This is a genomic window from Enterobacter sp. BNK-22 (assembly GCF_048684805.1).
Lineage (GTDB): Bacteria > Pseudomonadota > Gammaproteobacteria > Enterobacterales > Enterobacteriaceae > Enterobacter > Enterobacter quasiroggenkampii.
The window spans coordinates 172619-230289 of record NZ_JBLQTT010000001.1 but is presented as its reverse complement, the minus strand read 5'-3'; the positions used below and the strand labels follow the sequence as shown (position 1 = coordinate 230289).

Genomic DNA, 57671 nt, shown 5'->3' with positions numbered 1-57671 from the left:
GGATATTTCATGTTCAGCTGGAAGGTGTGCCCGGCGGATTTTTACTGGAGAACCTCGGCTATACCTTCGGCTTTGTGATTGTCATCATGGCCCGCCAGCAGTTGTTTACCGAGAACACGGTGACCGCCGTTCTGCCGGTAATGCAAAACCCTACTCTCGGCAACTTCGGTTTATTGATGCGTCTGTGGAGCGTCGTCCTGCTGGGTAATATCATCGGCACAGGCATCGCGGCCTGGGCGTTTGAATACATGCCGATCTTTGATGAACCCACCCGGGACGCGTTTGTAAAAATCGGCATGGATGTGATGAAAAACACGCCGGTGGAGATGTTCTCGAATGCCATCATCTCCGGCTGGATCATCGCCACAATGGTCTGGATGTTTCCTTCAGCAGGGAGCGCCAAAATTGTGGTGATTATATTGATGACCTGGCTGATTGCGCTGGCTGATACCACGCATATCGTGGTCGGTACCGTTGAAATACTGTATCTGGTCTTTAACGGTACGCTTCACTGGAGCGATTTTTTCTGGCCGTTCGCCCTACCGACGCTGGCGGGTAACATCTGCGGCGGAACGTTTATCTTCGCGCTGTTAAGCCATGCCCAAATCCGTAACGACATGTCGAACAAACGCAAAGCTGAGCTTAAGGCACGGGAAAATGATGATAAATCGACAAAAAAATCGTCCTGAATGGTGACTCTTTGAGCAGTCAGGCGGCGATGCGCTTAACGCATAGTGTAAATAAGGCTATACTCGTGCCGCCTCGTCCCCTTAGTTAAATGGATATAACGAGCCCCTCCTAAGGGCTAGTTGCAGGTTCGATTCCTGCAGGGGACACTTTGACCTCCACGCGTTGTTGAACACATTCGCCTGTCCACCGCAGAATTCACTGCGAAGAAGAATCCCGTTTTATTTGAGCGTAACGCGTTGCCAGCTGTTTAAGACGCAACTCCAGCTGGGTCTTTTCGGCTTCAGGAAGCACACCTCCTGCTGGATGCTGTGACAGGCGTCGGAGTTGTTCTTCAGCCGGTATTGTTTGGTTAAATGACTGTATAGTCGAAAAAACCACCGATTTAAGCTCACTCACCGTGATATATTTTCCCTTTTGCTCATCCAGACTACTCAGCCGATGGCTCAGTTGCTGAAGCTTCATCATTCCCTGATACCAGCTGTTCAGGGCCTCAGCAGGCAACGCTGCCGCGTTAAATTTTTGCTGCCACTGCACGGCAAGCGGCTTTGCCTCCTCCGGCCGCACCGTCTGGAGTTGCGCTAACAGCTCAAGGCTGTAGGAAATATTCCAGTCAGGGGGCAGCTTATCCAGTCGGGCAAGCTGCTGCTGCGTTTCTCTAATAAACGTGGACGGTAAAGTGCCTCGCTGTGCTAACGCCTCTTGCTGAGCAGGTGTAAGTACTTCAGGTAACGGCGCCAGCGAGGCAACAGCCTGAGTCGTTAAGGGATCGGGTCTGGACAGAAAGCCCCCTCCCCACGCCACGGCGACGCAGACCACCAGCATAGAACACATCCCGGCGACAAAGGGCTTCCATGGTCTGACCGCCCCGTGCGCTGTCGTAAGCCCCTCTGCATCAGGCTGATTTTCCTGCTGCACAACATAGACCCATTTCACGTCGTCAACCGGCTCTGCCCTTTCCTGAGGTATTTCGCAACCGGGCATCATGCGTGCATTCTGATCTGATGCGTCATTACTGCTTTCCAGCCGTTCAGCATTCGAACGTATCATTGTTCGTAACGTATCGAACTGGCTTAGGTGTTTCAGTTCAAGGCGCTGGAGCACCGCACTCAGGCGGGTAAGCAACGCTTCAGTGCTATAAAGCTCGCTAAGATGGCTGTTGTTGAGTGGAAGTATACGCATACGCTGCTGCAGTCGCTGGCTCAGGCCGGTAAGGATTTCCAGACGAGTATGTAGCGTCTTCGGCCAGAAAACGTCCCATTGATGGCTAATCAGGGCCTCCAGAATCGCCAGCCCTTCGTTCAGGCCAGCCAATCCAGACAGGTGAGTCCGGGCAAGGGTGTACCAGGCCGCAGTCTGCAACTCCACACCGTTTTGTTCAAACAGAGAGAGACAGCGTTTTTCGACATATTGCCAGTTTACATCCGGGCGAGCAGGATGCGTCAGCTTGCTGAGTTCATCGCGGAGAGCAGCGTAATCTGGCAGCGTGCGCGGGTCGCCGCCGGTTTTTAACGTTATATGTGTGGTCATCCTGGAGGGCCTACATATCCGTGTGGATAATTTCGTCAGTTGATGTGAGGGGCTATTTTGCGTTTAAAAGTGCAATGACTCAGAAATATCGCTATGGCAGCAGCGCTAAAATCAGACCGAAAAACACACCTTCATCCCATCGTTGTCCGGACCGGGATGAGGTATCAGGGGGAGTAAAGATCCAGCCATTTGCGTTCCCCACCCGCATGAACAGGCGTCCTTGAGAAATCACCTTGTCCCCGGAACAGAAAGTCACCTCGACACAACCGGCGACGCCCTGTCCATACAGAAAGATCGGCATAAATTTGACTGCCCGGCTGTCATAGCGCAAAACGATACCGGAAATCTCAAAAGCCCCGCCCTCCACCAGCAGATCCGGAACGGATACTGTCAGTGGCTCCACATTCAGTCCCGTATCCGTCAGCCACGCGTCCATTTGCTCCTGAAGCTGGGCCATTCGCTGGCGAAACTCTGCAATATCAGCCTGACTCTTGCTGATGGCAGGAACAGGTGCAGGTTGGCGTGCCTGCAACTTCTTCAGGAACTGTAATTTTACAGACATGATGTTATCGGACCTTATATATGAAGAGTGGTGTCGAGATACTGCTGTTGCCTGAGATGCCTTAACAGGACCCGTCCTTCGGGCATAAATTCAGTCCCGTAGCGCACCAGGCCAATCCCTTTAAGTTCAGCGTCAATAGCATAGCGCAGTTCGCCGGGGACGTTCTGTTCCAGCAGGACAACGGTTATTTTTTTCAGGCGGGGTTCATATTTGAGCAGGACGGCAGACAATGTGCCCATCAGCTCATGGGCCGTTCCCGGCATGCCCTGCAGGATTTTGGTCATATCCGGCAGGCCGTAGTCAGGCAGATGCGCCAGCGTGCCGGCACGACAGTTGAGGATACGCTGCATGTTATCCAGTACCGAGAGGATGACCTGGTTCTGCTCGCTGACCTGATGCAGGTCGAGGCCGCCGGTGAAGTTGCCATAAAGTGTTTCATACAGTGAAGGACGGGATGACTCACTCATCTTTCAGCGCCTGCAGAGTCAGTCGATTGTTGCCCGCTTCAATCACCCGGGCCTTATCCGGATCAAGCTCATCGCGGCTCAATACTACACGCCAGGTGTTGTTTTCCTGGTCCGGTGACATAAACATCCCGGCCACTGCCACGTACTGCGCATCTTTTTCCATTGACATATCAACCGTGACCGCCCCCCCCGGCTGCAACCTTATATCTTTCTCCGCCACGAGGTCTGCCTTGACGGCCTGGCTGTCGTCTTTAAACAATGACGGGTAGTCCGTGCTGTCAAAAGTTTTGCGGTCTTTAAGCTGATAAATACGCACCACTGTCGACAGAGCGACACCTCCAGCATTGCTGTTCACGGCTTCACGGGCACGAATATCGAGATGCAGAATCTTCACCTGCTTATAAAAAATCGATTTAGTCACGGCGACAGTGCCGTCCGTAACACTCTGAGTAAGTCCACAGCCAGCCAGCATCAGCGTAATGCCTACAGCCAGCGTAACCAGAGGAAATTTACCAGCGGTAATCGCCATCTTCATCAGTCTCCCTGTGGTGAATATTTTCCTGTACGCGCTCGTAGCGGCCAAGATTGATGGTTATTATTTTTGGGTGTGATGTGGTCTTAGCCGCATTCAGCGGTCGCATCACGGCAGTGCGGCCTAGTTGCACTGCACCCGCTTTGGGTTGAGTGCTCATTGTCGCGTCCGGCAGCAGCCTACGGTCGACACACAGCTGCAGGCGGACATCCAGGCGAGAGCCAAGATAGACGTGCAATAGCGCCATCAGATCCGTGTAAAGCTCCCCGCCGGGCAACCAACTCTGCACCTCCACAGGGTCTGTGGTGGTCAGACGCATCAGTACCTGGCTGTTCACATCGGTGGCATAACTGCCCATCACCGGGCGATGCGTCAGTGTGACAGGCTGGCTAACGCTCATTTTCAAAGATTTCTTCAGCGGTATCCGACGCCTGTCGTGGTGCCAGATTTTTGCCTGCGTATTGGGTGCCAGAAGACGCACCAGTGAAGCCATGCCTTCCGCAGTACGTCCTGGCAACAACATCACCGGCAGCAGCGCCAGAAAGCGTGAAGCAGGCGCCGCTATGCTGTCTGTACAGCCGTCAATCCCAAGCCCGGCCAACCCCAGCAGATACTGTGAAGTTTTGTCCTTACCGCCTTCTTCAAACGTTGCCGGATACGAATATTTACGCCAGATACGGTAGTACTGAGCAATCAACCGGTGGTTGAAGATATCAAGGAAGTCCGCGTTAGCTTCGTACCCTTCCCGTCGCTGAGCGATGTCATCGATATAATGCGTCGGCAGCGGAGACTCCACGCCGTAGAGCCCCATAAAGGTGGTACGGATCGTGGGTGGAAGGTGCGGATGTTCCGGTAGCTCTGCCCCTTTGATTTCAGAGGCCGGGAACCCCATCCCCGAATGGGGTCGGAAGCGTACCGGCTCATGTCGCACCTGCCAGGTACTGCCGGTGACCGGTTTATCCGGCTGGCTCTGCTCCAGTAGCTGACAGAAACGGTAAAAATTCATGTACGGCAGCCGGTCGCACAGCTGCGCTATCAGCCTGGCAGACGCGGACTGTGATTCTCTTTCCACCGGATGCATTTTCCTTCTGGCTGAACAATGAGGGTAAGCTGGTTGAACTGGTTCATATCGGCATACAACGCAAAGAATCGGTTGAGCATTTCACCGAACAGGTGAATATCACCCTCACTGGTGAAGCCGTTGCTGTCGAGGGTTACTTCGATATCCAGCCCCCGCAGCAGGTAGCCCTGTTCAAAGCGTTGAAGGCGATGGTGCTCAACATGCTGAATCGCCTCCAGACGCCGGGTGTTCATTTCATCTTCCTGCCAGTTATACAGGGCAAGCGTGCCGCGCAGCACTTCGGCGGTACTCATCATGTTTAGGAAACCGGATCCCAGGTGGCTCAGAACCCGCCAGTGGAAGCGGTCTTCAGAAGGCGGATAGACTGGCAGCGTTGGTTTGCAGAGGTTACGTACTGAAAGTTGCGTACTCACCACCTGCTCACAACGGTCAAGCAGTGTGCTCTGTAGCGCACGGCGCGGCAACTGACCGTTGGTGCCGGTGATTTGCAGCGACACGGCCTCACGCTCAAACAGGCGGTCATCTTCCCACTGGTGCCCGCCAAGGATAAGCCAGGTGTCATAGAGCCCGGTCACGCTGCGCTTAACGTGGGTGTGGTAATAACGGGGGGGAGCATAACGGCGCATCATACCGCCCTTGTGCCTGAAGCTGCTAAACGGAACATACTCCGCGTCATTGGTGCGGTTTGAGCCAGTGACTGAATCCACCGAATAAATCTCTGTATGTCCGTCCTGCAGACGTTTTGGACGCAGCAGATATTCGCTTTCAAGCCCGGTAATGGTCAGCGGGTCAGCCTCCAGCGTAAACAGGTTAATCACCGGCACGCAGTGGAGGCGAACCGCATCATCAGTGACCGGCAGGTCAGATGGCCATGGCGTACTGAATACCACTTCAATATCAAAATACTCGGCCCCTGCTGGCGGCGTGATGCCCTCCAGGCCGTTAAGGTGGACAAACATAAACTTGTCGCGGAAGGTGAAATACTCCAGCAGAAGCTGGTAGCCGCTGAACGCGGTATCGCCTTTCGGCCACAGGCAGTCTTCGTCACGAAAGCCGCCCGGTGAGAAATATCCTTCAAGCCGGATACGGTCAGTTTGACCAGGCAGGCGCATATAGAGTGCGGCCTGCCGTTTGGTCAGCATAAGGTGCAGCTGGCTGCTGACCGGTGCATCCGCCCCGAGATAGAGGCTCAGGTCACTGAGGTCCGCATGGGACCAGTCCGCCTGTGTGCTGCAGGCAAAGCGCATTCGCAGTAACGAGCGCCCGTCCGGCTCAGTGGTCATGGTCACCCGAGAGATATTCAGCGGGTTGAGCATCACATCGCGGGTGGTGCGGTAACGGCAGACCGTGTTGTTCGGCCCCACCGGGCGGGAGTACACTTCCAGCCCCGCGGGAATCACCTCTGCCATCTTAACGGTCTGAAGCCCAGGCGTGAACGCGACCACCGAGAGTGACGGGATGGTCCGCAGGTAATGCGGCCAGAGCATACTGACCAGTCCTTCAGTCAGCTCCGGCAGATCGTCGTCAATCTTTTCGCGAAGCCGCCCCATAGAGAAAGCAAAGCCTTCAAACAGGCGCTCTACATACGGATCGGGTGTGCCGGCTTTATCCAGGTCCAGCATGGCTGCACGGTCCGGATGGGTCTGGGCAAATTCTTTAGCCGCTTCACGGAGGTAGCGCATTTCCGCGTCGTAATAACGCAGGGTCAAATCTTCCATTTCTTTCTGCTCCTGTGCATTTAACCGCAAAGCACGGCACCACGCGCTGGATCGACAGCGATCAGCCCGGCAAGTAACTGGTCCATTAACGGTGTCAGGCGGGCCTTATCCGCCTCACTGCGACCGGCTTTCAGGCGCAGAAGTTTCAGATGACGGGCCTGTACCTCGAACAGCAGCTCAGGCTCCCAGTTGCTGAGAGTCACGTCTCTGGCGCGATCACCCAGTTCAGCAAACAGATGCATCGCCAGCTCATTTTTACCGTACTGCTCAGCAATGCGGCCCATTAGCAGACGCAATAGCCACTTTTGACGATCGCTAGTCACACTTGGGCGCTTCTGTAGCCAGGCCAGCGCGGCATCCGGGCCTTCACTGTCCGCCAGCACCACGGCTTCTGGCTCCAGCGCCAGAATGTCATCATTGCCAGCAGACATCGGTGTGGATGGGGTGTCATTGCCCCACCCGCCAGTTGTGTCCATCACGCTTTGCTGGATCCAGTTCAGCGTGACTTCATCCGCAAATGGCGTTCCGTCACTGAACGCGAGCGTTTCCAGACCGGACAGGCGGGTCAGCAGCCCTTTCAGGTCAGCGGCAATAATGCCAGCCAGAGTGTCCTGACCTGATTTCGTCAGGGCCTGGTGGATGTACCACTGCAAATCCAGCCAAAGATGATTAGCACCGCGAGAAAAAGTGCTATCTGCCGTTTCAAGCATCTCTACCCAGTTCTGCTGCATATAGAGGCGTTTAAGTAACGCGCGCTGGTCTGCTCTTGGCGGTTCGATGCGGGTACGGCCCTGCGCATCCGGGGCCGGAATTGCCCGCAGAGTATCGTGACGCAGGCTCTTCATCAGATGGTGTGCGGACAGCCACCCGTCCGGCTGTTCGCGCAGATATTCGGCGAGCGTGCGGGCCTGTGCCAGCAAATCCTGACCGGAGGTGATACGTCCGATGACCGGGGCATCGTAGTGGCTAGCAGTCGCAGGGGTTTCGCAGGCACTGGCGTTCTGCGGCACAACCGCATCCACACCACCCGCTTTCTGCAAGCGGCTTTCAAGAGCACCATACAGTGTATTGAGTTCCGGTCGGATTTCATCCGGCTCATTTTCCGTCAGTTGCTCTATCAACAGCAGTGCCCCGGTGGTACGTATCGCATCGTTCCTGACCACTTCGGGGTACAGGGAAAGAGAGTCAGTCATTCGCGATCCCGCCAGCCATTCCAGTGCCGCCTTACGGCTGCGCGCACGCTGTGGATGCAGTTGTGTACCAAAGCGCTCCAGCAGGCCGCACAGCAGTTCAAGACCTTCAGCGAGCCCCTGCTCACCTTCGCGGTGTAGCTTTGCCCAGCAGTAGTAGGTGGCCACGCGGATATCTTTGGCGGTCGTGGTCAGAAGCTTCTCTGCAAGCTGGCAGATAAGTTCGGTATCCGCACCTGAGAGTTTGTTGACCTCCTCGCGCATCTGCTGAAAGTCATCGTCATAACCCGGGTCGTCACCCTGAGGTGATGAACCGGACAGCGGCTGCAGCCAGCTATCCCAGAGCCTAACCCGCTCACGGCTGGCCGCAAGGAGTGGTTCCTGCTCAGTCTGGCAGGCGCGGAGTAAAGCGTTGAGCGTGCTCATCAATATACGTCCTCTGTATCATTGCTTGCGCTGGCGACCTGGTCTGATGCTGCCACGCCTGTCGTGCTGAAGATGGTCTCTGGCAGGCGGAAATTACGCAGCTTCAGCAGCGCCAGCGGGCCCTCTCCCGCTTCGGTACGCAGGGTGTAATTGAGTTTGCGACCGTCCTGTGCCGTCCAGCTCAGGCTGTAGCTGCTACCCACGCCCGGATAAGCACTGATGGCGGCTTTGTCGAGCAGTCGGATCCAGCCCCAGGTGCCGGGAATATCCGCATACTGACGGGTGCCTGCCTGGGTGCTTATCCAGCTCAGGTTCGCACCAGGAGCCTCAGTATCCGCAGGCCAGGTGAAGCGTTTCCAGGCTGGCATCTGGTTAACGTATATCAGCTTCTGGCTGTCGATAATCATGGTGGTCTGCATCACGCCATCGGCAGTACCTGGACGTAGTTCGAAGTTCATCCCGGCATTGCCTTCGGTGAAGGCCACATCGGAGATATGACTCAGGGTGTTAATGGCATTGAGGAACTCTGGGTTAAAGGCCAGCCCCTGCGAGTTGATGCTGTCCGGCACCCAGTGGTTCCCTTCTTTGTGCAGCACGCCTTTGAGACGGGTCTGCAGGAACTGAGCGATACGCCCGGAATCCGCGTTGAGGTATTTGGCCAGCAGCGGCAACGAGACATCACTACTTGAGTTGTTAAACGGATAGCGGCTACCAAAGGCACTGTTCCACTCAGCCACTACCGCCTGCTGCCACTGGGCATTGAGGCTGTCGGCCGCCGGAGCCAGCACCTGCTGCCAGGCCTGTTCCATCGGAATCACAAAGACCGCACGACCAAAACCGCTCCACTCCTGCCCTAGGCCGGCGGCAATCAGGCTGCCGTAGTCGCGGGTTTCGGTGAGGTCCACAGCTTTACCCTGGAATACGGTCTGAGCAAGGGTCTGGGTCATCGCCTGAGGGTCGGCAGCATTAGTCACTTGCTGCAAGCGCAGACGAACCTGCGTCACGCGGGTCAGGTACGACTGCAGACTCTGCTCTTGTGCTCCCGTGCGGCTTTTATCCATCAGTGCCAGGACCGGGCCAAAGGTCGCATCAAGCGGGCCATGAACACCGGCACTTTGGTCAATGGCATCTTTGTTGTCGCCACCCAGCAGATTTTTGGCTGATTTCACCAGTGAATCTGATATCGCTTCGCCTGTCTGTCCGGTACGCCCCTGAACATTCAGAGTGTTCATCAGCGCCACCAGAGGCGACTGACGCACGTCGGCCATCAGGGTCAACTGGTCAATGGAGTCCGACAGCGTGGTGGCCTGGTTCCAGCGCAGGCTGTTGAGGAATTCCAGCCAGGTGCCGCCAAAATCGGCAAAATAACGCTCTGTCAGGCGATTTTTAAGTGCTTCCGGGGAGATTTCATCCTGCTTATTGACCGGACGTTTGCTGTCCGTCAACACCCAGTCGAGCTCGTCCCGGCGCGCCTTCACCACCTTCTCGATGGCAGGCTGGACGGCCTGCTCCCAGGCCTGGCGGGTAAACATGCCTGGCACGATCTCAGTGGTGCTGAACAGGCGGGCTGCATCAGTATCGCCGGTCATATCTTCGAGACGCATATCCACATACAGATGTGCCACCTGTGAAAGCATTTTCTGGTACAGAGTCGATTCGCTATTACGCACCCCCATCAGGCGAACCAGCAGGGAACGCGCCTGGCTGACCATGTTTTCATCAGCTCGCAGTTTCCACTCAGGATGTGTGACCAGTTGTGCACCATAAAACGACAGCAGAGACGGGGCCACGCCTAGCCAGATACCGTCCTTCACACCGTCACGCTTCGGCCAGTCCTGAAGCAGCACAGTGCTAAACCAGTCACCATCCATATGCTCAGGACGCGCCAGCATCAGGTAAAGTTTCAGCTGGTCATAGGTTGCTTTTGCCCTCTGCTCGCGCAGCGGGCTATCCGGAGGCAGCGCGTTAAAGGCACTGACCTGCTTCTGCAGATGGTCTGCGGCCGCATCCCGCAACAGCGGCAACGCGCTGTCCTGATAGCGTGGCCAGAGTGCGGCCAGCAGGGCGTTATTCTGGCTCAGCCCGGCCTTTTCGTACCACGGCACACCATGCTCAGAACGGTACTGCAGACGGGCCAGCGTTTTCTGGAGTTCAGCCAGCGCGTGCAGGCGCAACTCCAGCGGCTGATTCTGTCTGGCGGCAAGTGCGGCCTGGGCATTCGCACCAACAATCTGGCTGCGGTTGGTGACATAAGCGATGCTCATCCACATAGCCCAGCTCACCATCGTAAGCGCAGCAGCAGATGCCATTACCTTGCGCCATGGAATACCGGGCTTGCGAGGACGCAGCCCGGCAGGAAGCGTCCGGACTGATTCAGGCAGAACATCCCAGCGCTTATCCATGCCCCAGTGGTGCAGCACAGCGCGTTCTGCACCGGCTGAAGGCTGACTGAACACCACACCGGCCAGCGGCAGCGGGCGATACGGATTGAGCATCACCGACAGCGGTGCGGTCACACTTTGTGGCTCACGGATGAGCTGGTCGGCAAGCGTCAGCAGGAAGTTGTGTTTCACTTCACCGCAGGTTTGCTGCAGGCCCAGTGAAGTCAGACCCGGTGTCAGGGCTGAGAGTTGCTCTGCCAGCCCTTCGGTATGACACCCGGCAGGCAACAGACAACCTGTCGCCTGCGTAATGCGCCCTTCCGGCTTACCGGCGCGCGGGTGCAGGGACCAGACGTAGAAAGGAAGTTTCCAGCCAAGCGTTTCCATACGCGCGCTGATGGCGTGAGACAGGGAATCCATGGTGCTTTCAGACGGTACCGGCAGCGGCGGCTCCAGCCCTGGTGCTGAGAGCTGGTCAAAGGCCGAGGTGACCCAAACCAGCCCATCCACCGGACGGCGACGCAGTTTGCGCAGCGCGGTCAGCCAGGCACTGTCCGCTGGCGTATTGAGGCCACCGCCCCACAGCAACAGTGTGCCGCGGTCCTCCTGCCAGAGCTGAGTTGTAAGGCCCGGAGTCAGTTGTTCCACTTCAGCGGCCGTACCGGTTATCAGCAGGATGCGAGTTTTACGTCCCCAGCGATGGCCATAGAGGTTACGCATGGCTTCACGGATGGTGTCGACCGTGACGTTGCGCGGCAGGGTCTGCTCAACGCGACCTTCACTGGTTGGCAGTCCTTTCTTACGTTCAGCCTGAAAACGTGACCAGCGTTGTTTGAGCGCTAATCCGATAACCCTGCCATGACGAATTAACAACAACAGGATCATCGCCCCGACAATACCCAGTGTTTTTAATCCTTCGCTGTTCAGGCCAATTGCATCCCCATGCGACCAGATGGCCCATGCCAGTATAGCAGCGATGATCGCGGTAAAGCCGAGACCTCCCCAACTACCACGCCACGCTGAACTATCTTTTGCCATTCGCCTGCTCTCCTGTTGTGACGATATTCATAAATCGCTGTTTTTTATCATCAGAAAGCATCAGGCAGTTCCCCGTCAGTGTCACAGTATCACTGGCAACAGCAGCCATAATCCACGGCGAGAAGGGGCCGCTGCGTCCTGCGTACTCTTCCAGCCAGTGACACTGTTGAGGTTTCCAGTGGCCTTCGTAGTTTTTAGCGCTGCCCAGTAGCGTGGAAAATACCTTGCCCCACGCGGTACCGTCCCCGAGAAGCACGTCTATTTTGATAGCCTGCGACTGAGTGGATAAAAAGGTATCAAAGGCCAGGCTCAGATCTTCTGTCGGCTCGATCGACATGGGCCGTAGCAGACGGGCGTGATGATCGAAGCGGTATTTGGTGGCCACATCGTCAGAGGTCAGTAACAGGGCTGACAGCGCATCACTGTAAACGTCGCCCCCCTGCGTCTGATGGACCAACAACAACTCGACATCCAGCGTCGGCGTTTTGAGCCGCTCTTCAACCGACGAAAAGGAGCGGGTATTCAGGATCGTCAGGAAAGGTGCTGTGAGCGTGAGGCCGAAATGTTGGATCCAGGCGGCAGAAAAAGCCTTCTGCAAATGCTCTTCGGGATCCGAAGCATCAGTGAGCAGTGTTCCCCCAAATGGCAAATCAGCACAGAGTTGTATGAGTGATTCATCAAGGCCACCAAGAAGGGCCGAAAACACATTTTCTCCCGAGGGGAGCGCGATACGCCTGACAAGCGCATTGCTCTGTTCAAGATCAGCAGGAGACTGTATAAAGCGCGCGGGCGTCAGTTCAGCGGGCAGGATCACCCTGCTGTACAGAACCGCCAGATAGCGTCCTGCCCAGTCAGTCCATTGTTGCTGCGCATATTCCGCTTCATCGAACTCAAACTGATGTTTGTCCATCGCATGGTTATACAGCCAGCTTCGTAAGCAAATCATCACTAACCAGAGAAAGAGTGGGCTTCCCGCTACGATCCAGAGATTAAATTTTTGCAGTGTTCCCAGAAACTGATTGGCATGGAGAACAAAAAGGAGCACTCCGGTGATTATTGCAACGAGACAGGCCATCAACCACAACATGGTTGAAGGCTCTTCCGGCGCTGCGGTGATAGTGGCTTTCTGGCGTTCCCAGCTCATTATTTATCCTACTGAACAGTCCGGCGCACTGGAGATAACATGGCAGCCGCATTCACATTCGCAGCCATCGACAACAACTTGTTTGCCATCAGATATCCATTCAGGTGATCCTTCGATAATGGCATTGATACCATGCCCTTCGACAGGACAATTAATTTCGTCGCCAACAAGTGCTACTTTTTTTCCATTCACGATCATGGTCGAAGAGGCAGAAATGACTTCGCCACCATGTGTTGTTTTATCTCCGAGTAATACAAATCCTTTGAACATATATTCTCCAATTAATATCATTTTAAAATTTTAATTCTCTACACAGCGAAAACCATCACCAGGACCTTCATAATCAGGCTCGCTTTTCCCTCGTGTAATATCATACAATCCAAACATGGAGCCTAAATAACCTCGAATCACTTTTTTGTCACCTTTATATGGTCCTTGCGGATTTTTTTCAGGTGAGTTTTTATAATAATTTTCAGCATACCAGTCATTCACCCATTCATTTCCATTCCCCATCATGTCATATAAACCTAAGGGATTGGGAGGATACGAACCGACAGGAGCCATGTCATGAGTGAAGTTAAGTTCATCGTCTGGATCGTCAGGGTTATATTGATTGTCACTATTTGCAAACTGAAAAAACTGACCTCCGCTACGAGCTGCATATTCCCATTGAGCCTCGGTAGGTAAAGTAATAGATTTTCCTGATACTTCCCCAATCCATTGACAGAAAGCTTTAGCATCATTCCAATTTACTGAGGCAGGATAATGATCTCCTGTTGATTTTCTAAACCGCTCACTTGTACTTTTTTTGTGGCCCATAGATAATACTGATTTTTATCTTTTCCAGTTAAGTCAATCCATTTATTAAAATTTCCCCAGGTTACTTTATATTTTGTTATTTTAAAGTCAGACAACTCAACCCAGTGTAATGGCTTATTATTCTGCTCAGGGCTAAATGGCATTTTTTCACCAACAAGAGGGCCAAAATCTCCCATTTGGAAACGTCCCCCTTTAACGGAAATCATAGAGTTAACAATCTCATCAGCGAATTGCTTCTCGCTACTTGCATTACCTTTCGCATTATCACATCCAATGAGAACGACACCTGATATAAAGGTAATGATAATTTGCTTGCATTGACTCATGATAATCAAAGATTCATCATTAAATATATTAATCAATTTTCTACACAACGAAATCCATAACCGGGCCCTTCTGTTTCCGGTTTATTACTTCCTCGCGTGATATCATACAAACCAAACATTGAACCTAAGTAGCCTCTGACCACTTTTTCCGTTCCATTAGCTGGCCCCTGGGGATCTTTTTCAGGAGAATATTGGTAATAATCCTCAGCATACCAGTCATTGACCCAATCGTGCCCATTCCCCATCATGTCATAAAGCCCCAATGGATTCGGTGGGAAAGAACCAACTGGAGAATAGTCGTGAGTAAAATTAAGTTTTGAATCGGGAACACTTAGGTCATAGACATTATCAGTGTTAGCAAATTGTCTAAATTTACCACGACTACGTGCAGCATATTCCCATTGTGCCTCAGTAGGTAAGGCGATTTTTTTCCCTGTAACGTCGCCAACCCATTGACAAAAATTAAAAGCATCTTTCCAGTTAGCAACCGCAGGGTAATCATCACCAATGTACTTAAGCATACGTTCGTCGTATTTACTTTCAACTTTTCTATCTGAAATTTTCTTATAATATTTATTGGTGTCTTTGTTAGTCATAGATAGCCATAAATTAAACTCCCCCCAAGTTATTCTATTTTTTGTCATTTTAAAATCAGTTAAATCAACCCAGTGAAGCGGCTTGTTATCATTATCAGGACTAAACGGTAGTTTTTCTCCAATGAGAGACCCAAAATCTCCCATTTGATAACGCCCACCTTCAACTGTCACCATTGAGTCAACAATCTGCGAAGCTAATTTACTTTGTTCTTTTCGGCTTTTTTCTTCATTGCAACCAGTAATAACGAAGATACTAATGGCTATAATAAAATTAACTTTATTCATTTACTCACCTCCATGCCATTAACAACAACCCTAGTGCAACTCTCCATCAAGAAAGGAGAAACCTCTACTAATGATTTAAACTCATTACCACTAACATCTATTGATTCTGGTAAGCTTTCATATATTGAGATTAAATTTTTAGCGTAATGACTTGGAAAGACCTTAACTGTGGACGAATTTGGGATGATATTTCCTAGCCCATATGTTTGAACCTCTTCTCCCAATGCAAGAAAATCTGCTACCTTCTGTTGATTTGATTGCCATGAACCAGATATTTCAAATGTTTTAGATAGGTGCTGCATCACATTTTCATAATCTCGTTTTGACTGAATCCAACGTAATGACAACAGCACAGCCCGTTTTCTTGCACTATATGTCACCTGACCTTCACAGTGAGTTTGGGCATGGCTTGCGGGGCTGGCAACATCATCCCAGAAACTTCGCTCGATCAACGAAGCTATTGCTGCACCTTTACTTTCGGGAGGTGAATACTTTAAACATTCTCCTTGTGTATCTAAAATGTGCTCCATTAACTGTACACGCCGTTCCTTTTCATCCCAGCTATCTCTTAATTTTTCTAATAATAGATCTGTCTCTTTTCCTAAATTATCAGCCAACTGATTAACGCCGTACATACCGATAAGCAGCGGTAAAGCACAGAATGCATAAAAATCGCCTTCTCTGATTATATTCTCTGATAGTTTAATGTAATCAGCATTACGAAGCATATAAGTTAAGCAGGGCATAAAATCAGTCATGATCGCTATACCATCTATATCAAAAGCGACACTTCCTTTTCCGCCGCCCCCCCAGCACATGCCACCACGAGCAAGAACTTTAACTCTTCCATTTTCATAACTGAACCTAAAGGTACCACTCCATCCCACCCCAAATTGGGCTGCAGTACCTACAGCAACCTTCGCTAACTGTGTATATTTTGATTTTTTATTTTCGGGATTTAACCACTTAATCGAACCAGCCAAGTTTGCTGATGCTTGGGCTCCGGCAAAGACGGTTAATTCCCCTGTTGCTTCTGGCTCTTTCACCACCTGGCTGATATCAATTTTACGTTGTCCTGGAGCAGGAGCAGTTCCATCACCGGAAGGCCCCGGGACGCCTTTCGCCCAGTTGCTTTTCACCGATACACCCAACTCAACGCCTAAGCTTGCACCAACACTGCCCGCCAAAGTCAGTTCAAAATCAAAACGTAATACCCCCAGACTTCCCATTCCCCCACCCATTTCAGGCTTCAGGGGATAAGTCATCGTAATACCATGTATGTCTGGAAGTGACAGGGTTAATTTGCTTTTAGACTCAGCGAGAGCGAGACTTGCATATGCACTTGCTTTTCCGCTGGTGACAGCTTCTTTTTTTACCTTTTTACCTTGATTACGAAAATCTACTTCAAACGGATTTAATTCTTCCGTCAGACCTGCTCCATAAGTCCAGCGCATAAGCTGAGACTGAGCATCAAAACCCAATCTCTCTCCCTGATAGGGGGAATGTTTGAGGCTGTCATTCATATCCCTCGCCCATTGTCCAAGAACACCTGTGTGCTGTTCTAATAAATCCTGCTCAGCCTTCAGCATTTTGGGTTTTACTTTGCTTATCTGCGTTTTCAGCTTATCGTAATCGATCTTTTCTCTTGTCCTTGTATTTCCCTCATTGTCAATATATGACTCAGATATAACAAAGCTCTTACCACCAGACTTTTTATCGCTATCTTCAAGCGGATAACGTCGCCATTTGCTGTCAATTTGATCTGAACGGGCATAAATGTAACGAACACCTTTCATGCCACCCCGGACTTCGATTAACTCCATCAGGCCAACAGCACTTTTGCTGCTATTATCAAGGAGTGTGGTCTTCGGAAGTTCCTCTGTTGCTGAAAGCGTTGTCAATTTAACTTTCAATTGTTTATTCAGATCATCAAGTCGCTGGGCTTCCTGTTGTATTTGGGTTTGCAGGGCAGTACGTTCACTAATTTGCCCCCAGTTTAGTCTGGTGCACTGCAAAGTTAAATCATCAATACGCATCTGCGTATCAACCTGGTGGCCTAACAGGCTATTCAGGACATTACTTTCCTGTTCCAATTCATCACCATCAACAGCCAGAAATGTTTCACTGTCAGCATGAAAATAAAGGCGGGTACCTGATATATGGCTGGCTTTAATGCCCTTTGCCTGCATCCCTGTTTTGCCACTGCCATGAACGGTTGCTGTATTCCCCATGAAGGCAACTCCTGCTATTTGTGTTCTGATTAAATCTGGATTTCTTATCCAAGTTCTACTTTGATCTTGTCAGATAAAGCCGTGAATATTTCGGCAGTATTCCCGTCTGAATCCGTTATGCCGGAAAAAACATCGCCTTTACTGGTCGTAATGCGATAGCGCGTATTCGGAGCAAGCTGTCCTGTTTTTTCGTCATGCGCAACAAAATATTCACTGTATCCACCGGGAAATTCCGGTACAGAAGTGGTATAGTTTGCGGTTCCCATTTTCTGCGCATTAGCACATTTCCACAGCACATTACCTTCACAGCCAAGTATGATGTTCTTACCCGTTATCTGGATAAATGAGCCATCCAGGTTTTTCAGCACTATATCTTTCGCCGCAGTGATCTCAATCCGTCCTTCCGTACTGGTCACCGTGACGTCCTTTTTGGCAATGGCCTCCAGCGCATCATCCTGCGCCTGGATTTCCACTTTGCCCTTAGCCGCAAAGAGTTTCATCCCGGCCTTTCGGGCCAGCATGCTCACGGCTTCACCCGCCGCCACCGTAAAGCGCTTCAGCGCACTGATGTCCGTATTCTGCTGGGATATAATCCCGACGCTTGCTCTCCCCGATGCCATACGAACTGCCTGCGGGCTGGTGATACTCACCCCTTCCGGCGCATTCAGTACCATACCTGGCCGGGCCAGCTCTTTCAGGGACTCCGTCAGCTTAACCTGGCTCTGAATATCTGCTGGCAATGCCTCTGCCGTTTCAGCAGCATCAGAAAGACTTCTGGCAATACTCAATGCATTTTCCAGTTGAGATATCGCTTCCCGCATCGACAGCATCTTATCGCCGGCAAACGGCTGTTTATCGGCGGTAATGAACACCCCTGCACCACCACGAATGGAAACATGCCGGTCGGTGCGCAGTTCTGCCCCCTCACCACGAAGATCCCTGGAAGCGTCTACATTGTGCCCTAAATTGAGCTGCGTCTTGCCCCCGTACTCTGTACTGAGCTTAACGTGCTCCTCGCCGCGCTTATCCTCCATCCGCAGTTTGTTCAGGCCAGCCGTGCGTATCACGTTGCGGGTATTGTTCTTCTCGGTGACGTGGTCCACATGACGGGAGTCGTGCATGGCATAGGCAATATACGGCCGATCCGGATCGCCTTCATGGAAGGCAATGGCGACTTCAGTACCCTGGATCAACGGGAAGTGGAATCCGTATTTGTCCCCACCATAAGGCTTGGCAAAGCGCACTGGCATGCTTTCCATGCCCTGCTTTTTATCATCACGGTCGGCATCAAACTTCACCCGGTACATGCCGGATGCATCCTGCCAGGCGTAGATGTCGTTATCTTTGGCACTGGTCACACGCGCCATCAGGGTGCCGCTGACCACCGGACGCTTTTTCGCGGCTGGACGCCAGCATCGGTTCTCGTAGTACGGCATCGCTACCCATGTCACTTTCAAGGCATTCTTACGGCTGCCGTAGTAGCCAGTGCGGATAATAACAACACCATTCTCCGTTTCACGGGGTAGTGTCGGCGAGATAGCGGTTTCGGTAATGGTAAGAACCTGCGCCGGGCCCAGGGTATGGTCCGTACTGCTGCCGGTCACTGTAGTCTGGGCGGACAAAAAACGTTCATGCTCCAGACGAGCCCAGAAGTTACCGGTTTCGGTTGCAGGGGTAATTTTGTCACCCCGCTCGAGGTGACGCGGACGATAGTGATACACATCACCATAAGTGATACCGTCACCGTCGCCCTGGGTCATGTCTGCCGGGACGGACGTCAGAATATTCTGCGCTTCGCGATGGTTATAGTCGCTGGCGGTGACCGAACGTTCCACCACGTTGTGCCAGACGTGGATATCCCACACCGAGTCAACGGCATTGTCATTGGTGCCCGAAGGGCTATTAAGTGGCAGTTTTTTACCGAATGTCCAGGCGCTCTGCTTATCCGCAAAGTGCACCACTTCAGTCTGGGTATCCGGTTGCAGGGTGAAGAAGTAAAAAATCCCCACCTCAGCCAGCAGACGCTCGATAAACGCGAGGTCACTTTCCTGGTACTGATTTATCTGTTCCCGTTTTGGGTAGGTTTGTTTAAGCTTGAATTCATATTCCCACCCCTTCAAACCATGCTCGCCAAGAATTTGCTCTACCACTTCCGGCACTGATTTGTTGACGAAGAAACGGTGAGTACGAAACTGCTTATCCAGTAAGGATATAAAAGGTTCCAGAATAATTTCATACGTAACCTGATCGCGTGAACCGGCCAGGCGTCGGAAATTTGTCACCACACCATGAACAATTTTACCGACAACAGAATCTAATAGTTTCCCCACCCCCATGCTCAGCGTAGCGGTTTTACTTAACATCATTTCAGCCGTAAGATCTGGATGTGAACTGGTAAAACGAATGGTGTAATGATAGAGAGCACTCATTTGTTCTAAACCATCAAAACGTTCCACATCCAATGGATAAGGGCAGGAAGGAATATCCAGTTTATAGCGATTAAGGATACCCTCTGTCATTTTAAATGTATTTTCCATTTCTATAATTCCTGTCCTGGGTTAGAATGATATTAAATAGAACCAAACTCAACAAACATGATAAATATTATCTATAATGCTTCCATTCATCATAAATATATTTCAAGGCGAATTTATAAAGTCCATAACCTATGAGAAAGGCTACTATACCTGCCCCACCTAGAATAAAGCGGTAAGGATCGGCTGAAAAAAAGAAACAGTAGAAAGAGTAAACCATACTGATAGTTCCTAGCGTCATCCCGATACTGGCTACGATCCGTGAAACAATGATAAGTATAAAATCTTTTATATTCATAAACCTCCAAAGAAGTATTCGCAGACATTATTAAACTCTTCAGGATTTATCTTTTCAATTTCACAAGCCGTCTCATAAGGCCTAACAATGTCCTCAACAAGATAATAAAAAAGATCAAAATCACCCATACTGTTTAATTTCTCATACATTATGGGGTTTCTTTCACGCAAGTACCGCGATGTATAAATAGATCTTGATGCTTCAGCACCAACTCCCAATACACCACCAGCAATAGAACCAGAAAAAAAGGCACCAACTCCTTGAGATATAATCACCCTTCCGAGGTTAACCCCCGTAAACTGCGAGAACATCATTTTACCTATAACACTTCCAGATATATTTCTTGAAAAATGTGAAATTTTATGCGTGTCTACATGAGAAACAAAATCATCTATAAATGGTTTAATAACCTTATAAATAACCTCATCGTTAAAAGTTACTTTTTTAACCAGTGCTGCTAACCGAAATTTATCATCCTGATTCTCTCTGCGGTGTTCCGTATCTATAAAATCATAGCCAAGATAGGCAAGGCTGACGGGTAAGGAAATAACACCTTTCGCCACAGCACCGATAAACCCAGACCCATCGATATGAATGGCCTCAAGCATATCTCTGGCAATCTCTTTTGCGCTGTCCATAATTGCTACCCTTTAGATAAACCAGTTAATCAAACGCCAGCACAATCCCTTCTTCGTCATCCCAGCCCAGCGTCAGGCTGTGTGGATTCTGCTTCGCGGCCATGTGCGTGAGCAGTTGCTGGCTCAGCACCGGCAGAATTTGCTGATTGAGCAGGCTGTCGACATTGCGTGCGCCGGTGTCCGGCAGCAGGCAGGCTGAAGTCAGCGCATCATAAAGACTTTCATCAATGTGCGTGCTCAGGCCGTAGTGTCGATGCAGGCGCTTGCTAACCTGTGAGAGTTTCATTTCCACGATGGTACGCATGGCTGCTTCCGAGAGGGGGCGGTAAATCACGGTCTGGAAGCGGGCCAGCAGCGCCGGCTGGAAGTGATCGCGCAGTATCGGACGCAGCAGCTCGTGAAGATCGCCTTCGCTGGCCTCCGGCTGTTCGTCAAGCAGCTGCATCAGGTGGTCGCTGCCGAGATTCGAGGTCATCAGAATGACGGTGTTGCGGAAGTCGATTTCACGTCCTTCGCCGTCGCGCATAAAGCCGCGGTCAAAGACCTGATAGAACAGGTTCATCACGTCGCGGTGGGCTTTTTCGACTTCATCGAGCAAAACCACACTATACGGGCGCTTGCGCACGGCTTCGGTCAGGATCCCTCCCTGGCCATAACCGACGTAACCCGGAGGGGAGCCCTTCAGTTGGGAAACCGTATGCGGCTCCTGGTATTCGGAGAGGTTAATCGTAATGAGTGACTTCTCACCGCCGTACATGACATCGGCCAGCGCAAGCGCGGTTTCGGTTTTCCCCACCCCGCTCGGTCCAACCAGCAGAAACACGCCCTGCGGGCCATTCTCGGAGGTGAGACCCGTTTTTGCCGCACGCAGACGCTGGGCGATGGCCTCGAGCGCCACATCCTGCCCGACGACACGTTTACCCATTTCATTTTCGAGGGTCAGCAGTTCGGTCTGCTCATCTTTCATCAGCGATGACAGCGGAACGCCTGTCCAGTCAGCAATCACGTTGGCAACGGTGCGTACGTCAACATCCAGAGAGAGCAGCGGGTTGCTGTGCTGCATGCCGTTCAGTTCCTGCTGCAGCGTGCGCGTCTCGCTTTGACGGGAGATGTCCTGGCGGCTTTCCAGCAGTTGTTCGGTGAGTTTCAGTTCCTGCCCGTACTGCGTTTCAAGCTCGTCGAGAGCAACGATAAGAGCGTTCTCTTCCTGCTCAATGACGGTCAGGCGTTCACCATGGCTCTGATTGCCGACAGCAATATCTTCCAGCAGCGCCTGCTTCTCCATTTCAAGAGAGGTAATCTGCGAGCGAATGCAGGTCAGCTGTTCCGGTACCGTGTCGAGGCTCATTCGGACGCGCGCTGCGGCGGTGTCAAGCAGATCAACCGCCTTATCCGGCAACTGGCGGCCCGTGAGGTAGCGGCGGGAAAGCGTAACAGCAGCGCGCACCGCATCGTCGGTAATGTGCACGTGATGGTGCTCGGCGTAACGGGATTTCAGACCACGGAGCATCAGACAGGCGGTGTCGTCGTCAGGCTCATCGACTTTTACCATCTGGAAACGACGCTCCAGGGCCGCGTCGCGTTCGAAGTACTGCTTGTACTCGCTCCAGGTAGTGGCCGCAATGGTACGCAGTTCGCCACGCGCCAGCGCCGGTTTCAGCAGGTTCGCTGCATCGGCGCCCCCCGCCTGGTTGCCCGCGCCGATGATGGTATGCGCTTCATCAATAAATAGCAGGACCGGGGACGGGGATTGCTGCACCGCATCGATGACGTTTTTCAGCCGCTGTTCGAACTCGCCTTTCACGCCTGCACCGGCCTGCAGCAGGCCCAGGTCAAGGGTACGCAGAGTGACCGTTTTCTGTGATTCAGGCACATTCCCCTCGGCAATACGCAATGCCAGACCTTCAACCAGTGCGGTTTTCCCCACGCCCGGCTCGCCGACCAGAATCGGGTTGTTTTTGCGGCGACGAGAGAGGATATCCACCATCTGACGGATTTCTGTGTCACGGCCAAACACCGGATCGATCTTCCCTTCCTTCGCTTTGGCGGTGACATCGAGGGTGAATTTATCCAGCGTGTTCTGCAGCGCAGGGCTCAGTTCCCCCTCTTTCATTTCCACACCAGCCGGACGCCCGACAAACTCCACCTCACCACCGTGGTTCTGTGCCAGCTCGGCTTCGCGCTGCATTTCCGGACGCTCATCCGATTGCGCATCCAGCAACGGTCCCAGGCGCTCCAGCTGGCTCTGAGCAAGCGTTAACAACGGCCAAAGGCCGTCACAACGTGCCAGTTTTGGTTTTTCCACCAAGGCCATCAGCAGATGGATGCTGCGAATGTGCTCTTCGCCATTGAGTGAGGCAAGTAGCCAGGCTTGCTGCATCAGAGTCTGGATGTCATCAGAGAGCTGGGGCCGATGGCGCACGGAGCGAGGTTGTCTGTCGAGCCAGCCAAGTAAATCCTGCCAAATGCCATCCATATCCCATTCATAGCGACGCGCCAACACCGTCAGGTCACCTTCCCCCTGCTCCAGCAGCTTCAGCAGCCAGTGCTCCGGCAGAATTTCGGCATGGGCACGGGTCTGACAGAGCGAAGCTGCGCCTTCCATCGCTCGGGCACAGTAAGGGTTCAGACGACGTAACAGGATGGCTGGATTTTCCATGAGATTCTCTCTTTGTCGGTTCCTGGACACGCTACCGCCCCTCGCTGTTCACCAAAGCGCATAAGGTCAGGCAGGCAGATTGTTTTTTCTTTGCTGAGTGCCCGCATCTCAGGCACTCAGCAAAAAACTGCGGACAGGAAAACCTGCCCGCATCAGGATTACGCCGTGGCGCGTTCGTTCCAGGAATCGGAATGAATGATGTTGCCGTCTTTGTAGGTCCAGGTGATTTTTTCGTAACGCAGTTCAACGCGCTCAAGGTGGTTGTGCTTCTCTTTAGAAGGATCCTTGATGTCATACATTTCAGGATTCACTTTCACTACCTTCACGTTTTCCAGTTTGGTGTTGAAGTACTCCACTTCCTGGCCCGCGTCGTTGATTTTGTACCACTTGAATTCAGCGGATTTCAGGGTCTGACCGGTTGTCACCGCCTTGTACAGATACGGGCTGGAGGAATCGATTTCCTTCGTGAACAGGAACGGCGTGTGGATACGGGTGCCGGTCAGCTTGCCGGTGTTGTTGTCGGTTGGGATGTACAGGTTATGCTCCTGTGCAACCACTTCGATGCTGCCTTCACGATCCTGAACGTCAACAGACCCTTTGATGTCCGCGCCGCCGTCGTCCTTCAGCCAAAGATAAACAGGAATTGCCATGGAATTACTCTCCATTGTGTAGTGAAGCGCCATCATCCTGCGATGGCGCCGGGTGTTTGCCGGGTATCTGACAGGCGTTGGCCTGCGGTACCAGACTGATTTCGACACGGCGGTTGAGCGCACGCCCTTCCAGGGTGTCGTTGGTTGCGACAGGACGGCTTTCGCCATAGCCCTGCACCGCAAAACAGCTTTCGGGCACGTCGCCCGTGTCCCGCATCCAGTTGCGCACCGCTTCGGCGCGTTTCAGAGACAGCGTCTGGTTCAGCTGCGGATTGCCGGTGTTATCGGTATGCCCAGACACGACAATCAGCCAGCCCGGTTTCGCTTTGATGCCAACCAGTGAATTCACCAGCATCCTGGTGGAACCCGCTTTCAGCACGGACTTGCCGGAATCGAACAGCGACATGCTGTCGAGGCGAATGGTTTTCGGTCCCTGGATGATTTTCTTAATAACCGGTGGAGGCGGTGGCGGAGGTGCCCAGTCGCTGAGAGCGGCCTCAACGAGCGGAACCAGGCGCAGCCCCTGATATAGTCCCAGGCGATAACGTAGTGGTTCCCCACGACGCAACCAGTCGTCGAGCAACGCACCATCAGCCCGCAGACGCTGCTGCGCATGCAGTTTCGGTTCAACAGGCTTACCGCTCAGTTGGTGATACAGTGCAAGATGATCGCCAACGTTACGGATGAGGCGCTGGTTGTTCATCCAGGACGCCAGCATCGCCAATGCAAGGAAAATACCCCCGAGTAGCCCGGCATAACCCCAGAATACCTTCCGACGGCTAATACCATGTCGGCGTGGTAACGCTGGCAGAAGCAGTTCAGGTAGCGGCAGTGGCTCTGTGGTCACGGCCGCATCCGGTGGCAGCGCCGTCACAGAGGTAATGTGCTGTTGCCAGAGATTGCCCGCGATACCGTTCACCCGCACCATGCACATGCCCTGCACACAGGGCTTCATCACGGGTAACTCACCCCGCCGTACCGACAACAAGTCATTCACCGCGCTATTCTGCCAGGCAAGCAGACTGTCCAGCCACAGGCCCTGACTCAGACGGGAAAAACGTCCGTCTGACCCAGTATCCCGGGCCCACTCCGTCAGTGACACATTGCCCTGACCAGGCTGATAGACCTGAATACCGCTCTGCTGGCTTATCGTGGTAAACCAGACAGGCTCGGCTTCCGCATACGCCGCCGGTGGTGACACCCAGGTTACGGTCCACATTGGAGGGAGCGTGCCGAATGCCGCGCGACACTGGACGACAGCACGCTGCCAGCCCCGAAGAGACTGGGTAAAATCATCGCTGGATATGTGCTGCTCAGGCACAACCGCCAGCATGACCGAGATTTGCGACACCAGAGCCGGGCGCACCAAACTCAGGTGCTGTGCAAAGAGCGGTAGTTGCTCTGCATCCTTTACCCACAGATACCAGCCCTGCCGGGTTTCCCGGTGACGGGTTCCGGACACAAAGAGTGGAGCGTTATCACCACAGACAAAGATAACCGCCCCCTGAAAATCTTCCGGCGGCAGGCTTTCATCCACAATCTCACGAACGGCGGTTGCCCGCGCCAGAGAACCCCGATACTGGCACCAGAAAATAACTCCGGCCACCAGAGCAACCAGAAGACCGAGTGCTACACGGCTGCCTGTGGACAGTGACCAGAATCCCAGAATGAGCCACAGCGCCAGTATGGCCCCTAGGGCAGTTAACAGACTTCGGTACGTATCCCGCATCGCTTACCCCAGCCTGACGATCTGGCTTACCAGCCCGGTAAGCGAAGACGAAAGGAAAAACCAGAGCGCTGCCAGGGCGACAGCGGCCACAACCCAGCTCAGCCAGTACCAGCGACGGCCGCTGCGCAAACGCGATGCGCGGGCCACGATGGGGGCATCCTGTGCCAATGTGAAGGCGGGCACCCGCTCTGCGAGAGCGCGAACAATATCTTCCCTACGCTCATCATCCTGAGCGCGATACTGTCCCACGAACCCCAGTTGCAGAGCACGGTACATACAGGTCAGGACGGCGGTATCAGGGGCTGCTTCTTTCAGCAGGTTACGGATCCTTTCCCACAGCTCTTCACCTGCGTTGAGGGTACCAAAGAAGTGTGCCTGAAGCGGGTCACGGCGCCAGGTCAGGTAGCCAGCATCGGTAGTTCCCCGGTTCATCACGCTCTCATCAAGCAGTGCACACAGGGTATACACCATATGGTCACGGCTGATGTCGCTGTAACCAGCCTCCGTGAGCGCAGCTTTCGCCTCCCGTACCAGACGGCAGGCACGGCGATAGAGCTCTTCCCCGTCACGCACTTCCTGACCACCCCGCAGCTGGCTGGCCATCAGCCAGCCCGGGTAGAAGATCTGTTCTATCTGACTGAGTTCAGATTTATTCATGTACGTAGCACCGCAAAGAGTTCGAGATCAACATTCCCCAGCGAGCGCGGGGTATAGAAGGTGCAACAGCCCATTTCAAGCATCGCGCGAGCCGCCTCACTGCTCAAATCCAGCGAGAAATACTGGTTCTCAAGGCGCAGCGGGATAGCGGCCGGAACATGCGTCAAAGGCTTAATAAGCATCCCACTCAGCGCTACATTCACCACATCCGAAACATCATCAAAGCTGCCCGCTTTACACAACTGCGGGAATTTTGTCTGAAGCTCATGGTTCGGCATGGAAGAACGTACTGAGAGGTAGAAGTCCGCCCCTTCACGCAGACGCGCGTCGTGCAGAGCACCTTTCCAGATCTGGTCCTGATGCTCCAGGTGGATACTTACTACCCGCGACGGCAGGCTCGCTTCCAGAAGCTTGTCCAGCAATGCCAGCAATGGTGGAAATACCCGCTCAGGAGCATCGTGCTGATAAGCAGGAATGTCCCCGGCGTCATGCTCCAGTGAAAATGTCAGCAGGCTGCCGGCAAGACGGGTCAGTTCACGATACAGAAGTTCCGGGTGACGATCGGGCGTCTGCAGAAGTTCCGTTAACACCGGCTCGGCGCTGTTCAGAGCATTCAGCAGCCAGAACAGGGAGACATCCGCGACAGCAAAGTCTGCCATCCGCTCATTGCTTTCACGGCGCATGGACATCAGGCGGCGGCGGCGGGCCTGCAGACGAACCAGCAGGTCACCCAGTTCGGCAGTCAGCGACGGGCTTGCAGAAACGGAAAGCATTGGGGGAATGAAAGCAGGATCCCGACCCCACTGCCCCTGAGCATTACGCACCAGGCGGGTCACCGGACAGGTTAAATATGCCTTGTTTTCCTGGCTGGACAGACGCAGTGTTAGCGCATTACGTAGAATGGCGAGTTCTCCGCTTTCATGACCAGCCAGTTCCTGCACCACCACACGTTCGGCTTTCCAGCGACGGGGGCGTTCACTATCCTGCCCGTTATCGAGGTTGCCACCACTGGCGCTCAGCAGCGGCAATGCGGCAACCACCTCAACAGCCTCTGAGCCGTTTGCGGCAGACAAATCACAGACCGGCGGAATGTTATCCGCCAGATCCGTATCAACAATCGTGCCATCCTGGAAACGTACGACCAGACGGATGGCATTCAGACGCGAGAGCGCAAGTGCAGCATCATCAAATTCTGCCGCAACCACGCCCCAGGGATGAGAAATACCCATCCGGGCGACCATGCTGGCAACGTGCTCACTCCAGCGGACCTGCTGCTGGAACTGTTGCGGGGCCAGAGCGGCCCCATCCTCCCAAAGTGGGCGGTAAATTTTCATCCCTGATCACCCCTCGCCTTACGATTTCGCTTTCGGCATCTGGGAAACCAGCGACAGGTTGACGTCCATCCCTTCCACCTGGAAGTGCGGAATCGCATACAATTTCACGCGGAAGAAGCCCGGGTTATCCTCAATATCTTCCACCACCACTTTTGCATCACGCAGTGGATGAGATGCCTGAAGTTCGTCGCCCGGATCGGTCATTTCGGTCACCAGACTGCGGACCCAGGTGTTCAGCTCCAGCTCCAGCAGTCGGCGATCCTTGGTGGTACCGATGTTCTCGCGCTGAATCAGCTTCAGGTAGTGGGCGATACGCGACAGCAGGAAGATGTACGGCAGACGGGCGTTGATGCGGCTGTTGGCCGTTGCATCTGCGGTATCATACAGCGCCGGTTTCTGGGCGGAGTTGGCTGAGAAGAAGCAGGCGTAGTCGCGGTTTTTATAGTAGGACAAAGGAATAAAGCCCAGATTCGCGAACTCGAATTCACGCGTTTCAGGGATCATGACCTCAGACGGGATTTTTACCTGATTGCCGGTACCCAGGTCATACAGATGGATAGGCAGATCCTGAACCGCACCGCCGGCCTGCGGGCCACGGATTTGTACACACCAGCCATTATTGATAAAGCTACGCACCATGTTGGACGCGAAGGCAAACGACGCATTCGTCCACAGGTATTTGTCGTGATCCGGACCTTTGACTTCTTCAACATAGTTGAAGCTGCGAACCGGAACAGTATCCGGGCCATACGGTAAACGTCCCAGTACGCGGGGCATCACCAGACCAATGTAGCGAGCGTCGTCCGTATCGCGGAACGATTTCCACTTGATGTACTCTGCGCGGTCAAAATAGTTACCAATATCTTTAATCGCCGCGACGTCTTCCATGGACTCCTTGAGGAAGAATTTCGGGCCTGCCGAGCCGATAAATGGCATATGTGCAGCCGCAGATACTTTAGAGATGTTGCGCAGCAGAGCGACATCCTGCGCTGAAGCATCGAACTCATAAGCGGAAATCAGCGCCGCAATCGGCTCGCCGCCCGGGGTATCGTATTCATCAATGTAGGCGTGTTTATAGAGACCACTCTGGATAATTTCCGGGCTGTCTTCAAAGTCCTGGCGAAGGTCTTCTTTAGACATGCTCAGAAGCTCAATTTTTACGTTCTGGCGAAAATCCGTTTTATCAACCAGCGACTTCACGCCGCGCCACAGGCTCTCAACCGCCTGAAATTCTTCATGGTGCATAACGGCGTCGAGCTGGCGGCTTATCTGGTAATCGAGCTCAGCGATGTGGTGATCGATCAGGCTTTTATCCAGTTTTTCGACCTTCGAGCCTGCCTTGGTCAGGCATTCCAGAAAGACCTGCATACCTGCGGTGAGACGCTCGTCAGCGGTCGCATCCGACATCGCCTGCGCATCTTGCCAGATATCCAGCGCGCTCAGTTCGGAGACCGGGTTCAGATTGATTTTCTCAAACAGTGAAGCGTATACCCCACCCACAGCAGGGCGTTCCAGCACCACGCTTTCCCCGCCAGCAGTATTATTTTGTACAGACATGAGCATTCCTTGATTAATCCGTTAAAACAGCATGATGGTTAAGGTTTTTTTGAAGCCAGTGCGGATAGTTCATTTCGCAACTCAGCACTAAGTGACTGGTCAAGAACGATTTTCTCCAGCTCTTTTCGGAAAGTCTGGTTATCCAGCAGGTTGGCTTTCAGATCGCGGAGCAAGTTGCGCATTGCCAGCATCGCCTTCAGCTGTGGAATTTGGGCAGCCACCTGCTCTGGCGTGAAATCTTTCATGCTCTGGAAAGTCAGCTGAATGTTGTCCTCACCACCATCGTCAGACAGCGTATTTTTAACGGCCAGGTTAACTTTTGGGGAATATTCGGAAAGAACGCTGTCAAAATTATTTTTGGTGATGTTAATCTTTTCGCGCTCAGATATTGTCGCAGATTCCTGCCCATTACTGAAATCACCCGCAACAAGCAATTTCAAGGGTAATTCCATTTTCTTGCTTGCTCCGCCAGTATGCAGGTCAAGCTTCAGGTTAATACGTGCCTTAGGCACCTCATTCTGAAAACTGTCAGCCATCTAATCATCCCTCTTTGTTTTGCTATGCCAACTTCACGGTATCGTTCTTGATGCGCAATAATAGAATAATGATCGGAACAAAATCAAATACACAGATCATTAATCCGATACAAGAATTTTCTTAAGAATTTTCCACTAAGACATTATCGTAAATAGGACAACTAAATCAGGAAAAGAAACTGCTCTTTTCGCACAAATCGAATATTTGTATCGCAGAAGGGATTGTAGCCAGAGAGATATTTATAAAAACATCATGTTTTGATTTGCATCACAGCATAACGTCAAAAAGCGCGAAAGAACGACAATATCTTATTGCGGCACGATTAAAAGAAGACAGGAATGGATGTAAGCAGATGGCTATTCCATTGATGGTATGAATAACGCTTAAGAATTTTCACGAAGAAATTTCTTATTTATTATGCGGAGGAATAAATAAAGGCGTAAATGTTTAATTTGGCGCAAATCAACAATACCGTTTTTTTTCTTTACGACTTCCCTATGAGCGCTAACGCTTTTGCCTTCCGCTCAGGCAGGAAAGGCGCTTTCATGCGACTGCCTATAAAATCTGTAAAATCAATCACCTTCCGAACTGTCGCTTTTTTAATCAAAAACGAGTAATAGCACATATCGTATAACGGTGCTACATTACGCCGCCCGCCCAAATCAGCAGTGGCCAGGCAACGCCGTAAAGTTCGGTAAAGCCTGCAACCATCACCTTGAAGAACGGTCTTATCGGCACGTCGTATCGCAAACTCTGCGCTACCTTTACAGGCTTCACATAGGTTTCACTATTTTGTCTCAATCCAAATTTCAACGCGCGTTTTTACACCCGCGTTACTGGTTTACATGGTTTGGTCTTGGCGTTCTCTGGCTGCTGGTTCAACTTCCGTACCCTGTACTGCGTTTGCTGGGGTCGAAACTGGGCAGCGCTTCCCGCGTCTTCCTGAAACGTCGCGAATCTATCGCGCGGAAAAATATTGAGCTTTGCTTTCCGCAGTACAATGCCGAAGAGCGCGAGAAGCTCATCGCTGAAAACTTTAAGTCTATCGGCATGGCGCTCCTTGAAACCGGCATGGCCTGGTTCTGGCCGGATGAGCGTGTCCGTAAGTGGTTTGATGTAGAAGGACTGGATAACCTGCAACGCGCGCAGATGCAAAAACGCGGTGTGATGGTCGTCGGCGTTCACTTTATGTCGCTGGAACTGGGTGGCCGCGTGATGGGCCTGTGCCAGCCAATGATGGCGACCTATCGACCACACAACAGTGCGCTGATGGAGTGGGTCCAGACGCGTGGCCGCATGCGTTCCAATAAGGCGATGATCAGCCGTAATAACCTGCGCGGTATGGTCGGTGCCCTGAAGAAAGGTGAAGCCGTCTGGTTTGCACCCGATCAGGATTATGGACGTAAAGGCAGCAGCTTTGCGCCTTTCTTTGCGGTTAAAGATGTTGCGACGACTAACGGCACCTTTGTCATCTCTCGTTTGTCAGGCGCCTCCATGCTGACCGTAACGATGGTGAGAAAAGCAGATAAATCAGGCTATCGTCTGCACATCTCTCCTGAAATGGCTAACTATCCGGAAAACGAGTGCGAAGCCGCGGCGTTTATCAATAAAGTCATCGAAACTGAAATCATGCGTGCGCCAGAGCAGTATCTGTGGATGCATCGTCGTTTCAAAACCCGCCCTCTTGGCGAAGCCTCGCTCTATATTTAAGCCTTTCATTAAGGTTAGTTTCGCTAAGAAACTAACCTTTTCAATCACCTGTCATCCCGTTGAGAAATCGTCTTTCATTGCGTCGCCCAAAGTGAATTTATTGCGATGCGAAATCAAACTGTCGCCGTTCCACGACACTCGTAAGTAACGGAAATTATTTAAAAAAATCCCTCTTGTCACCCCTCATTTTTAGGCGTACATTAGCGCCGTCTGGCAACAGGAAAGCACAGAATTCTGAGCTGGAGTGAGCGGCGTAACGGGAAAATTCTCATTTCCGTTTTGACCGGATTTCAGTTCTCTATAATCAGGTGGACTCTGTTTTTAAATGCGTACCACAAGATACGCGGAGCGATGAAACGTGAAATATTTCTTTATGGGCATTTCGGTGATTGTTTTAGTCTGGGCCGGAACCTTTGCCCTGATGATCTAGTGAAGAACATGCAGTCAAAAAAACAGGAGCCATCGGCTCCTGTTTTTTTATGTCATGTCGACGCGGGATGTTCAGACACGCTCTTCGACGAAAGAAGGCCGTCGGCCCGGAACATACTCTTGATGCCCCTCACCGCCTGACGAATGCGGTCACTGTTTTCAATCAGGGCAAATCGCACATGGGTGTCGCCATAATCACCAAAGCCAATGCCCGGTGATACGCACACCTTCGCATCCTGCAGCAGCTTTTTGGCAAACTCCAGCGATCCCATCGCCGCGTATGGCTCCGGAATTTTTGCCCAGACGTACATAGACGCCTTCGGCATTTCCACCATCCAGCCCGCTTCATGCAAGCCCTTTACCAGCACGTCACGGCGGCGCTTATACTGGGCGGCAATCTCGTGAACGCACTGCTGGTCGCCTTCCAGGGCAGCAATAGCCGCGACCTGTAGCGGCGTGAAGGTACCATAGTCGTGGTAACTCTTAATGCGCGCCAGTGCGCTCACCAGCGTTTTGTTACCCACCATAAAGCCAATACGCCAGCCTGCCATGTTGTAGCTTTTTGACAGCGTAAAGAATTCGACCGCCACGTCACGCGCGCCCGGAACCTGCATGATTGAAGGCGCTTTCCAGCCGTCATAAACAATGTCAGCGTAGGCTAAATCATGAACCACCAGCACGTCATACCGCTTGGCCAGGGCGACGACTTTCTCGAAGAAATCGAGCTCCACACACTGGGCGGTTGGGTTTGACGGGAAACCGAGGATCATCATCTTCGGTTTCGGATAACTTTCGCGTATCGCACGCTCAAGTTCGTTAAAGAAATCGACACCTTCCACCAGCGGAACGGAACGGACCTGCGCCCCGGCAATCACCGCGCCGTAGATGTGGATCGGGTAGCTTGGATTAGGCACCAGCACCGTATCGCCATGATCCAGCGTGGCCAACATCAGGTGAGCGAGCCCCTCTTTCGAGCCGATGGTGACAATCGCTTCACTTTCCGGATCGATATCAACCTGATAGCGATCCTGATACCAACGCGAGATCGCGCGACGTAATCTGGGAATACCGCGAGAGGTCGAGTAGCCGTGCGTATCCGGACGCTGGGCAACCGTGCAGAGCTTTTCAACGATATGCGGCGGCGTTGGGCCGTCAGGGTTACCCATGCTGAAATCAATAATATCTTCGCCGCGCCGACGCGCAGCCATTTTCAGTTCAGCAGTGATATTGAAAACATAAGGGGGGAGACGATCGATACGCGTAAAACGGCGTTCAGGACTGAATTCAGCCATAGATTCCTCAGATTAACGTTAGCGCCCGGACCGTCCGAGCGACGCTGCCACCGATGTGGCATGCTTAGAAAATAACCTGAAAAAAATCATGCTGTCGAGAGGGAAATGAAAAAAAAGCGATCGCCTGAAAACCGGAACCCGGCAGTGCCAAAAAGCGGAAGCCCCTGTTTCAGGGTTGGCTTTCTGATAGCCGTTATTTAACAGGATGATATCAAAACAGTTACCTGACGATACGCTGGCTATAAAAAATCTGGCCGTGTCCGTGATCGCCGGACAATCCCCTTTAAGAATTATGGTTTTTCCTCATTTGATAAACCTGACGGATAGCTGGTCAATACGCGTCAGGTTTTTTATCATGGTTCTTTCCCGTTTTCCCAGGTCTACTCGTGCACGAAATATTCACTATGCTGCTGGCGGTTTTTGACCGTGCGGCATTAATGCTGATTTGCCTGTTCTTCCTCATCCGCATTCGCCTGTTTCGCGAGCTGTTGCACAAATCCGCCCACTCGCCAAAAGAGCTGCTGGCCGTTACCGCCATCTTCTCGCTGTTCGCCCTGTTCAGCACCTGGTCAGGCGTGCCGGTAGAGGGCTCGCTGGTTAACGTGCGCATTATCGCCGTGATGTCCGGCGGAATTTTGTTTGGCCCGTGGGTGGGCGTTATCACCGGCGTGATTGCCGGAACCCATCGCTACCTGATTGATATCGGCGGCGTCACGGCGGTGCCCTGCTTTATTACCAGCATTATCGCCGGGGTGCTCTCCGGCTGGATCAGCCGCAAAATCCCGAAAAAACAGCGCTGGCGCGCAGGGATCGTCGCAGGCATGGTATGCGAAACGCTGACCATGATCCTGGTCGTCGTCTGGGCCCCGACCACCGCGCTGGGGCTGGATATCGTCTCGAAAATCGGGATTCCGATGATCCTGGGCAGCGTGTGCATCGGTTTTATCGTGCTGCTGGTGCAAAGCGTTGAAGGGGAAAAAGAGGCCAGCGCCGCCCGTCAGGCCAAGCTGGCGCTGGATATCGCCAACAAAACGCTACCGCTTTTCCGCCACGTTAACGCGGAGTCGTTGCGTCAGGTCTGCGAGATTATCCGCCACGACATCCACGCAGACGCCGTCGCCATCACCAATATTGACCACGTGCTGGCCTACGTTGGCGTCGGGGAACACAACTATCGCGACAACGATGACACCATCAGCCCAACCACCAGACAGGCGATCAACTACGGTAAAATCATCATTAAAAACAATGATGAAGCCCACCGAACGCCGGAAATCCACTCGATGCTGGTGATCCCGCTGTGGGAGAAAGGCGTCGTGACGGGCACCCTGAAAATTTATTACTGTCACGCGCATCAGATCACCTCCTCGCTCCAGGAGATGGCGATTGGCCTGTCGCAGATTATCTCCACCCAGCTGGAAGTCTCCCGTGCAGAACAGTTGCGTGAGATGGCAAATAAGGCAGAGCTGCGCGCGCTGCAGAGCAAAATCAATCCCCATTTCCTGTTTAACGCGCTGAACGCGATCTCCTCGTCCATACGTCTTAATCCGGACACCGCGCGACAGCTGATTTTTAACCTGTCCCGCTATCTGCGCTACAACATCGAGTTGAAAGATGACGAGCAGATCGACATCAAAAAAGAGCTGTATCAGATCAAAGACTACATCGCGATTGAGCAGGCGCGCTTTGGCGACAAACTCACGGTCATTTACGATATTGATGAAGAGGTCAACTGCGTGATCCCGAGCCTGCTTATCCAGCCGCTGGTCGAAAACGCGATTGTTCACGGCATTCAGCCGTGTAAAGGCAAAGGCGTCGTCACCATCAGCGTCACCGAAAGCGGCAACCGCGTGCGTATTGCGGTGCGCGATACCGGACACGGCATTGATCCAAAAGTTATTGAGCGCGTGGAGTCTAACGAAATGCCCGGAAATAAAATCGGCCTGCTGAACGTGCATCACCGGGTCAAGCTGCTTTACGGCGATGGGCTGCACATTCAGCGTCTTGAACCGGGCACCGAAATTGCTTTTTACGTCCCGAACGAGCGCTCTCCCGTTCATTCAACAACATCACTGTTGCCCCAGGTGGAGTAACCCATGAAAGTCATCATCGTAGAAGATGAAATCCTGGCTCAACAGGAGCTAACCTGGCTTATCAACACCCACAGCCAGATGGAGATTGTGGGCACCTTTGATGACGGTCTGGACGTGCTGAAGTTTTTGCAGCATAACCGGGTCGACGCCATCTTCCTGGATATCAACATTCCGTCGCTGGATGGCGTATTGCTAGCGCAAAACATCAATCAGTTTGCCCATAAGCCGTTTATTGTGTTCGTGACCGCATGGAAAGAGCACGCCGTAGAGGCCTTCGAGCTGGAAGCGTTTGACTATATCCTTAAGCCTTACCAGGAGTCGCGGATTGTCAGCATGCTGCAAAAGCTGGAGGCCGCATGGCAGCAGCAGACCGCCCCTGCAAGCGCCAGCCCAACGGTACGGGAAAACGACACCATTAATCTGGTCAAAGATGAGCGCATCATCGTGACGCCGGTCAATGATATCTACTATGCCGAAGCCCATGAAAAGATGACGTTTGTTTATACGCGGCGGGAATCTTACGTGATGGCGATGAACATCACCGAGTTTTGCAGCAAGCTGCCTGCGTCGCACTTTTTCCGCTGCCACCGCTCGTTCTGCGTGAATTTAAACAAGATCCGCGAGATCGAACCGTGGTTTAACAACACCTATATCTTGCGCCTGAAGGATCTGGATTTTCAGGTGCCGGTGAGCCGCAGCAAGGTGAAAGAGTTCCGCCAGCTTATGCACCTGTAACGAAAAAGCCCTCTCCCGCGGGAGAGGGCCAGGCATCAGAGAATCTGACCGAGAACCTGACGCAGGTGGGCACCCGACCCCAGCAGCCCTGGGTTATCATGCACAATCAGATAAACCGGGATGTCCTGCACGTAGCTTCTGAAGCGCCCTTTATCCTCAAACCCGCCGCGGAAGCCGGAGGCTTTAAAGAAGTCGAGGAAGCGCGGCACAATGCCGCCCGCGATATAAACGCCCCCGAAGGTGCCCAGCGTCAGCGCCAGGTTGCCGCCGAAGCGTCCCATAATCACGCAGAACAGCGACAGGGCACGACGGCAGTCAATGCAGCTGTCCGCCAGCGCGCGTTCGGTGACGTCTTTCGGCTGCAGGTTTTCCGGCAGACGACCGTCTGACTTCACAATCGCCCGGTACAGGTTCACCAGCCCCGGCCCTGACAGCACGCGCTCGGCGGAGACGTGGCCGATCTCCGCGCGTAATTCTTCGAGGATAATGCCCTCTTCTTCGCTGTTTGGCGCAAAGTCAACGTGACCGCCTTCACCCGGCAGGCTCACCCAACGCTGAGCAACATGCACCAGATGTGAAACGCCCAGACCGGTACCGGCCCCGTAAACCGCAATCGGCTTACCTTCGACCGGCTCAGCGCCACCGAACTGGATCAGATGCTCAGGCTTCAGCATCGGGATCGCCATGGACACCGCGGTGAAGTCATTGATGATTTCAAGATGCGCAAAGCCGAGGTTTTTTTTCATCTCGGCGATGGAGAATGCCCAGGTATGGTTGGTCATGGCGACCCAGTCGCCGGTTATCGGACAGGCAATGGCGATGCAGCCATCTTCGACGCTTACCTGATGCTCGTCCAGATAGACGCGGACAACGGCCTCAAGACTTGGATAATCCAGCCCGGAATAGGTTTTCGCCCGGGAAATTTCACCGCTACTTACATCGCATAATGCGAGGCGCGCGTTCGTGCCGCCCACATCACCTACCAAAGCATACTTTGTCATTCTTCTACTGCTCCGCTAAAGTCAGAATAAATCTTTGGGACACTGTAAATTCAAGGCGTGATAACAACAACGACCGGAAGGTGAATGCCCATGGATTATCGATCTTCGTCACAGAATAACTTTACCGTTTCAGCACCTTTTGCACTATTGCCATAAGGCTTAATGTGCAAAGTAACGTCATACCGTTTTGTACAAGGAAATCATCATGCTCCACCCGCGAGCCAGAACCATGCTGTTGCTGGCCATTCCGGCGCTCATCATTGGCGTGGTTTCAAGTCTGGTGCTCATCGTCGTGATGAAAGTCGCGTCGGTGCTGCAAACACTATTATGGAACGCGCTTCCTGCAGGACTGGGCGTCACCGCTGACTCTCCTGCCTGGATCGTTGGGATGCTGACGTTAACCGGTATCGCGGTGGGCCTGGTGATCCGTTTCAGTCCCGGCCATGCTGGACCAGACCCGGCGCAGGAACCGCTGATTGGTGCCCCGGTTTCCCCTTCGGCACTGCCGGGGCTGATTATCGCGTTGATTCTCGGTCTGGCCGGCGGCGTCAGCCTGGGGCCAGAGCATCCGATTATGGCCGTGAATATTGGCCTGGCAGTTTTTCTCGGTTCACGCATTTTGCCCCGCGTCGGCGCGCTGGACTGGACCATTCTCGCCTCAGCAGGCACCATCGGGGCGCTTTTCGGCACGCCCGTGGCGGCAGCACTGATCTTTTCGCAGACGCTCAGTAGCAATAACGATGTCCCGCTCTGGGATAAACTGTTTGCTCCGCTGATGGCCGCCGCCGCCGGGGCGTTGACCACCAGCCTGTTTTTCCATCCCCATTTTTCACTCTCCTTGCCCCACTACGGCCAGATGCAAATCGCCGATATCTTCAGCGGCGCCATCGTCGTCGCCATCGCCATTGCGCTGGGCATGGTGGCAGTATGGTGTCTTCCACGTCTGCACCGGCTGATGCATCGACTCAAACACCCGGTGTTAATTCTGGGAGCTGGCGGTTTGATCCTCGGTATTTTAGGCGCAATCGGCGGGCCGGTGACGCTGTTTAAAGGGCTGGACGAGATGCAGCAGCTGGCTTTCAGCCAGATATTTAGCGTCTCCGACTATCTGCTGTTTGCCGTGATCAAGCTGGCAGCGCTGGTGGTGGCGGCCGCCTGCGGTTTCCGTGGTGGACGCATCTTCCCGGCGGTCTTTGTCGGCGTCGCGCTGGGGCTGATGCTGCACGAGCATGTCGATGCGGTCCCGGCGGCGATTACCGTCTCTTGTTCTATTCTGGGGTTGGTTCTGGTGGTCACGCGAGACGCGTGGCTAAGCCTGTTTATGGCGGCGGTCGTCGTACCGGATTCGACGCTTTTCCCTCTGCTTTGTATCGTGATGTTGCCCGCCTGGCTCCTGCTGGCGGGCAAACCGATGATGATGGCCTGGCGAAACGACAAATAATCAGGCGCTATTGCGCGCTTCCAGCGCTTTGGTGATCGCCCCCAGCAGCGGTGGGATATCGGCTTTCGGCAGCATCACCTCAATCAGCGAGAGCCGCTCGTGATGCGCCACTTTTTCAAGGACGTCCGCCAGCTGCTCCGCTTCACTGACCCGCCAGCACTGGGCCTGAGGATCAAGGCTCAGTGCCTGCGGGATTTGCGTCCAGTTCCATAGCGCAATGTCGTTATACCGCTGCTCAGGCCCATGGATCGCTCTTTCCACCGTATACCCTTCGTTGTTAAGGACCAGAATGATGGGGTGTTGTTTATCCCGCAGCATCGAGCCGAGCTCCTGGATGGTGAGCTGCGCCGCGCCATCCCCCGTCAGAACAATCACGCGCCGGTTCGGGCAGGCCGTTTGTGCGCCAAATGCCGCCGCCAGCGTATAGCCAATCGATCCCCACAGCGGCTGGACGATAAAATTCACATCAGCCGGCAGACGAAGGTCGATCGCGCCGAAGGCCGAGGTGCCCTGATCCGCAAGAATAATGTCTCCCGGACGAATAAACGTCTGCAGCGTTTGCCAGAAATTCGCCTGCGTCAGCGAGCCATCCGGCTGCGGGTAGGCCATCGCGCTTTGAGAGGACGGCACGGGCATCTCGTGCACGTGCTGTTTGCACAGCTCCACCAGCGTTTCGATTGCCTGAAGCATGGGGATGCCGGTAAACCAGATATCACCAACGCGTGAGGCATGAGGCTGAACTTCTATCGTCTGCGCCGGGGTGAGCTGGTGCGTGAAGCCGGCGGTCAGGGTATCGGTAAATCGCGTGCCGATGCACAGTACGGTATCCGCCCCTTCAATCGCCTCTTTTACCGCGCCAGCGCTCGCCGAACCGCTGTAGGTGCCGTAAAAACCAGCGTGACGCTCGTCGAATATCCCTTTGCCCATCAGCATGGTGGCGTGTGCCATCGGCACGTCTTTGACCCATTTCTGTAGTGCATGCTTCAGGCCATGGCGCAGGACAAGGAAATCAGCCAGCAGCGCAGTACGCTTGCTCCTGGCAAGCCTGTTTTCTGCAGCATCCCGGAATGCTTTCAGGCAGGCGCTATCGGCATGCGTATGCCGGAGCGTGAGAGCGTTTACAGGAGGAGTGGCGGCTTTTTTTGCCACGTCGGCAGGCAGCATCAGATAGCCGGGGCGACGCTCCCGGAGCATGGTCGTTAACACCCGGTCGATTTCATAACAGGCGTTTTGTTCGGTCAGGATCGCCTGCGCAGCGGTGATCGGCTCGCTCATATGATAAAAGTGACGAAACTCACCGTCGCCCAGCGTATGGTGCAGCAGCTCACCTCTTTGCTGGGATGCCATCCCCGGCGCACCCACAATATGCAAGACCGGAACGTGCTCGGCGTAGCTGCCCGCAATGCCGTTCATGGCGCTTAACTCTCCTACGCCAAATGTCGTCAGTAGCGCGGCGAAGCCCTTACATCGTGCATATCCGTCAGCGGCGTAAGAGGCGTTTAATTCGTTGGCACAGCCCACCCAACAGATGTCCGGGCTGTCTATTACATGGTCGAGAAACTGCAGGTTATAGTCGCCCGGCACGCCAAACAGATGATCGGCTCCACAATCTGTAAGACGGTCCAGCAGGTAATCGGCGACGCAGTATGGGGTACGCATAAACAGGTATCCTTCTAATGTTTTGACCTCACCTTGAGTATTAAATAAGCGTGATGGCTGTCCAGAATTGGCGATAAGAAGGACATGGAAAGAATGCTTTACAAAAAAGGCTGCGCTATGCTGCTTTTTTTCACGTAAATGTAAACGCATACACTGATTTTTCACTTCAGCGCCAGAGGTTACGAAAATGGGTTATCAGCCGGACAAAAATCGTTACGGGACAATGGAGTATCGCCGCTGCGGACGAAGCGGGCTCAGGTTGCCCGCCATCTCGCTTGGGCTGTGGCATAACTTTGGTGACGCCACCCTTATCGAAAACAGCCGTCAACTTTTACAGCGTGCGTTCGATCTGGGCATTACGCATTTCGACCTTGCCAACAACTATGGCCCGCCTCCCGGATCCGCCGAACGTAATTTCGGCCGTCTTTTGCAGGAGGATTTCCTGCCCTGGCGCGACGAGCTGATCGTCTCCACCAAAGCGGGTTATACCATGTGGGAGGGTCCGTACGGCGACTGGGGATCGCGCAAATATCTGCTGGCAAGCCTCGATCAAAGCCTGAAGCGCATGGGGCTGGAGTATGTGGATATCTTCTATCATCACCGGCCAGATCCGGAAACGCCCCTGCAGGAAACCATGAAAGCGCTTGACCATATGGTGCGTCAGGGGAAGGCTCTGTATGTCGGATTATCCAACTACCCGGCTGTTCTGGCTCGCCAGGCGATTGATATCCTTAATGACCTCGGGACACCCTGCCTGATCCACCAGCCGAAATACTCCCTCTTTGAACGTGCGCCGGAAGCGGGACTGCTGGACGTGTTGCAGGAAAAAGGGGTCGGCTGTATTCCCTTCTCGCCGCTGGCTGGCGGACAACTGACCAATCGCTATCTGAACGGCATTCCTGCAGACTCACGCGCGGCAAGCGGCAGTCAGTTCCTTAAACCCGATCAGCTCACCGAAGAGAAGCTGGAAAAAGTCAGGAAGCTGAATGCCCTGGCAGAAAGTCGCGGCCAGAAGCTGTCCCAGATGGCGCTGGCCTGGGTATTACGCCATGAGGCAGTGACGTCGGTGCTGATTGGGGCAAGTAAAGCGGCTCAGATTGATGACGCCGTAGGGATGCTGGCAAACCGCCATTTCTCAGAGGAAGAATTGGCCCGCATAGACGCGATCCTCAGCAGCTCAAAATAACACCGCTTTTAGCAAAAAGTGCTCTCACCCAGGAATTCGGAGTTGAGGCGATGATACGAAGGTTTACCAACTCGTAAAATTGCGTTAACAGGCCCAACAAAGGCCCCGATCGTGAAGGAGAAAGAGTATGTTCAGGTCACTGATTCTTGCAGCGGTATTACTGGCTTCGGCGCCGCTGATCGCCACTGCGGGCGAAATCACCCTGTTGCCATCAGTAAAATTACAAATTGGCGATCGTGACGACTACGGCAGGTACTGGGACGGCGGCTACTGGCGCGACCGTGATTACTGGCATCGTCACTATGAGTGGCGCGGCGACCGCTGGTGGAAACATGATAACGGCAGACACCGCGGCTGGTATAAAGACAGCGCCTATGAGCGCGGTTACCGTGAAGGCTGGCGGGATCGTGACGACCGTCGCGGCGGCTGGGGTCGCGGCAAAGGCCACGGACATGGCCACCACGGTCATGACGACTAACAGCAAAAAGGAGCCTCATGGCTCCTTTTTCTTTTACAGCCCCAACGCTGTGCCAATCAGCAACCACAGGTTTAGCGCCACGACCACCACCACGATGGCCCACCCGGTCCGTTTCACCAGCGTCGAGTTGACCAGCTCGCCCATCAGGGTTTTATCGCTGGTAAAGATCAGCAGCGGCACCAGCGCCAGCGCAATACCAAAACTCAGCAGCACCTGGCTCATGACCAGAATTCGCGTGGGGTCGAGCCCCATCAAAATCACCACAAATGACGGCAGCATGGTGACGGAGCGGCGCACCCACAGCGGAATATGGAACCGGACAAACCCCTGCATCACCACCTGGCCTGCCAGCGTACCCACCACTGTAGAAGAGAGACCAGCAGCCACCAGGCTAAGGCCAAATATCGTGGCGGCAGCATGGCTCAGCAGCGGCTCCAGCGTGAGATACGCCTGGTCGAGATCGGCAATACCGGTATGACCGTTAAAGTGGAAAGCGGCGGCTGCCGTTGCCATCATCGCCAGATTGACAAACCCCGCGATGGTCATGGCGATAGCCACGTCCCACTTGGTGGCGGAGTAACGCTCTTTACGCGTCCCACCGTGGAGATGCTGCGTCAGCGAGGAGTGCAGATAAATCACGTGCGGCATGATGGTCGCCCCCAGCACCCCGGCGGCCAGGAACACCGCTTCCGAGGTTGGCAGGCTTGGGATCGCCATCCCTTTAGCGAGCTGCGCCAGATTCGGCTGTGAGAAAATCAGTTCGACAATATAGGCCGCCGCCACAAACAGCAGCAGGCCGCCAATGACCTTCTCCAGCGGCTTTTGACCCCGACGCTGTAGCATCAGGATCAGGAACGTAGCAATCCCGGTCAGTACCGCCCCCTGCAACAGCGACACGCCCAGAATCAGCTTAAAGCCGATTGCTGCGCCGATAAATTCAGCGAGGTCAGTAGCCATGGCGATGATTTCAGCCTGAACCCAGTAGAGCCAGACGGCGGGACGCGGATAATGGTCGCGGATTTGCTCCGCCAGGTTTTTACCCGTCGCAATCCCCAGCTTTGCGGAGAGCATCTGAATCAGCATCGCCATGAGGTTAGCCCAGACGACCACCCACAGCAGCTTATAGCCGAAGCTGGCCCCGGCCTGAATATTGGTCGCAAAGTTACCTGGATCGATATAGCCAATGGCAGCGATGAACGCAGGTCCCATTAATGCGAACCGCAACTTGCGCGCTGCTCTGCCACTGCTACCCTCTACGCGACTGTTTGTCATTTCTGCCTCTGAAATATAGCCTTTGCTATGTTTAATGCTATCAAAATGAGAATGATTATCAAGATCATTTATAAAGTTTGCAGTGATTTCTCTGATAGCTTTGAACGATAGACGGGCGGGTAAGCTGGGCGATCTAACAGAAACTCAAATCGCGGACTCTTTTGTGAAGACTAGCACACAAACTTAACTTTTCACTCATTTACCTAACATAACAAAAATGTATTGTGGATCACTATTTTTGAGACTCGTCACAGGATGTAACTATAGTGTGTCCTCGATCTCGTTTTCTTTTCTCTTGTTACATAGAATGTGCACGAAAATTAAACCTGCCTCATATTTGGAGCAAATATGGACCGCGTCCTTCATTTTGTCCTGGCACTTGTTGTCGTTACTGCACTCGCATTGCTGGTCAGCACAGACCGCAAAAAAATTCGTATTCGTTATGTTGTCCAACTGCTGGTCATTGAAGTTTTACTTGCGTGGTTCTTCCTGAACTCCAACGTAGGCCTCGGCTTCGTGAAAGGCTTCTCCGAAATGTTCGAAAAACTGCTCGGATTCGCCAACGAAGGGACCAACTTTGTCTTCGGTAAAATGAACGACGAAGGTCTGGCGTTCTTCTTCCTGAAGGTTCTCTGCCCTATCGTCTTCATCTCCGCGCTGATCGGTATTCTGCAGCACATCCGCGTTCTGCCGTTCGTGATCCGTGGAATTGGCTTCCTCTTATCCAAAGTGAACGGCATGGGTAAGCTGGAATCTTTCAACGCCGTCAGTTCCCTGATCCTCGGTCAGTCTGAGAACTTCATCGCGTATAAAGATATTCTCGGCAAGATGTCCCGCAACCGCATGTACACCATGGCGGCAACCGCAATGTCTACCGTTTCCATGTCTATCGTGGGCGCGTATATGACCATGCTGGAGCCAAAATACGTGGTGGCTGCGCTGGTTCTGAACATGTTCAGCACCTTTATCGTTCTGTCGCTGATCAACCCATACCGCGTTGACGCCAGCGAAGAGAATATCCAGATGTCAAACCTGCACGAAGGCCAGAGCTTCTTCGAAATGCTGGGTGAATACATCCTGGCCGGTTTCAAAGTCGCGATTATCGTTGCCGCCATGCTGATCGGTTTCATTGCGCTGATTTCTGGCCTGAACGCCCTGTTCGCCGCGGTGCTGGGTATCTCCTTCCAGGGCATTCTGGGCTACATCTTCTACCCGGTTGCATGGGTGATGGGTGTTCCGGCTCACGAAGCGCTGCAGGTGGGCAGTATCATGGCAACCAAGCTGGTTTCTAACGAATTCGTTGCGATGATGGATCTGCAGAAAATTGCCAGCACGCTTTCTCCGCGCGCGGAAGGTATTCTCTCCGTGTTCCTGGTCTCTTTCGCGAACTTCTCGTCCATCGGGATTATCGCGGGTGCGATTAAAGGCCTGAACGAAGAGCAGGGTAACGTGGTTTCTCGCTTTGGCCTGAAGCTGGTTTATGGCTCTACGCTGGTGAGCGTCCTGTCCGCGTCCATTGCGGCACTGGTTCTGTAACGTTTACCGTTAAACAAAAACCGGGAGCCTGACTCCCGGTTTTTTTATGCCCGCAATTCTTCCAGCGGTTTGGGTTTACCTATCAGGTACCCCTGCAGGTAATCCACACCGAAGCGGAGCAGCATCTCCCGCTGTGCCGGTGTTTCCACATATTCCGCGACGACGCAGAGCGATTTCGTCTTTGCCAGATTACACATCGACTGCACGATCATTGCATCCATGTCGTCTGTACAAATGTCTTTCACAAAGCAGCCGTCGATTTTAATGATGTCCGCCTGCAGGCGTCTGAGACGCTCATAGTTAGCGTAGCCAGTACCAAAATCATCGATGGCGATCCGGAAACCGTAATCCCGCAGTTGCTGAATATTGTTGATACTCGAGCCTGAATTGGAGAATGCCTGCTCTTCGGTAATCTCAATCACGACGGCCTGCGGTGCCACGCCGTACCGTTCAAACAGCGCGCAAATCTCGGTCGCCACCTCTTTTTGCATCAGCGTCAGGGGCATCAGGTTGACGGAAAAACGGGCGCCAGCATGCGTTGCAGGGTTATCGCGCAGCCACACCAGTAATTTTTCCATGACGCACATATCAAACCGGTGGCTGAGATTGAACTGCGCAATCAGCGGAATAAAGCGGTCAGGGGTAATAATCTCCCCCTCGCTCTCCATTCGCGTCAGGATTTCATAGTACCCACTTCCGTCCGCCTTCTGGATCGGCTGCGCATACAAATGGAACTGCCCCGCCTCCAGGGCATGCTTAATCCGCGCCAGCATCAGGACACGCTCTGTCGTCTGTCCTGATGCCGCCTCAAGGCTATTCGTGAGCGCGAGTACGTTTTGCTCTCCGCAGGCCTGTTCTGCCAGCCAGCTCAGTTGCCCCAGCGTGTGATGCAGCTTTTCGCCATTTTCGACCATTCCCCAGGAAGCGCCAAACTCAATATCCAGCCCGGTGTTGTTCCAGAAAATCTTATTGCTGTTGAGCCGATCGACCATATGCTGGAGACGTTCAGCAATTTCCGGCCCGAGCAAGACCAGCACCAGCTCGCTTCCGGGCAGTTGGAAGAGCAGCTCATCTTTTTGCAGGAGCGGCTGAAGCGACGTGGCGATCGTTCGTTTGCAATGGACCCGCATAATAATGCCGTAGTGGCGGCTCAAAAACTCCAGATTGTCCATGCGCAGAATGCACACTTTGGCATCCGGATGGATTTCAAGGTAATCCTCCAGCGCACGAATATTGGGCAAACCGGTAAGAGGATCGGTCAGCGCCCTGTCCTGCCAGCCCCGCTTCAGCCACTCGCTGCGCTGGTAAATTCGCGACATGTAAAGCAAGCAGATGGCGAAAGAGATCAGCACGGAGAGGATAAAGGAGAGCGAATGGCCCGATTCCACCCCGTTAAGGAAGTTGTAGTTGTAGGTCAACAGCAGGAGCGCTGAGATGGCCCACAGCAGAGAAATCAACGCATAGGTCAGGCGGCTTATTGCTAAGGTAAAAAGAATAAAAATCAGCGGCATCAAATAACCCGCAATGACCGGTGATTCAAAAGGACCACATAAAATGACGAGAATGAAGCCTAAAAGCATCAGCCAGACAAAAATATATAATGGATTCTTGTGATAAAACACGGGCTTCACGCTTCGCCGCCAGAAGGCGATGGCATAACGAGGATTAATTATCATTCTTAATGGGTAATAGAACATCATGGTAAAAATCAGCCCCGCGCATATCAGGCTTTGAATATCCACAACGTTATAAATTACCGTTCCTTCGCCAAAATAGGTTGAAATAGTCACCGGAAAATCAAACAAATAGCCTGCCATATACATCGACAGCTTAATACCTAACGGCACCATAAAACCGAGCCAGAATATACGTAGCCCAATGTGCTTGTTAGGAATGCTGTGGCGCCAGCGCTTGCCCAGCATAAGGCGCAGCAGGCCGCACGCCGCGAACAGCGCAAAGGTCTGACAGAAAAGCAAAACTGAATATTGTAGCGGTGCTAAATTAACATAAAATAAATTAGTGACAGTAAAACCTAACACAATGGGAAGAATTGCCCGGCGCCCAAATATCAAAATTACCGCCAGCATCACGCTGAGTGGCAACCATGCTAAATAAACGTCATGACCATTAACAATTGCACGCGGAGAGAGATAACGGGAGACAGGTACCGCAATCAGGCAAAGTGCCAGGGCAATCATAAATATCTTTACATTATTATACGTTTTTCTATTCATTAAATTGGGGAATATATTATCCGTTCGAATCATTGACCGGATGGATAATAGGTTTATTAATTGCACGAATCAAGTTCAAGTCTATTTATAGACTGGTTTATTGATGTCGATTGAGGAGAGGTACAGGAATACCTTCTTTTTGATAACAAAATGCAGTAATGGACGTTACAAACAGATAAAAAAACCCTCGTCATATGACGAGGGTTTACAATTTTGGTGGAGCTAAGCGGGATCGAACCGCTGACCTCTTGCATGCCATGCAAGCGCTCTCCCAGCTGAGCTATAGCCCCACATGTGACTTTACTGACCGCACTCTGTTGGGTTCAGAGTTTGGTGGAGCTAAGCGGGATCGAACCGCTGACCTCTTGCATGCCATGCAAGCGCTCTCCCAGCTGAGCTATAGCCCCATCGTAAAGCTGTCATGTTGACGGGCGGCATAATATGAATTCCGCTGCGGAGTGTCAACGGCAAAATCAATGACCGCCGTTCGATCGCCGAAAAATCATGCAAATGAATCACTTTGCGAGCGTGCTCGTAATCAGGAGTTAAGCCTGTCACGTTTTCACGTAAAACGGTGCTATAAAATGAGCCGTTAATTAACCCCACAGATATTCAGGAAATTGTATGATCAAGGAACGAATGACGCCAGAAGAGTTAGCCCTGCTCACTGGCTATAGCCGCCAGACCATCAATAAATGGGTACGCAAAGAGGGTTGGATTACGTCACCAAAACCAGGCGTCCAGGGCGGAAAAGCGCGCCTGGTACATGTGAACGAAAAAGTCCGTGACTTTATCCGCAGCGCACGTCGGGCAAGCGAAACGTCCGAACTGCCAGAAGGCACCAGCCATGATCGTTCGCTTCATACCCTCCTCCTGACGCTGGCTAATGAAATGACGCCGGAAGAGCAGAAGCAGATGACATCGCTGTTATTACGGGAAGGGATCACCGGATTGTTGCAACGTTTAGGGATACGCGATCGGGACTGATATGAAAAGATTACGGAGCAAAATGACCACGGAAGAGCTGGCGGAAAGTTTGGGCGTCGCCAGACAAACGGTCAATCGCTGGATACGTCAGCAGGGGTGGAAAACCGAAGGGCTCAACGGCGTGAAAGGCGGTCGCGCGCGGCTCATTCATGTCGATGCACGCGTGAAGGAACATATAATGAGTCTCCCGGCGATCCGCAACCGTCAGGCGGTTTACCATCTCGCGGAGGCCACGTCTGCCTATAATGGCCCCTCTTCAAACCTGTCTCCGGGCATTATAGAGACGCTGGAGAGTATGACGCCGTCAGAGCAGAAGCGTCTGGACGCCTTTTTGAAACGCGAAGGCATTCACGGTTTTCTTACACGTCTGGGTATCGCGGAAAAAGAGGCATAAAAAAAACGGCAGGTTACCCTGCCGTTTTTTTCTTAGAGGTGATTACTGCTGATTTTCACGTTCAGCGATGAAGTCCAGCGCCTTGTTAATGCGCGCCACGCTGCGTGATTTGCCGATGGCATGAACCGTTACGTCCAGCGCCGGAGACTGACCTGCACCGGTCACCGCAACGCGCAGTGGCATACCGACTTTACCCATACCTACTTCCAGCTCGTCCGCCGTCGCCTGAATGGCGTGATGCACATTCTCAGCGGTCCACTCGGTGAGGGCAGCCAGCTTGTCACGCACCACTTCCAGCGGCTGACGCGCAACCGGGCGGAGGTGTTTCTTCGCGGCGTCCGCATCGAACGCATCAAACTCTTCATAGAAGTAGCGGCAGCTTTCAGCAATCTCTTTCAGCGTTTTGCAGCGCTCGCCGAGCAGTTTCACCAGATCCGCCAGCTCAGGGCCCGTGCGGGTATCAATATTTGCCTGCTCAATGTGCCACTGCAGATACGTCGCCACATATTCTGGCGGCATGGTATTGATGTAGTGATGGTTCAGCCACAGCAGCTTGTCGGTGTTAAACGCGCTGGCGGATTTGCTGACAGAGCTCAAAGAGAAGAGTTCGATCATCTCTTCGCGGCTGAAGATCTCCTGGTCACCGTGGGCCCAGCCCAGACGCACCAGATAGTTCAGGAGCGCTTCTGGCAGATAGCCGTCGTCGCGATACTGCATGACGCTCACCGCACCGTGGCGTTTAGACAGTTTTTTGCCGTCATCACCGTTGATCATGGAGACGTGCGCATAGACAGGCACCGGCGCGTTCAGCGCCTTCAGAATGTTGATCTGACGTGGCGTGTTGTTGATGTGGTCTTCACCGCGCACAACGTGGGTAATTTCCATATCCCAGTCGTCAACCACCACGCAGAAGTTGTAGGTTGGGGAACCATCGGTACGACGGATGATCAGATCGTCCAGCTCCTGGTTGCTGAATTCGATCGGGCCACGGATCTGGTCGTCAAAGATCACAGACCCCTCTTGCGGGTTAGCAAAACGCACGACGCAAGGCTCATCAGCAGCATGCTCGCTGTGGTCATGGCGGCAGCGGCCGTCATAACGCGGCTTTTCACCGTTCGCCATCTGCTCTTCGCGCAGCGCATCCAGACGCTCTTTGGAGCAGTAGCACTTATACGCCGTGCCCGCGACCAGCATCTCATCAATGACGGCGTTATAGCGGTCAAAGCGTTTGGTCTGGAAATAGGGACCTTCGTCCCATTCCAGGTTCAGCCAGTTCATGCCATCCATAATGGCTTCAATTGCTTCTGGCGTGGAGCGCTCAAGATCGGTGTCTTCAATACGCAGCACGAACTCACCTTTGTTGTGGCGTGCGAAAAGCCAGGAATAGAGAGCGGTACGTGCACCACCGACGTGCAGATAGCCTGTCGGGCTCGGCGCGAAGCGAGTTTTGATTTTCATGAAATGGCCTTACGTTATAAAGATGCCGGCAATCGGCAAATCCTGGGGAAAAAACGATGGGCAATATTCTATCACTGTGCGGCGATTCCTCAATGTTGTTCCCTGAATCGGGCCCGAGTTTGCGATTTTTGTTTAGAAATCATGCGCCACTGCCCGTTTCGCGATCGTTTTGCTTAATTTTACGACGAACGAATAAAAACTTTAGAAAATGCGTTGACTCATTTTCAACTCTCCCTATAATGCGACTCCACACAGCGGGGGTGATTAGCTCAGTTGGTAGAGCATCTCCTTTACACGGAGGGGGTCGGCGGTTCGAGCCCGTCATCACCCACCATCTACTTCGGTAGACTCGCAGTGTAGATAAGAATTGAGATTGGGCGATTAGCTCAGTTGGTAGAGCATCTCCTTTACACGGAGGGGGTCGGCGGTTCGAGCCCGTCATCGCCCACCATTCTCACCTTATCGCAGCAGTTCCGAAATGGGCGATTAGCTCAGTTGGTAGAGCATCTCCTTTACACGGAGGGGGTCGGCGGTTCGAGCCCGTCATCGCCCACCATTTCGGGTCGTTAGCTCAGTTGGTAGAGCAGTTGACTTTTAATCAATTGGTCGCAGGTTCGAATCCTGCACGACCCACCAATGTAAAAAAGCGCCCTAAAGGCGCTTTTTTGCTATCTGCGATTTACATTGTTAACGTCGCAATCAATGTCTTCACCGCGGGCGTCGCCTGCTTCTCGTCATACACCACATACAAATCTGCCGGTATACGCTCTTTCAGCGGGCGGAACACCACGCCCGGCCACTGCATTTGCGCGTAACTGTCTGCGGCAAGCGTAATCCCCATGCCCATGCTGATCATCGCCAGTACCGTTTGCGGCTCTACGGCTTCACGCACGATCATCGGCGAAAACCCGGCCTGCTGGCAGACGCGATGTAAAAATGCCCAGTCAGAATGCGCTGAAGGCATCGTGACAAAATACTCGTCCTGCAACTCTGCGAGCGCAATCGATGATTCGCTCACCAGCCGGTGATCCTCCGGCATCGCCACCAGAAAAGCAGCCTCACGTAACCGTACGCTGGTAAACCCAGCGGTGGGCTCGGTTGCCATTCGCCAGATGCCCACATCCAGCTCCCGGCGCTCAAGCAGCGCCATCTGCATGACCGGGGATTTCTCGCGGAATACGACATCGACATTCGGGTGCGATTTCAAAAAAGCGCGCATCACCGTGCGCACCTCACTCCACATGGCGGTACCGACAATACCCAGCTCAATGCGCCCTGCCTCCCCCCGGCCAATCTGCTCGACGCGAGCCAGCGCCTGGTTTGCACCGGCAAGCAAACGACGGGACTCTTCCATCAGCACCTTACCGGCATGCGTCAACGCGACGCTTCGCGAGTGGCGAATAAACAGTAACGTCCCCAGCTGGCTTTCCAGCTCTTTAATATGCAGGCTCAACGGCGGCTGAGACATATTGAGACGGGCCGCAGCCCGTCCAAAATGCAGCTCCTCAGCCACGGCCAGAAAATAGCGCAGCAGCTTGAGATCGGTCCGATAGGCGCGTTCCATCAAAACATATCCTGGCGATAACACTTATGTGCCTACCTTAAAGCCTTTCATCGTCCAGAGGGGAAATTTAATGCGCAACTGTGCGCATCTCGCTGTTTTTGCAGGTGTGGCGATAGTTAAAGCTAAAATAAAACACCACCGCGAGCGCCAGGGCATAGGCCGCGAATACCAGCCAGATCGTCTGCCAGTCCTTCACTCCGTCCACCGAGAAATAATCGACGGCCATACCGCTCAACACCGATCCGAACCAGGCCCCGATACCGTTAACGGTTGTCATAAACAGCCCCTGTGCGCTGGCGCGGATATCGGCGCTCACCTCCTGTTCGACAAACACCGAGCCGGAAATATTGAAAAAGTCGAACGCGCAGCCGTAGACAATCATTGAGAGCATGAGCAGCACAAAGCCTGTTGCAGACGGATCGCCAAAGGCAAACAGCCCAAACCGCAGCATCCAGGCCACCATGCTCATCAGCATGACCGTTTTAATACCAAAGCGTCCGAGGAAGTACGGAATGGTCAGAATGAAGAACACTTCAGAGATTTGCGAAACGGAGAGCAGAATGGACGGATATTTGACGATAAAGCTATCGGTATACGCCGGATTACGCGCAAAATCATGCAGGAAGGGGCTGCCAAACGTGTTGGTTATCTGCAGCACGGCCCCCAGCAGCATCGCGAATAAAAAGAACACCGCCATGCGGGGCTGTTTAAACAGGACAAACGCATTGAGGCCCAGCTTGCTGGCCAGCGACGGAGACGTTTTTGTTTTCGCCACCGGAATGGCTGGCAATGTCAGAGAATAGAGCGCCAGCAGCACGGACGCGGCAGCCGCCATATAGAGCTGCAGGTTGCTCAGCTCCGCCCCCATCAGGCTTATGGTCCACATCGCGGCAATAAAGCCCACGGTGCCATACACCCGCACTCGCGGAAAATGGCTCACCGTATCCAGCCCTGCCTGTTCAAGACAGGAGTAAGAAATCGTATTCGACAGCGCAATCGTGGGCATAAAGGCCATCGCATTCACCAGCATGACCCAGAACATCAGGCCCGGCTCATTAACCTGTGCGGCATAGCAGAGCGCGACGGCGCAAACGAGATGACAAATCACGTAGGCGCGGTCTGCCCGCAGCCATTTGTCGGCAATAATTCCCACCAGCGAGGGCATAACAATCGCGGCAAGTCCTTTGGAGCTGTACACCATGCCCACGTCGGAGCCGGTAAAATGTAGGGTGTTAATCATGTAAGCGCCGAGGGTAACCAACCAGCTCCCCCAGATAAAATATTGCATAAAGGACATCATCTTTAAGCGAGTCGTGATGCTCATAACCCATTCCTTATAGCAGTGTGGCCCTCACGGGCCACTTTATTGTTTTACTCAGGCAATATGGCGAAGAAAACCGCAGATAAGATTGATAAAGTTCTGGCGGGAAAGCTCAGCGGCAGCGAGGGTTTGTTCATGCGAGAGTTTGATATCGCCCAGCCCTTCCGCGAGATTGGTAATCGCAGAAACGGCCACGACCTTCAGGCCGCAGTGACGCGCGGAAATCACTTCCGGCACTACGGACATGCCCACCACATCGCCGCCGATAATTTGCATCATGCGGATCTCGGCCGCCGTCTCGAAGTTCGGACCGGGATAAGAAACAAACACCCCTTCATGGAGCGGGAAGCCGGCTTTCGTCGCCACGGTTTGCAGAATGGCGCGGTAATCCGCGTCGTAAGCATTGGCCAGCGAGAAGAAACGCTCGCCAAAGCGCTCATCGTTCAGCCCTACCATCGGCGTGCCCGGCATGGTGTTAATATGGTCGCTCAGAGCAACCAGACTGCCTGGCTGAACGTCCGGGCGTAACGAGCCCGCCGCATTGGTGCTAAACAGCAGTTCGCATCCCAGCTGCTTAAAGGTACGGATCGCATCGGTCATGATGGCCATCCCTCGCCCCTCATAGAAATGGCCGCGCCCCTTCATGCAGGCAACCGGCACCCCGGCAAGATGCCCGAGCACCAGCTCCCCGGCATGGCCATGCACGGTGCTCACCGGGAAGCCAGGCAGCGTTTCGTAGCTCAGAGAAACGGCGTCATCAATCTGGTCGGCAAGGGCGCCCAGGCCAGAGCCGAGAATAAATGCCACGCGAGGCGTGAAGTTCGGCTTAGCGGCGCGAATGATGTCGGCGCAGTACCACGGATTATTCGAGAGGGTCATAGAGGCTCCTTAAGGATGAAGATCGCGATGCGGGGATCGCATGACTTACGTCTTATATCCGCAGCCTGCCGGTGACCTCCAATACACTTTCACCGCACCATCAATACTGATTGTGTATCGATGCAACTCCCTGCCAGATATGGCAGTTTTGCTCAAGCTAATCCCGCCGGTGCCGATACCTCTGTTTTATACCGCGAGGAAAAAGTATGACGACCATTCAGGCTTCAACCCAACAGATACAGACCAGCGGCGCGAGTGGCACTTCGAGCAGTAACGATATCTCTGCGCAAATCACCCGCATTCTCGACAAGATCAAAAAGCTGACCCAGCAGTTAAAAGAGCTGTCGAACAGCCCCATCAGCACCGATGAGAAGAAAAAACAGCAGGAACTGATTCAGACCCAGATCAAAGTGCTGCAGGCGCAGCTCGCCGCGCTGCAGCGCCAGCAGGCCGAAGAGGCCCAGAAGAAGCAGGAACAAAAACTGGGCAAAGTGGAAGGCGTGAATAGCCCGTCAGACACTAATCAGATTGATATCTACATCTAATCTTCTGATGCGTTAAACAGTGGATCGCGTATGCGGGCCTCGGTTAATCGCTGTGCCTGGATACGCACCACTTCCCAGATAGCCAGCGCCGCCCCCGAGAGTGAACGATTTTTTCGCCGCACCAGCATTAGCTTTCGCTCGACAACGGGCGTCAACCGCTTCACGGCCAGTCGACTTCCCTGCGGCAGGGGAAGCGCCAGGGCGGGCAATACGCTGATGCCAATGCCCGCTTCCACCATGGGAAACAGCGTTGCCGGGTGACCAATCTCCTGCACGATTGCTGCCTTGACCCTCTGATCCACCAGCGCGGAATCAATCAGAGGACGGCTGCCCGAGGCATAATCCTGTAAAACCAGGTTCGCGCCCTGCAGTGACTGCCACCTGACCTCCGGTAACGCGGCCAGCGGATCGTCGTCACGGCAGAGCAGCAAAAAGGGCTCTGAAAGTACGCTTTCGCACTCCAGATCGCTCACCTGGCCGGGATCGATAACAATACCAAAATCGACATCTCCCTGGCGGATGCTCTCCAGCACCCACTGTTGCGGTCTGTCATGCAGCACAAAATCAATGTCCGGGTAGCGATGGCTTCCCTCGGCAATACACTGCGGGATAAGGTGCGCAGAGATCGTCTGGCTGGCCGCAACCCGCACGGTACCTGAAAGCTGCTGGCCCAGCCTTCCTACGTCTCTGAGCGTGCTGTTAAGCTCATCCAGCAGCCGTTCAAGGCGCAGAGCCAGCTGCTGCCCGGCTTCGGTCAACACCACTTCGCGCGTGGTACGATCGAGTAATCTTACCCCCGTCTGATTCTCCAGCTCTTTCACGCTGTGGCTGACCGCCGACTGGCTCAGGCCAATCATCTCCCCTGCCCGGCTAAAGCTGCGGGCATGGGCGACGGTGACGAAAATACGAAGCTGGCGTAAGGAATAATTCATCTGTTTAATTCATGAATGGATGCAATAAATCAATTTTATTTCTCAAATGGAAAAAAGCACAATAGCGACATCTGTTTTCAGGAGTCATTATGAAACTATTTCGTATTGTTGATCCGTTTACGCTCACCCTGGTGGTTACCGTTTTACTGGCCTCGTTCTTTCCCGCTCGCGGCGGGTTCGTCCCGTTCTTTGAAGGGCTGACGACGGCCGCCATCGCGCTGCTGTTCTTTATGCACGGCGCAAAACTCTCCCGTGAAGCCATTATCGCGGGCGGTAGCCACTGGCGACTGCACCTCTGGGTGATGTGCAGCACGTTTATTCTGTTCCCGATCCTCGGGGTGCTGTTTGCCTGGTGGGCGCCGGTTAACGTCGACCCGGCGCTCTACACCGGCTTCCTGTATCTCTGTATTCTTCCGGCCACGGTGCAGTCCGCCATTGCCTTTACCTCTCTCGCGGGAGGGAACGTGGCGGCCGCGGTCTGCTCGGCATCAGCCTCCAGCCTGCTGGGGATTTTCGTCTCGCCGCTGCTGGTGGGCCTGCTGATGAACATGCACGGTGCGGAAGGTAACCTTGAGCAGGTGGGCAAAATCTGTCTGCAGCTGCTGCTGCCGTTTGTCCTGGGTCATCTCTCCCGTCCGTGGACCGGCGCATTTGTGGCGAAGCATAAAAAATGGATTTCAAAAACCGACCAGACCTCGATTCTGCTGGTGGTTTACTCCGCCTTCAGCGAAGCGGTCGTGAACGGGATCTGGCACAAGGTGGGGGCAGGCTCGCTGCTGTTTATCGTGGTGGTCAGCATTGTCCTGCTGGCGATTGTAATAGCGGTAAACGTCTTTGTGGCACGTAAGTGCGGCTTCAACAAAGCGGATGAAATTACGATTGTGTTCTGCGGTTCGAAGAAGAGCCTGGCGAACGGCATCCCGATGGCCAACATTCTGTTCCCGACCTCGGTGATTGGGATGATGGTGCTGCCGCTGATGATTTTCCATCAGATCCAGCTGATGGTCTGCGCGGTGCTGGCGCGTCGCTACAAGCGCCAGACCGAAAAGCTGGCGCAGGAAGCGACCCGCGCCGCGAAGGCTTAAGGACGTTTCAGGGGCTGCACCAGTTGGGTCAGCCCCTCGGTTTTGATCAGTAACGTTATCGCCATCAGCTCGCCCAGTCGCCCTGCCGGAAATTCATCCTTACGGGCAAACCACAGCAGATACTCCTCCGGCAAATCAATCAGCCTGCGGCCCTTGTATTTACCGAACGGCATCTCGGTATTGGCGATCTCAACGAGCTGCTCTTTCTCCACGTTACTCTCCTAACAGACGCATCATTTCCGCTTCGTCGATAACCTCAATGCCGAGCTCCTGGGCTTTCGCCAGCTTCGAACCCGCCGCTTCTCCGGCAATCACCAGGTCGGTTTTCTTCGACACGCTGCCCGCCACTTTGGCCCCCAGCGCCACCAGACGGGCTTTGGCGTCGTCGCGTGAAAGCTGCCTCAGGCTGCCGGTCAGCACCACCGTTTTACCGGCGAACGGGCTGTCGATCTCTTCTGCGTTGACCACCACCGGCGCGGGCCATTTAATCCCCTCTTCCAGCAGTTCGCCGATGACGTTACGGTTGCTCTCTTCGGCAAAGAAGTTAAAGACGTGTGTGGCGACGACGATGCCGACATCCGGGACTTTCTGCAGCTCCTCGATGCTCGCCTTTTCCAGCGCCTCCAGCGTACCAAAATACGCCGCCAGCCCCGCAGCCGTGGCTTCACCCACCTCACGAATGCCCAGCGCGTACAGGAAGCGGGCGAAGGTGGTCTCTTTGGCGGCTTCCAGCGCGTTAACCACGTTCTGGGCTGACTTTGGCCCCATGCGGTCCAGACCGGTCAGTTTACCTGCGGTCAGCCTGAAGAGGTCCGCTGGCGTGTGGACATACTCTTTTTCAACCAGCTGATCGATAATCTTGTCGCCCATGCCGTCCACGTCCATTGCGCGACGGGAAACGAAGTGCTTCAGTGACTCTTTACGCTGTGCGCCACAGATTAAGCCCCCCGTACAGCGCGCCACGGCTTCACCTTCCACACGCTCAACGTCCGAGCCACACACCGGGCAATGGGTTGGGAAGACAACCTCGCGCGTATCGTCAGGACGTTCTGACTCCACAACGTTAACCACCTGCGGGATCACGTCCCCCGCGCGGCGAATCACCACTTTGTCACCAATACGCAGGCCCAGGCGGTCGATTTCATCGGCGTTATGCAGTGTGGCGTTACTCACGAGCACGCCCGCCACCTGCACCGGCTCCAGACGGGCGACCGGCGTAATGGCTCCCGTACGTCCCACCTGGAACTCCACGTCGCGGACGAAGGTCATTTGCTCCTGAGCCGGGAACTTAAACGCCACCGCCCAGCGCGGCGCGCGCGCCACGAAGCCCAACTGCTCCTGCAGCGCCAGTGAATTCACCTTGATGACCACGCCATCAATATCAAAGCCGAGCGTCGGACGATCCTCTTCCACCTTGTGGTAGAACGCCAGTACCGCTTCTGGCGAGTCGCAGAGCTGAACGCGGTTGCTCACCGGCAGTCCCCACGCCTTAAACTGCAGCAGACGCCCGAGATGGGTATCCGGCAGCTCGCCGCCCTCCAGAATACCGACACCGTAGCAGAAGAAAGTAAGTGGTCGCTTCGCAGTGATGCGCGGGTCAAGCTGACGCAGCGAGCCCGCCGCCGCGTTACGCGGGTTAGCAAACACTTTCCCGCCGGTGCGACGCGCCTCTTCGTTAATTTTCTCGAAGCCCGCCTGCGGCAGGAACACCTCGCCGCGCACTTCCAGACGCGCAGGAATGTTGTCACCCTGAAGCTTCAGCGGGATCGCGCGGATGGTACGCACGTTAGTGGTGATGTCTTCACCCGTCGTGCCGTCGCCACGCGTCGCGGCA

The 57671-nt window shown here is 53.6% G+C and carries 49 protein-coding genes and 7 tRNA genes (2 of these 56 running past the window's edge); 18 read left to right on the top strand and 38 right to left on the bottom strand.

The features are described from left to right. Together ACMGGE_RS01045 and ACMGGE_RS01040 are read left to right on the top strand one after the other, a co-directional pair. Nucleotides 1-689, top strand: the 3' portion of a protein-coding gene (locus ACMGGE_RS01045) for a formate/nitrite transporter family protein (RefSeq protein WP_045908749.1). The gene continues 241 nt to the left of window position 1, outside the view; 689 of the gene's 930 nt are visible here — the last part of the coding sequence; its start codon lies beyond the left edge, outside the window; its stop codon occupies nt 687-689. Between the two features lie 75 nt (nt 690-764). Beyond that, nucleotides 765-836 (top strand) — tRNA-Arg (locus tag ACMGGE_RS01040). 49 nt (nt 837-885) lie between these two features. Here ACMGGE_RS01040 and ACMGGE_RS01035 read toward each other — a convergent pair. From ACMGGE_RS01035 to ACMGGE_RS00920, 24 genes are all read right to left on the bottom strand, one after another. Then, nucleotides 886-2217 (bottom strand): VasL domain-containing protein, encoded by a 1332-nt coding sequence (locus tag ACMGGE_RS01035; RefSeq protein WP_325819058.1) that lies wholly within the window; start codon nt 2215-2217, stop codon nt 886-888. A gap of 91 nt (nt 2218-2308) precedes the next feature. Further along, nucleotides 2309-2779, bottom strand: a complete 471-nt coding sequence (locus ACMGGE_RS01030; protein WP_048029650.1) for a hypothetical protein — start codon at nt 2777-2779, stop codon at nt 2309-2311. 14 nt (nt 2780-2793) lie between these two features. Beyond that, nucleotides 2794-3246, bottom strand: coding sequence for a type VI secretion system baseplate subunit TssE (tssE, locus tag ACMGGE_RS01025; RefSeq protein ID WP_420293261.1), 453 nt, complete (start codon nt 3244-3246; stop codon nt 2794-2796). Continuing rightward, the gene (tssJ, locus tag ACMGGE_RS01020; RefSeq protein WP_420294164.1) at nt 3239-3775 is read right to left on the bottom strand and encodes a type VI secretion system lipoprotein TssJ; all 537 of its coding nucleotides are present in this window, start codon (nt 3773-3775) and stop codon (nt 3239-3241) included. The genes tssE and tssJ overlap by 8 nt, the downstream gene beginning before the upstream one ends. Beyond that, nucleotides 3756-4859: a type VI secretion system baseplate subunit TssG gene (tssG, locus tag ACMGGE_RS01015; RefSeq protein WP_420293260.1), complete on the bottom strand. Its 1104-nt coding sequence runs from the start codon at nt 4857-4859 to the stop codon at nt 3756-3758. The genes tssJ and tssG overlap by 20 nt, the downstream gene beginning before the upstream one ends. Beyond that, complete coding sequence (tssF, locus tag ACMGGE_RS01010) at nt 4814-6577, bottom strand: type VI secretion system baseplate subunit TssF (RefSeq protein WP_048224320.1); 1764 nt, start codon at nt 6575-6577, stop codon at nt 4814-4816. The genes tssG and tssF overlap by 46 nt, the downstream gene beginning before the upstream one ends. Nucleotides 6578-6597: 20 nt before the next feature. Continuing rightward, nucleotides 6598-8193: a type VI secretion system protein TssA gene (gene tssA, locus ACMGGE_RS01005; protein ID WP_420293259.1), complete on the bottom strand. Its 1596-nt coding sequence runs from the start codon at nt 8191-8193 to the stop codon at nt 6598-6600. Further along, the gene (locus tag ACMGGE_RS01000) at nt 8193-11612 is read right to left on the bottom strand and encodes an ImcF-related family protein (RefSeq protein ID WP_420293258.1); all 3420 of its coding nucleotides are present in this window, start codon (nt 11610-11612) and stop codon (nt 8193-8195) included. Before ACMGGE_RS01000 ends, tssA begins: the two co-directional genes overlap by 1 nt. Beyond that, complete coding sequence (locus tag ACMGGE_RS00995; protein WP_420293257.1) at nt 11599-12756, bottom strand: hypothetical protein; 1158 nt, start codon at nt 12754-12756, stop codon at nt 11599-11601. Before ACMGGE_RS00995 ends, ACMGGE_RS01000 begins: the two co-directional genes overlap by 14 nt. A 3-nt stretch (nt 12757-12759) precedes the next feature. Continuing rightward, entirely contained in the window at nt 12760-13026 is a 267-nt protein-coding gene (locus ACMGGE_RS00990) for a PAAR domain-containing protein (protein ID WP_023325805.1), read from the bottom strand. 30 nt (nt 13027-13056) lie between these two features. After that, entirely contained in the window at nt 13057-13575 is a 519-nt protein-coding gene (locus ACMGGE_RS00985; protein WP_420293256.1) for a formylglycine-generating enzyme family protein, read from the bottom strand. Then, nucleotides 13506-13901 carry an SUMF1/EgtB/PvdO family nonheme iron enzyme gene (locus ACMGGE_RS00980; RefSeq protein ID WP_264299654.1) on the bottom strand — a complete coding sequence of 132 codons (396 nt, stop codon included), beginning with the start codon at nt 13899-13901 and terminating at the stop codon, nt 13506-13508. Before ACMGGE_RS00980 ends, ACMGGE_RS00985 begins: the two co-directional genes overlap by 70 nt. Before the next feature lie 32 nt (nt 13902-13933). Beyond that, nucleotides 13934-14782, bottom strand: a complete 849-nt coding sequence (locus tag ACMGGE_RS00975; RefSeq protein WP_420293255.1) for a formylglycine-generating enzyme family protein — start codon at nt 14780-14782, stop codon at nt 13934-13936. Beyond that, nucleotides 14779-17013, bottom strand: a complete 2235-nt coding sequence (locus ACMGGE_RS00970; RefSeq protein ID WP_420293254.1) for a hypothetical protein — start codon at nt 17011-17013, stop codon at nt 14779-14781. The genes ACMGGE_RS00975 and ACMGGE_RS00970 overlap by 4 nt, the downstream gene beginning before the upstream one ends. Before the next feature lie 44 nt (nt 17014-17057). Continuing rightward, nucleotides 17058-19550 carry a type VI secretion system Vgr family protein gene (locus ACMGGE_RS00965; protein ID WP_420293253.1) on the bottom strand — a complete coding sequence of 831 codons (2493 nt, stop codon included), beginning with the start codon at nt 19548-19550 and terminating at the stop codon, nt 17058-17060. Between the two features lie 291 nt (nt 19551-19841). Next, on the bottom strand, nt 19842-20483 hold the full coding sequence (locus ACMGGE_RS00960) for a hypothetical protein (RefSeq protein WP_420293252.1): 642 nt from the start codon (nt 20481-20483) through the stop codon (nt 19842-19844). Between the two features lie 25 nt (nt 20484-20508). After that, nucleotides 20509-23142, bottom strand: coding sequence for a type VI secretion system ATPase TssH (gene tssH, locus ACMGGE_RS00955; RefSeq protein WP_420293251.1), 2634 nt, complete (start codon nt 23140-23142; stop codon nt 20509-20511). Nucleotides 23143-23300: 158 nt separating this feature from the next. After that, on the bottom strand, nt 23301-23792 hold the full coding sequence (gene hcp / locus ACMGGE_RS00950) for a type VI secretion system effector Hcp (RefSeq protein WP_023325816.1): 492 nt from the start codon (nt 23790-23792) through the stop codon (nt 23301-23303). A 4-nt stretch (nt 23793-23796) separates the two neighbouring features. Next, the gene (locus ACMGGE_RS00945) at nt 23797-25521 is read right to left on the bottom strand and encodes an OmpA family protein (RefSeq protein WP_343666350.1); all 1725 of its coding nucleotides are present in this window, start codon (nt 25519-25521) and stop codon (nt 23797-23799) included. A gap of 3 nt (nt 25522-25524) precedes the next feature. Beyond that, nucleotides 25525-26178: a type VI secretion system protein TssL, short form gene (gene tssL, locus ACMGGE_RS00940; RefSeq protein ID WP_343666351.1), complete on the bottom strand. Its 654-nt coding sequence runs from the start codon at nt 26176-26178 to the stop codon at nt 25525-25527. Then, nucleotides 26175-27512, bottom strand: coding sequence for a type VI secretion system baseplate subunit TssK (gene tssK, locus ACMGGE_RS00935; protein WP_343666353.1), 1338 nt, complete (start codon nt 27510-27512; stop codon nt 26175-26177). Before tssK ends, tssL begins: the two co-directional genes overlap by 4 nt. Before the next feature lie 18 nt (nt 27513-27530). Then, on the bottom strand, nt 27531-29075 hold the full coding sequence (gene tssC / locus ACMGGE_RS00930) for a type VI secretion system contractile sheath large subunit (protein WP_045909385.1): 1545 nt from the start codon (nt 29073-29075) through the stop codon (nt 27531-27533). A gap of 32 nt (nt 29076-29107) precedes the next feature. After that, the gene (gene tssB, locus ACMGGE_RS00925) at nt 29108-29605 is read right to left on the bottom strand and encodes a type VI secretion system contractile sheath small subunit (RefSeq protein WP_045909386.1); all 498 of its coding nucleotides are present in this window, start codon (nt 29603-29605) and stop codon (nt 29108-29110) included. A 640-nt stretch (nt 29606-30245) separates the two neighbouring features. After that, nucleotides 30246-30383, bottom strand: coding sequence for a hypothetical protein (locus tag ACMGGE_RS00920; RefSeq protein ID WP_159427010.1), 138 nt, complete (start codon nt 30381-30383; stop codon nt 30246-30248). Between the two features lie 12 nt (nt 30384-30395). Between ACMGGE_RS00920 and lpxP the strand changes: the two genes are divergently transcribed. Together lpxP and ypdK are read left to right on the top strand one after the other, a co-directional pair. Continuing rightward, a complete protein-coding gene (gene lpxP / locus ACMGGE_RS00915) occupies nt 30396-31316 on the top strand; it encodes a kdo(2)-lipid IV(A) palmitoleoyltransferase (protein ID WP_111967611.1) in 921 nt (306 codons plus the stop codon). 358 nt (nt 31317-31674) lie between these two features. Then, a complete protein-coding gene (ypdK, locus tag ACMGGE_RS00910) occupies nt 31675-31746 on the top strand; it encodes a membrane protein YpdK (protein ID WP_099458937.1) in 72 nt (23 codons plus the stop codon). 52 nt (nt 31747-31798) lie between these two features. On the opposite strand, the gene alaC is transcribed toward ypdK, so the two are convergent. Beyond that, on the bottom strand, nt 31799-33037 hold the full coding sequence (gene alaC / locus ACMGGE_RS00905) for an alanine transaminase (protein WP_048029637.1): 1239 nt from the start codon (nt 33035-33037) through the stop codon (nt 31799-31801). 386 nt (nt 33038-33423) lie between these two features. Between alaC and ACMGGE_RS00900 the strand changes: the two genes are divergently transcribed. Together ACMGGE_RS00900 and ACMGGE_RS00895 are read left to right on the top strand one after the other, a co-directional pair. Continuing rightward, complete coding sequence (locus ACMGGE_RS00900) at nt 33424-35130, top strand: sensor histidine kinase (RefSeq protein WP_048029636.1); 1707 nt, start codon at nt 33424-33426, stop codon at nt 35128-35130. A gap of 3 nt (nt 35131-35133) precedes the next feature. Next, a complete protein-coding gene (locus tag ACMGGE_RS00895; RefSeq protein WP_023294232.1) occupies nt 35134-35865 on the top strand; it encodes a LytR/AlgR family response regulator transcription factor in 732 nt (243 codons plus the stop codon). A gap of 35 nt (nt 35866-35900) precedes the next feature. On the opposite strand, the gene glk is transcribed toward ACMGGE_RS00895, so the two are convergent. After that, nucleotides 35901-36866, bottom strand: a complete 966-nt coding sequence (glk, locus tag ACMGGE_RS00890; RefSeq protein ID WP_048029635.1) for a glucokinase — start codon at nt 36864-36866, stop codon at nt 35901-35903. A 205-nt stretch (nt 36867-37071) separates the two neighbouring features. Here glk and ACMGGE_RS00885 point away from each other — a divergent pair, with 205 nt between their 5' ends. Further along, entirely contained in the window at nt 37072-38307 is a 1236-nt protein-coding gene (locus ACMGGE_RS00885) for an ion channel protein (RefSeq protein ID WP_045909392.1), read from the top strand. Here the strand turns inward: ACMGGE_RS00885 and ipdC are convergent, their stop codons facing one another. Next, nucleotides 38308-39966, bottom strand: a complete 1659-nt coding sequence (gene ipdC / locus ACMGGE_RS00880; RefSeq protein ID WP_420293250.1) for an indolepyruvate decarboxylase — start codon at nt 39964-39966, stop codon at nt 38308-38310. Nucleotides 39967-40153: 187 nt separating this feature from the next. Between ipdC and mgrA the strand changes: the two genes are divergently transcribed. Together mgrA and ACMGGE_RS00870 are read left to right on the top strand one after the other, a co-directional pair. Further along, complete coding sequence (gene mgrA / locus ACMGGE_RS00875) at nt 40154-41152, top strand: L-glyceraldehyde 3-phosphate reductase (RefSeq protein WP_420293249.1); 999 nt, start codon at nt 40154-40156, stop codon at nt 41150-41152. 127 nt (nt 41153-41279) lie between these two features. Continuing rightward, nucleotides 41280-41630 carry a DUF2502 domain-containing protein gene (locus ACMGGE_RS00870; protein WP_048224360.1) on the top strand — a complete coding sequence of 117 codons (351 nt, stop codon included), beginning with the start codon at nt 41280-41282 and terminating at the stop codon, nt 41628-41630. A 33-nt stretch (nt 41631-41663) separates the two neighbouring features. Here ACMGGE_RS00870 and ACMGGE_RS00865 read toward each other — a convergent pair whose 3' ends face one another. Next, nucleotides 41664-42902 (bottom strand): Nramp family divalent metal transporter, encoded by a 1239-nt coding sequence (locus ACMGGE_RS00865; protein ID WP_048029632.1) that lies wholly within the window; start codon nt 42900-42902, stop codon nt 41664-41666. 348 nt (nt 42903-43250) lie between these two features. Between ACMGGE_RS00865 and ACMGGE_RS00860 the strand changes: the two genes are divergently transcribed. Then, complete coding sequence (locus tag ACMGGE_RS00860) at nt 43251-44438, top strand: NupC/NupG family nucleoside CNT transporter (protein WP_045909397.1); 1188 nt, start codon at nt 43251-43253, stop codon at nt 44436-44438. Between the two features lie 44 nt (nt 44439-44482). Here ACMGGE_RS00860 and ACMGGE_RS00855 read toward each other — a convergent pair whose 3' ends face one another. From ACMGGE_RS00855 to ACMGGE_RS00845, 3 genes are all read right to left on the bottom strand, one after another. After that, entirely contained in the window at nt 44483-46672 is a 2190-nt protein-coding gene (locus tag ACMGGE_RS00855; RefSeq protein WP_048224362.1) for an EAL domain-containing protein, read from the bottom strand. A 214-nt stretch (nt 46673-46886) separates the two neighbouring features. Continuing rightward, a tRNA-Ala gene (locus ACMGGE_RS00850) sits at nt 46887-46962 on the bottom strand. A 41-nt stretch (nt 46963-47003) separates the two neighbouring features. Then, nucleotides 47004-47079, bottom strand: a tRNA-Ala gene (locus ACMGGE_RS00845). A 217-nt stretch (nt 47080-47296) separates the two neighbouring features. On the opposite strand from ACMGGE_RS00845, the gene ACMGGE_RS00840 reads away from it, so the two are divergent. Both ACMGGE_RS00840 and ACMGGE_RS00835 read left to right on the top strand, forming a co-directional pair. Further along, nucleotides 47297-47659 (top strand): YfeC-like transcriptional regulator, encoded by a 363-nt coding sequence (locus tag ACMGGE_RS00840; RefSeq protein ID WP_045909399.1) that lies wholly within the window; start codon nt 47297-47299, stop codon nt 47657-47659. Between the two features lies 1 nt (nt 47660). Next, nucleotides 47661-48053 (top strand): YfeC-like transcriptional regulator, encoded by a 393-nt coding sequence (locus ACMGGE_RS00835; protein ID WP_045909400.1) that lies wholly within the window; start codon nt 47661-47663, stop codon nt 48051-48053. A 42-nt stretch (nt 48054-48095) separates the two neighbouring features. Here ACMGGE_RS00835 and gltX read toward each other — a convergent pair whose 3' ends face one another. Then, on the bottom strand, nt 48096-49511 hold the full coding sequence (gene gltX / locus ACMGGE_RS00830; RefSeq protein ID WP_045909401.1) for a glutamate--tRNA ligase: 1416 nt from the start codon (nt 49509-49511) through the stop codon (nt 48096-48098). Nucleotides 49512-49769: 258 nt separating this feature from the next. Between gltX and ACMGGE_RS00825 the strand changes: the two genes are divergently transcribed. From ACMGGE_RS00825 to ACMGGE_RS00810, 4 genes are all read left to right on the top strand, one after another. After that, a tRNA-Val gene (locus ACMGGE_RS00825) sits at nt 49770-49845 on the top strand. 41 nt (nt 49846-49886) lie between these two features. Next, nucleotides 49887-49962, top strand: a tRNA-Val gene (locus tag ACMGGE_RS00820). A gap of 29 nt (nt 49963-49991) precedes the next feature. Beyond that, nucleotides 49992-50067 (top strand) — tRNA-Val (locus ACMGGE_RS00815). 4 nt (nt 50068-50071) lie between these two features. Further along, a tRNA-Lys gene (locus tag ACMGGE_RS00810) sits at nt 50072-50147 on the top strand. Nucleotides 50148-50190: 43 nt separating this feature from the next. Here ACMGGE_RS00810 and ACMGGE_RS00805 read toward each other — a convergent pair. The 3 genes from ACMGGE_RS00805 to xapA form a co-directional block, all read right to left on the bottom strand. Further along, a complete protein-coding gene (locus ACMGGE_RS00805; protein ID WP_048226142.1) occupies nt 50191-51075 on the bottom strand; it encodes a LysR family transcriptional regulator in 885 nt (294 codons plus the stop codon). A gap of 67 nt (nt 51076-51142) precedes the next feature. Beyond that, nucleotides 51143-52399, bottom strand: a complete 1257-nt coding sequence (locus ACMGGE_RS00800; protein ID WP_420293248.1) for a nucleoside permease — start codon at nt 52397-52399, stop codon at nt 51143-51145. A gap of 51 nt (nt 52400-52450) precedes the next feature. Then, nucleotides 52451-53275, bottom strand: coding sequence for a xanthosine phosphorylase (xapA, locus tag ACMGGE_RS00795; protein ID WP_252073008.1), 825 nt, complete (start codon nt 53273-53275; stop codon nt 52451-52453). Nucleotides 53276-53481: 206 nt separating this feature from the next. Between xapA and ACMGGE_RS00790 the strand changes: the two genes are divergently transcribed. Further along, nucleotides 53482-53820 (top strand): FlxA-like family protein, encoded by a 339-nt coding sequence (locus ACMGGE_RS00790; protein ID WP_045909442.1) that lies wholly within the window; start codon nt 53482-53484, stop codon nt 53818-53820. On the opposite strand, the gene ACMGGE_RS00785 is transcribed toward ACMGGE_RS00790, so the two are convergent. After that, nucleotides 53817-54752 carry a LysR family transcriptional regulator gene (locus ACMGGE_RS00785; protein ID WP_420293247.1) on the bottom strand — a complete coding sequence of 312 codons (936 nt, stop codon included), beginning with the start codon at nt 54750-54752 and terminating at the stop codon, nt 53817-53819. The two genes, ACMGGE_RS00790 and ACMGGE_RS00785, sit on opposite strands and share 4 nt — an antisense overlap. A gap of 89 nt (nt 54753-54841) precedes the next feature. Between ACMGGE_RS00785 and ACMGGE_RS00780 the strand changes: the two genes are divergently transcribed. Next, the gene (locus ACMGGE_RS00780) at nt 54842-55837 is read left to right on the top strand and encodes a bile acid:sodium symporter family protein (protein WP_045909444.1); all 996 of its coding nucleotides are present in this window, start codon (nt 54842-54844) and stop codon (nt 55835-55837) included. Here ACMGGE_RS00780 and ACMGGE_RS00775 read toward each other — a convergent pair. Beyond that, complete coding sequence (locus ACMGGE_RS00775; RefSeq protein WP_003861328.1) at nt 55834-56049, bottom strand: DUF3820 family protein; 216 nt, start codon at nt 56047-56049, stop codon at nt 55834-55836. The two genes, ACMGGE_RS00780 and ACMGGE_RS00775, sit on opposite strands and share 4 nt — an antisense overlap. Nucleotide 56050: 1 nt before the next feature. Then, nucleotides 56051-57671 carry the 3' portion of an NAD-dependent DNA ligase LigA gene (ligA, locus tag ACMGGE_RS00770; RefSeq protein WP_420293246.1) on the bottom strand. Its footprint extends 395 nt past the window's final position, so 1621 of the gene's 2016 nt are visible here — the last part of the coding sequence; its start codon lies off the right edge, out of view; it ends in the stop codon at nt 56051-56053.

Bases quoted from the DNA above. Each gene is read 5' to 3' on its own strand.
- ACMGGE_RS01035 (WP_325819058.1), bottom strand. From the start codon at position 2,217: ATGACCACACATATAACGTTAAAAACCGGCGGCGACCCGCGCACGCTG.
- ACMGGE_RS01030 (WP_048029650.1), bottom strand. From the start codon at position 2,779: ATGTCTGTAAAATTACAGTTCCTGAAGAAGTTGCAGGCACGCCAACCT.
- tssE (WP_420293261.1), bottom strand. From the start codon at position 3,246: ATGAGTGAGTCATCCCGTCCTTCACTGTATGAAACACTTTATGGCAAC.
- tssJ (WP_420294164.1), bottom strand. From the start codon at position 3,775: ATGGCGATTACCGCTGGTAAATTTCCTCTGGTTACGCTGGCTGTAGGC.
- tssG (WP_420293260.1), bottom strand. From the start codon at position 4,859: ATGCATCCGGTGGAAAGAGAATCACAGTCCGCGTCTGCCAGGCTGATA.
- tssF (WP_048224320.1), bottom strand. From the start codon at position 6,577: ATGGAAGATTTGACCCTGCGTTATTACGACGCGGAAATGCGCTACCTC.
- tssA (WP_420293259.1), bottom strand. From the start codon at position 8,193: ATGAGCACGCTCAACGCTTTACTCCGCGCCTGCCAGACTGAGCAGGAA.
- ACMGGE_RS01000 (WP_420293258.1), bottom strand. From the start codon at position 11,612: ATGGCAAAAGATAGTTCAGCGTGGCGTGGTAGTTGGGGAGGTCTCGGC.
- ACMGGE_RS00995 (WP_420293257.1), bottom strand. From the start codon at position 12,756: ATGAGCTGGGAACGCCAGAAAGCCACTATCACCGCAGCGCCGGAAGAG.
- ACMGGE_RS00990 (WP_023325805.1), bottom strand. From the start codon at position 13,026: ATGTTCAAAGGATTTGTATTACTCGGAGATAAAACAACACATGGTGGC.
- ACMGGE_RS00985 (WP_420293256.1), bottom strand. From the start codon at position 13,575: ATGGGCCACAAAAAAAGTACAAGTGAGCGGTTTAGAAAATCAACAGGA.
- ACMGGE_RS00980 (WP_264299654.1), bottom strand. From the start codon at position 13,901: ATGAGTCAATGCAAGCAAATTATCATTACCTTTATATCAGGTGTCGTT.
- ACMGGE_RS00975 (WP_420293255.1), bottom strand. From the start codon at position 14,782: ATGAATAAAGTTAATTTTATTATAGCCATTAGTATCTTCGTTATTACT.
- ACMGGE_RS00970 (WP_420293254.1), bottom strand. From the start codon at position 17,013: ATGGGGAATACAGCAACCGTTCATGGCAGTGGCAAAACAGGGATGCAG.
- ACMGGE_RS00965 (WP_420293253.1), bottom strand. From the start codon at position 19,550: ATGGAAAATACATTTAAAATGACAGAGGGTATCCTTAATCGCTATAAA.
- ACMGGE_RS00960 (WP_420293252.1), bottom strand. From the start codon at position 20,483: ATGGACAGCGCAAAAGAGATTGCCAGAGATATGCTTGAGGCCATTCAT.
- tssH (WP_420293251.1), bottom strand. From the start codon at position 23,142: ATGGAAAATCCAGCCATCCTGTTACGTCGTCTGAACCCTTACTGTGCC.
- hcp (WP_023325816.1), bottom strand. From the start codon at position 23,792: ATGGCAATTCCTGTTTATCTTTGGCTGAAGGACGACGGCGGCGCGGAC.
- ACMGGE_RS00945 (WP_343666350.1), bottom strand. From the start codon at position 25,521: ATGCGGGATACGTACCGAAGTCTGTTAACTGCCCTAGGGGCCATACTG.
- tssL (WP_343666351.1), bottom strand. From the start codon at position 26,178: ATGAATAAATCTGAACTCAGTCAGATAGAACAGATCTTCTACCCGGGC.
- tssK (WP_343666353.1), bottom strand. From the start codon at position 27,512: ATGAAAATTTACCGCCCACTTTGGGAGGATGGGGCCGCTCTGGCCCCG.
- tssC (WP_045909385.1), bottom strand. From the start codon at position 29,075: ATGCTCATGTCTGTACAAAATAATACTGCTGGCGGGGAAAGCGTGGTG.
- tssB (WP_045909386.1), bottom strand. From the start codon at position 29,605: ATGGCTGACAGTTTTCAGAATGAGGTGCCTAAGGCACGTATTAACCTG.
- alaC (WP_048029637.1), bottom strand. From the start codon at position 33,037: ATGGCTGAATTCAGTCCTGAACGCCGTTTTACGCGTATCGATCGTCTC.
- ACMGGE_RS00895 (WP_023294232.1), top strand. From the start codon at position 35,134: ATGAAAGTCATCATCGTAGAAGATGAAATCCTGGCTCAACAGGAGCTA.
- glk (WP_048029635.1), bottom strand. From the start codon at position 36,866: ATGACAAAGTATGCTTTGGTAGGTGATGTGGGCGGCACGAACGCGCGC.
- ACMGGE_RS00885 (WP_045909392.1), top strand. From the start codon at position 37,072: ATGCTCCACCCGCGAGCCAGAACCATGCTGTTGCTGGCCATTCCGGCG.
- ipdC (WP_420293250.1), bottom strand. From the start codon at position 39,966: ATGCGTACCCCATACTGCGTCGCCGATTACCTGCTGGACCGTCTTACA.
- mgrA (WP_420293249.1), top strand. From the start codon at position 40,154: ATGGGTTATCAGCCGGACAAAAATCGTTACGGGACAATGGAGTATCGC.
- ACMGGE_RS00870 (WP_048224360.1), top strand. From the start codon at position 41,280: ATGTTCAGGTCACTGATTCTTGCAGCGGTATTACTGGCTTCGGCGCCG.
- ACMGGE_RS00865 (WP_048029632.1), bottom strand. From the start codon at position 42,902: ATGACAAACAGTCGCGTAGAGGGTAGCAGTGGCAGAGCAGCGCGCAAG.
- ACMGGE_RS00860 (WP_045909397.1), top strand. From the start codon at position 43,251: ATGGACCGCGTCCTTCATTTTGTCCTGGCACTTGTTGTCGTTACTGCA.
- ACMGGE_RS00855 (WP_048224362.1), bottom strand. From the start codon at position 46,672: ATGAATAGAAAAACGTATAATAATGTAAAGATATTTATGATTGCCCTG.
- ACMGGE_RS00840 (WP_045909399.1), top strand. From the start codon at position 47,297: ATGATCAAGGAACGAATGACGCCAGAAGAGTTAGCCCTGCTCACTGGC.
- ACMGGE_RS00835 (WP_045909400.1), top strand. From the start codon at position 47,661: ATGAAAAGATTACGGAGCAAAATGACCACGGAAGAGCTGGCGGAAAGT.
- gltX (WP_045909401.1), bottom strand. From the start codon at position 49,511: ATGAAAATCAAAACTCGCTTCGCGCCGAGCCCGACAGGCTATCTGCAC.
- ACMGGE_RS00805 (WP_048226142.1), bottom strand. From the start codon at position 51,075: ATGGAACGCGCCTATCGGACCGATCTCAAGCTGCTGCGCTATTTTCTG.
- ACMGGE_RS00800 (WP_420293248.1), bottom strand. From the start codon at position 52,399: ATGAGCATCACGACTCGCTTAAAGATGATGTCCTTTATGCAATATTTT.
- xapA (WP_252073008.1), bottom strand. From the start codon at position 53,275: ATGACCCTCTCGAATAATCCGTGGTACTGCGCCGACATCATTCGCGCC.
- ACMGGE_RS00790 (WP_045909442.1), top strand. From the start codon at position 53,482: ATGACGACCATTCAGGCTTCAACCCAACAGATACAGACCAGCGGCGCG.
- ACMGGE_RS00785 (WP_420293247.1), bottom strand. From the start codon at position 54,752: ATGAATTATTCCTTACGCCAGCTTCGTATTTTCGTCACCGTCGCCCAT.
- ACMGGE_RS00780 (WP_045909444.1), top strand. From the start codon at position 54,842: ATGAAACTATTTCGTATTGTTGATCCGTTTACGCTCACCCTGGTGGTT.